Annotated in this window: 41 protein-coding genes and 1 pseudogene (1 of these 42 only partly in view); 18 read left to right on the top strand and 24 right to left on the bottom strand. The window is 64.2% G+C overall.

Annotated elements, in window-relative coordinates; all coding sequences use genetic code 11:
* From BH95_RS29385 to BH95_RS04410, 3 genes are all read right to left on the bottom strand, one after another.
* The coding region (locus BH95_RS29385) for an MCE family protein (RefSeq protein ID WP_244164819.1) at positions 1-885 on the bottom strand (885 nt) is incomplete at its 3' end.
* A gap of 155 nt (positions 886-1,040) precedes the next feature.
* Entirely contained in the window at positions 1,041-1,895 is an 855-nt protein-coding gene (locus BH95_RS04415; protein ID WP_019667722.1) for a CPBP family intramembrane glutamic endopeptidase, read from the bottom strand.
* A gap of 94 nt (positions 1,896-1,989) precedes the next feature.
* Positions 1,990-3,177 carry an MFS transporter gene (locus BH95_RS04410; protein WP_037181217.1) on the bottom strand — a complete coding sequence of 396 codons (1,188 nt, stop codon included), beginning with the start codon at positions 3,175-3,177 and terminating at the stop codon, positions 1,990-1,992.
* Positions 3,178-3,230: 53 nt separating this feature from the next.
* Here BH95_RS04410 and BH95_RS04405 point away from each other — a divergent pair, with 53 nt between their 5' ends.
* Positions 3,231-4,421 carry an ROK family protein gene (locus BH95_RS04405; protein ID WP_026348236.1) on the top strand — a complete coding sequence of 397 codons (1,191 nt, stop codon included), beginning with the start codon at positions 3,231-3,233 and terminating at the stop codon, positions 4,419-4,421.
* A 10-nt stretch (positions 4,422-4,431) separates the two neighbouring features.
* Here BH95_RS04405 and BH95_RS04400 read toward each other — a convergent pair whose 3' ends face one another.
* Positions 4,432-5,457, bottom strand: a complete 1,026-nt coding sequence (locus BH95_RS04400; RefSeq protein WP_037181215.1) for a Gfo/Idh/MocA family protein — start codon at positions 5,455-5,457, stop codon at positions 4,432-4,434.
* Positions 5,458-5,491: 34 nt separating this feature from the next.
* On the bottom strand, positions 5,492-6,415 hold the full coding sequence (locus BH95_RS04395) for a sugar phosphate isomerase/epimerase family protein (RefSeq protein WP_019667726.1): 924 nt from the start codon (positions 6,413-6,415) through the stop codon (positions 5,492-5,494).
* 212 nt (positions 6,416-6,627) lie between these two features.
* On the opposite strand from BH95_RS04395, the gene BH95_RS04390 reads away from it, so the two are divergent.
* Positions 6,628-7,659 carry a LacI family DNA-binding transcriptional regulator gene (locus BH95_RS04390; RefSeq protein WP_020113295.1) on the top strand — a complete coding sequence of 344 codons (1,032 nt, stop codon included), beginning with the start codon at positions 6,628-6,630 and terminating at the stop codon, positions 7,657-7,659.
* Between the two features lie 123 nt (positions 7,660-7,782).
* The gene (locus BH95_RS04385; RefSeq protein ID WP_019667728.1) at positions 7,783-8,736 is read left to right on the top strand and encodes a hypothetical protein; all 954 of its coding nucleotides are present in this window, start codon (positions 7,783-7,785) and stop codon (positions 8,734-8,736) included.
* A 54-nt stretch (positions 8,737-8,790) separates the two neighbouring features.
* Here BH95_RS04385 and BH95_RS04380 read toward each other — a convergent pair whose 3' ends face one another.
* Positions 8,791-10,092, bottom strand: coding sequence for an MFS transporter (locus BH95_RS04380; protein ID WP_020113293.1), 1,302 nt, complete (start codon positions 10,090-10,092; stop codon positions 8,791-8,793).
* Between the two features lie 64 nt (positions 10,093-10,156).
* On the opposite strand from BH95_RS04380, the gene BH95_RS04375 reads away from it, so the two are divergent.
* Both BH95_RS04375 and BH95_RS04370 read left to right on the top strand, forming a co-directional pair.
* The gene (locus tag BH95_RS04375) at positions 10,157-10,603 is read left to right on the top strand and encodes a MarR family winged helix-turn-helix transcriptional regulator (RefSeq protein WP_019667730.1); all 447 of its coding nucleotides are present in this window, start codon (positions 10,157-10,159) and stop codon (positions 10,601-10,603) included.
* A gap of 146 nt (positions 10,604-10,749) precedes the next feature.
* The gene (locus BH95_RS04370) at positions 10,750-12,204 is read left to right on the top strand and encodes an MATE family efflux transporter (RefSeq protein ID WP_037181878.1); all 1,455 of its coding nucleotides are present in this window, start codon (positions 10,750-10,752) and stop codon (positions 12,202-12,204) included.
* Here BH95_RS04370 and BH95_RS04365 read toward each other — a convergent pair.
* Positions 12,186-12,797 (bottom strand): GyrI-like domain-containing protein, encoded by a 612-nt coding sequence (locus BH95_RS04365; protein WP_037181212.1) that lies wholly within the window; start codon positions 12,795-12,797, stop codon positions 12,186-12,188. The genes BH95_RS04370 and BH95_RS04365 overlap by 19 nt on opposite strands.
* A gap of 180 nt (positions 12,798-12,977) precedes the next feature.
* On the opposite strand from BH95_RS04365, the gene BH95_RS04360 reads away from it, so the two are divergent.
* Positions 12,978-14,342 carry an MFS transporter gene (locus tag BH95_RS04360; RefSeq protein WP_037139123.1) on the top strand — a complete coding sequence of 455 codons (1,365 nt, stop codon included), beginning with the start codon at positions 12,978-12,980 and terminating at the stop codon, positions 14,340-14,342.
* A gap of 80 nt (positions 14,343-14,422) precedes the next feature.
* On the opposite strand, the gene BH95_RS04355 is transcribed toward BH95_RS04360, so the two are convergent.
* The 14 genes from BH95_RS04355 to BH95_RS04290 all read right to left on the bottom strand — a co-directional run bounded on the left by BH95_RS04355 (position 14,423) and on the right by BH95_RS04290 (position 28,467).
* Positions 14,423-15,214 (bottom strand): TIM barrel protein, encoded by a 792-nt coding sequence (locus BH95_RS04355; protein WP_019667734.1) that lies wholly within the window; start codon positions 15,212-15,214, stop codon positions 14,423-14,425.
* Positions 15,211-16,242 (bottom strand): Gfo/Idh/MocA family oxidoreductase, encoded by a 1,032-nt coding sequence (locus BH95_RS04350; protein WP_037181209.1) that lies wholly within the window; start codon positions 16,240-16,242, stop codon positions 15,211-15,213. The genes BH95_RS04355 and BH95_RS04350 overlap by 4 nt, the downstream gene beginning before the upstream one ends.
* 168 nt (positions 16,243-16,410) lie before the next feature.
* The gene (locus BH95_RS04345) at positions 16,411-17,049 is read right to left on the bottom strand and encodes an ABC transporter ATP-binding protein (protein ID WP_037181207.1); all 639 of its coding nucleotides are present in this window, start codon (positions 17,047-17,049) and stop codon (positions 16,411-16,413) included.
* Positions 17,046-17,957 carry an ABC transporter ATP-binding protein gene (locus BH95_RS04340; protein WP_037181205.1) on the bottom strand — a complete coding sequence of 304 codons (912 nt, stop codon included), beginning with the start codon at positions 17,955-17,957 and terminating at the stop codon, positions 17,046-17,048. Before BH95_RS04340 ends, BH95_RS04345 begins: the two co-directional genes overlap by 4 nt.
* The gene (locus tag BH95_RS04335) at positions 17,954-18,775 is read right to left on the bottom strand and encodes an ABC transporter permease (protein WP_019667738.1); all 822 of its coding nucleotides are present in this window, start codon (positions 18,773-18,775) and stop codon (positions 17,954-17,956) included. Before BH95_RS04335 ends, BH95_RS04340 begins: the two co-directional genes overlap by 4 nt.
* On the bottom strand, positions 18,768-19,838 hold the full coding sequence (locus BH95_RS04330) for an ABC transporter permease (RefSeq protein WP_020113284.1): 1,071 nt from the start codon (positions 19,836-19,838) through the stop codon (positions 18,768-18,770). Before BH95_RS04330 ends, BH95_RS04335 begins: the two co-directional genes overlap by 8 nt.
* Positions 19,793-21,406: an ABC transporter substrate-binding protein gene (locus BH95_RS04325; RefSeq protein ID WP_037181202.1), complete on the bottom strand. Its 1,614-nt coding sequence runs from the start codon at positions 21,404-21,406 to the stop codon at positions 19,793-19,795. Before BH95_RS04325 ends, BH95_RS04330 begins: the two co-directional genes overlap by 46 nt.
* 70 nt (positions 21,407-21,476) lie before the next feature.
* Complete coding sequence (locus BH95_RS04320; RefSeq protein WP_037181199.1) at positions 21,477-22,355, bottom strand: sulfurtransferase; 879 nt, start codon at positions 22,353-22,355, stop codon at positions 21,477-21,479.
* A gap of 38 nt (positions 22,356-22,393) precedes the next feature.
* On the bottom strand, positions 22,394-23,260 hold the full coding sequence (locus BH95_RS04315; RefSeq protein ID WP_037181198.1) for a TetR family transcriptional regulator: 867 nt from the start codon (positions 23,258-23,260) through the stop codon (positions 22,394-22,396).
* Between the two features lie 111 nt (positions 23,261-23,371).
* A complete protein-coding gene (locus BH95_RS04310; protein WP_033188745.1) occupies positions 23,372-24,145 on the bottom strand; it encodes an enoyl-CoA hydratase/isomerase family protein in 774 nt (257 codons plus the stop codon).
* The gene (locus BH95_RS04305) at positions 24,142-24,903 is read right to left on the bottom strand and encodes a 3-hydroxyacyl-CoA dehydrogenase (RefSeq protein ID WP_037181196.1); all 762 of its coding nucleotides are present in this window, start codon (positions 24,901-24,903) and stop codon (positions 24,142-24,144) included. The genes BH95_RS04310 and BH95_RS04305 overlap by 4 nt, the downstream gene beginning before the upstream one ends.
* A 103-nt stretch (positions 24,904-25,006) precedes the next feature.
* A complete protein-coding gene (locus BH95_RS04300; protein ID WP_033188746.1) occupies positions 25,007-25,837 on the bottom strand; it encodes an SDR family oxidoreductase in 831 nt (276 codons plus the stop codon).
* 12 nt (positions 25,838-25,849) lie between these two features.
* Positions 25,850-27,040, bottom strand: a complete 1,191-nt coding sequence (locus tag BH95_RS04295) for a thiolase family protein (RefSeq protein ID WP_020113278.1) — start codon at positions 27,038-27,040, stop codon at positions 25,850-25,852.
* Positions 27,041-27,069: 29 nt separating this feature from the next.
* Positions 27,070-28,467 (bottom strand): 4-hydroxyphenylacetate 3-hydroxylase N-terminal domain-containing protein, encoded by a 1,398-nt coding sequence (locus tag BH95_RS04290; RefSeq protein WP_037181194.1) that lies wholly within the window; start codon positions 28,465-28,467, stop codon positions 27,070-27,072.
* A 207-nt stretch (positions 28,468-28,674) separates the two neighbouring features.
* On the opposite strand from BH95_RS04290, the gene BH95_RS04285 reads away from it, so the two are divergent.
* Positions 28,675-30,222: an acyl-CoA synthetase gene (locus BH95_RS04285; protein ID WP_037181193.1), complete on the top strand. Its 1,548-nt coding sequence runs from the start codon at positions 28,675-28,677 to the stop codon at positions 30,220-30,222.
* A gap of 70 nt (positions 30,223-30,292) precedes the next feature.
* Here BH95_RS04285 and BH95_RS28695 read toward each other — a convergent pair.
* Positions 30,293-30,391: pseudogene (locus tag BH95_RS28695) on the bottom strand (GTP-binding protein); the annotation flags it as partial.
* On the opposite strand from BH95_RS28695, the gene BH95_RS04280 reads away from it, so the two are divergent.
* The 5 genes from BH95_RS04280 (at position 30,375) to BH95_RS04260 (ending at position 35,810) form a co-directional block, all read left to right on the top strand.
* A complete protein-coding gene (locus BH95_RS04280; protein ID WP_080737954.1) occupies positions 30,375-30,872 on the top strand; it encodes an MFS transporter in 498 nt (165 codons plus the stop codon). The pseudogene BH95_RS28695 and the gene BH95_RS04280 sit on opposite strands and share 17 nt — an antisense overlap.
* Positions 30,873-31,136: 264 nt before the next feature.
* A complete protein-coding gene (locus tag BH95_RS04275; protein ID WP_037181188.1) occupies positions 31,137-32,597 on the top strand; it encodes a GntP family permease in 1,461 nt (486 codons plus the stop codon).
* Between the two features lie 68 nt (positions 32,598-32,665).
* The gene (locus tag BH95_RS04270) at positions 32,666-33,871 is read left to right on the top strand and encodes a CaiB/BaiF CoA transferase family protein (protein WP_037139233.1); all 1,206 of its coding nucleotides are present in this window, start codon (positions 32,666-32,668) and stop codon (positions 33,869-33,871) included.
* Complete coding sequence (locus BH95_RS04265) at positions 33,871-34,824, top strand: hypothetical protein (RefSeq protein WP_019667753.1); 954 nt, start codon at positions 33,871-33,873, stop codon at positions 34,822-34,824. The genes BH95_RS04270 and BH95_RS04265 overlap by 1 nt, the downstream gene beginning before the upstream one ends.
* Entirely contained in the window at positions 34,821-35,810 is a 990-nt protein-coding gene (locus BH95_RS04260; RefSeq protein WP_019667754.1) for a 2-hydroxyacid dehydrogenase, read from the top strand. Before BH95_RS04265 ends, BH95_RS04260 begins: the two co-directional genes overlap by 4 nt.
* Here the strand turns inward: BH95_RS04260 and BH95_RS04255 are convergent.
* The gene (locus BH95_RS04255) at positions 35,798-36,580 is read right to left on the bottom strand and encodes an IclR family transcriptional regulator (RefSeq protein WP_033188750.1); all 783 of its coding nucleotides are present in this window, start codon (positions 36,578-36,580) and stop codon (positions 35,798-35,800) included. The two genes, BH95_RS04260 and BH95_RS04255, sit on opposite strands and share 13 nt — an antisense overlap.
* A gap of 76 nt (positions 36,581-36,656) precedes the next feature.
* A complete protein-coding gene (locus tag BH95_RS04250; RefSeq protein WP_037181186.1) occupies positions 36,657-37,271 on the bottom strand; it encodes an SACE_7040 family transcriptional regulator in 615 nt (204 codons plus the stop codon).
* 115 nt (positions 37,272-37,386) lie between these two features.
* Between BH95_RS04250 and BH95_RS04245 the strand changes: the two genes are divergently transcribed.
* The 6 genes in view from BH95_RS04245 to BH95_RS04220 are tightly spaced (at most 53 nt apart) and all read left to right on the top strand, a layout consistent with a single transcriptional unit that may run on beyond the window.
* Entirely contained in the window at positions 37,387-38,964 is a 1,578-nt protein-coding gene (locus BH95_RS04245; RefSeq protein ID WP_037181183.1) for a carboxyl transferase domain-containing protein, read from the top strand.
* 5 nt (positions 38,965-38,969) lie between these two features.
* A complete protein-coding gene (locus tag BH95_RS04240) occupies positions 38,970-40,967 on the top strand; it encodes an acetyl/propionyl/methylcrotonyl-CoA carboxylase subunit alpha (protein WP_037181181.1) in 1,998 nt (665 codons plus the stop codon).
* Positions 40,964-42,130 carry an acyl-CoA dehydrogenase family protein gene (locus tag BH95_RS04235; protein ID WP_037181179.1) on the top strand — a complete coding sequence of 389 codons (1,167 nt, stop codon included), beginning with the start codon at positions 40,964-40,966 and terminating at the stop codon, positions 42,128-42,130. Before BH95_RS04240 ends, BH95_RS04235 begins: the two co-directional genes overlap by 4 nt.
* Complete coding sequence (locus tag BH95_RS04230; protein WP_037181176.1) at positions 42,127-42,627, top strand: MaoC/PaaZ C-terminal domain-containing protein; 501 nt, start codon at positions 42,127-42,129, stop codon at positions 42,625-42,627. Before BH95_RS04235 ends, BH95_RS04230 begins: the two co-directional genes overlap by 4 nt.
* Positions 42,624-43,439 carry an HpcH/HpaI aldolase/citrate lyase family protein gene (locus tag BH95_RS04225; RefSeq protein ID WP_037181174.1) on the top strand — a complete coding sequence of 272 codons (816 nt, stop codon included), beginning with the start codon at positions 42,624-42,626 and terminating at the stop codon, positions 43,437-43,439. Before BH95_RS04230 ends, BH95_RS04225 begins: the two co-directional genes overlap by 4 nt.
* A gap of 53 nt (positions 43,440-43,492) precedes the next feature.
* On the top strand, positions 43,493-44,225 hold the 5' portion of the coding sequence (locus tag BH95_RS04220) for an Fpg/Nei family DNA glycosylase (RefSeq protein WP_037181171.1). The gene runs 86 nt beyond the window's last position; only the first 733 of its 819 coding nucleotides appear in the window; its start codon is at positions 43,493-43,495; the stop codon falls past the right edge of the window.

Genomic DNA, 44,225 nt, shown 5'->3' with positions numbered 1-44,225 from the left:
GAAATTGGCGAACGTGCACCCGAACGACGGCGAATACTGCGCCAACAACTCCAGCGCCTCCCGCGAATCCGCCGAGATCCGAATCAGATTGTCCGCGTTGGCCTGCAGAAAATCTGCCGTCGACGCACTCGTCGCCGTCAACGACGAGATCAACGTATCCACCGCCGGACGCTGCTCGACCAACGTGTTCCCCGTGACCGACAGATTGTCGAGCGCATCGATCAACTGCGGACCCGCATCGGCATACGTCTGCGAGAAATCCGCCAACCCACGCAGATCCTCCTGAATGTTCGGCAACTCGGTGTTCAGACCCTTGAAGATCGTGTCCAACCGATCGATCGTCAACCCCAACTCCTGACCACGACCACTCAGACCCTGCGCCAACGCACCCAACGTGCTCGCCAGATCCTGCGGCGGAATCGCTTCGAGCAACGGCAGCAAGTTGTCCAACAACTGACCGACCTCGATGGCACTGCCACTGGTGTCCTGCCTGAGCACGGTCCCGTCGGTGATCGGCGACGCCGTGTCGTTCTCGGGAATCTGCAACGCCACGTACCGCTCACCGAACAACGTCTTGGGCAACAACCGCGCCGTCGCGTTCGACGGAATCAGATCGGCCTTGTCCGGATCGATCGCCAACTTCGCCGTCACCACACCGTCGACCGACGACGCCGACCGCACTTCACCGACGATCAAACCGCGAACCTTCACATCCGCGTTGCTGGGCAACGCATTACCCACCGAATCGGTCACCAGGTCGATACTGACGACTTTCTTGAAAGTCTTGCTGTACGAGGTGACCGACCACGTCACGAACACGATGATCATGAGAAACAGCAGCAGTCCCAGCAGCCTGCGCTTCACCGCGGAGGGGGATTCGATCATTGTTCGGAGCTTAATGTAACCGGCGGTAACGCCCACTACGCGGCGACGGTTACCTGCATCACCTGCACGAGGGCCACGTGCTGCGCATCACACTCACGGTGTCGGTTACCGCGGGTACGGTCGCTGAACCGGTCACGTCCATTCGGGAGTGACGCCTACCGTTCGACGGGCGGCGTTGTCGGCCGCGGGACCTCGTCGGACACAGGGGTGGACGGAATCCCTCCGAGGGCGCGTGGCACCAACCACATCGTCAACGCACCGAACATGATCAATATGTTCGCCCACTGAAGAAGCGTGGCGGCGCTGTCGAGCGGAATCACTCGGTCCAGCACCTGAATGTTCATGGCGATTCCGTGAACGACGACGAGCACCCACAGTCGCCGGTACTTGAAGTACACCCATACTGCGGCCGCTCCCCACAGTGCGGCCCACACGAAGCCGCCGCCGCCGAAGAACAGGTACAGGAGCCCTCTCATGCACCCGGCGAGGATCATGACCCACCCGATGGGTATTCGACCGACCAAGAGCAACACAGGAAGTGCTGCCAGCAGTGGTTCTTCACGTAGTCCGGCGGACAGGGCGGTGAGCACTGCCAACGCCGGAGATTCGACCACTGCCGGCACCGAGAAATCGAACCGCGCCACCGAGAGTCGGTCCAGCACGAGAGCGAGGGCCGACGCGGCGGCGATCGCGGCACACCAGGCGACTGCTGCGTCGACGGCCGTTCCTTGCCTGCGCGGTAGAAGTTCCCCGATGTCCGATCGCCGTAGGTAGGCGACCGCGGTGATCGCGATCGTGCCGAGTGCGAGCTGTACAACCAGCACCGCGAGGTCGGCGGCTTGATCTCGGACGCTCAGGATCGGCATCGGTGCGTTCGGATCGCGCAATCGCCAGAGAGCGCCGAGGATGCTGACCGAATACACGGCCGTCCACAGCGACACCAGGACGACCACCAGCGCGCACGTGACCGCCGGGTTCGGGCGATACCAGTCGGCGGCGCGCCCCCACATGCGAGACATTCTCGACCCCGCCTTCGCTTCGTGTCGTCCGCGTCGCTCGGTAGGTGCTGCGCGGTCCGGCCTGTGTCTACCACGAGGGACACGGTCACGACGAGGTGGCGGAGGCCGAAACGCTGGTTCGGGCGAAGGATGCGGCGAGCAAACCAGCGGCGACCAATGCTGCTCCCGTGAGTGCGAGGCCGCCGAGGCCGAGCCACGGCAGAACGATGCCTCCCACCCCGGCACCGCCCGCGATCCCCACGTTCGCCGTCGCGTTGATCCACGCGCCTGCGGTCTCCGGTGACGTCGGTTCTGTTCGGACTGCGGCGGATTGGTACATCGACGGAACTCCCCCGAACGCACCGGACCACACAGCGGCGCACACGAGAAGCGGCAACAACCACAGGTGTGTGCTCCCGACTGCCACGATCGATGTCGCGACGAGACCGAGCACCACGAGCATCGTTCGGCGCGGACTGCGGTCGAGCGTACGTCCGGTGAGCCACAATCCGAGCACGCCGCATGCTCCGAGGATCAAAAGCACCGGTCCGAGCGCGGATTCGACGACTCCGGCATTCAGAAGCAGGATGCTGATGTAGGTGTAGACGGTGTAGTGGCCGAGGAAGGTGAGCGCGTTGGAAGTCACCACGACCGAGAGACTGCCGTGGCCGCGAGACTTTTCGCGTCGGCCCGCGTCGCCGGGGACTGCAGGGAGAAGGATTGTCACGGCGACGACGGTGGCGGCGGACAGCACGGCAAGTACCACGAAGGACGATCGCCATCCGATGGCATTGCCCATCGATGTCGAGATCGGCACTCCCAGTACATAACCGGCCGTGGCACCAGCTGCAGCGATCGCCAATCCCCTGCCGAGGTTCGCCGGTCCGACGAGTCGGGGCACGTACCCGATGCACAGAGAAAAGAACAATGCGTGCGCGACGCCGCCGATGCCGCGACCGAACGCAAGCCATTCGAGTGAGTGCGACAGGGCGACGACGAGGTTGCTGACGACGTATCCGCCGAGCGTCGCGACGAGAATCGGTTTACGTGGCAACCGGCGTGTCCAGATGGTCATCGGCACGGCGAGAAGCGCCACAAGACCCGCGTACAGGCTCACCAGAAGGCCTATCGACGATTCCGCGACGCCGAACGATCGGCCCATCACCGGGAGCAGCCCCACCGGCAGCATCTCGGTGGTCACCGCCAAGCACGACGCCAGCGACAGGGACAGCAGCCCCTTCGTATTGGTGCGCAGGCCCCCGTCGGTTCGCGTGCTCGTGTCTCCGGTCGACATCGGACGTAATATACTCAATTGTTGAGTTTAATCAAGTGAGAAGATGATCCGCGATGGCAACTACTTCCGATACGTCCGCGCGCGCTCGATGGCTCGGCGCGGCCCAGTTGACGGCCGTCGTACGCGCGAACCCCGGCATCACCAGGGTCGAAGCTGCTCAGCGTCTGGGCATCGGGAGCGGAGGGGCAACCGAGCTCGTCGCCCGACTGAAGCATGCGCGCATCCTCGACGAAACACCGGCGAAGACACGCGGCCGCGGTCGTCCGACGACGGTCCTCGGACCGCACCCCCAAGGTCCGCTGGTACTTGCTGCGGAACTCCGCTCGAGCGATTGGCGGCTGGCTGTCTCCGACATCTTCGGAGATCCGGTCATCGTGTCGCGCGCTCCTCGCTCGCGGCCGGATCCCGACGAGGTGCTGGCGGGTATGGCCGAGGAGATCGAGCGCATCCACCTCGAATCCGACGGCAGGGTCCGCGCGGTATCCCTTTCCGTGGCAGGCACGGTCAGTGACAACACACTCGTTCAGTTCACGCCGCGTGGCTGGACGGATGCAGACCTCACACCGATGACGGCGGGGCTTCCGTCGGATGTGGCGTTCCTTGTCGGGAACGATGCAACGTTGGCCGGGTTGGCAGAGGCGAGAACAGGTGCGGCCAGAGGAGCGTCGACGGCTCTGCATCTGATCATCGCCGTCGGAATCGGCGGGACGCTCGTCGTCGACGGCACGCCGACCACCGGTGCCCGCGGCGCGGCGGGCGAGTACGGCCACATACCGTTCGGAGACCCTGCCGTGCAGTGCCCGTGCGGCGCGCGGGGTTGCTGGGATCTGTCGATCGACGGGCGCGCACTGGCGTCGTCGATCGGCGACGCTCCCCCGGCGGATCCGGTTGGCTACGCCCGCGACCTCGTGGCGAAGCTGGACGCCGGAGACAGCGGACTCGCCCCTGCGTTCGACTGGGTCGCCGAGTCCCTCGGGCGCGGGATCGCCGGCTTGGTGAACTTGCACGACCCGGAGGTCGTCACGCTCGGCGGCCTCGCTCCTGCCCTTCGAGGCGCAGCGCAGGACAGTTTTCGCCGCGCGTACGTCGAGGGCCTCATGTCCTTCAGAAAAGCCGCTCCCCCCGAGGTTCTCGACGGGGTACACGGCGACGACGGCCCGCTGTACGGGGCCGTGCACCGAGGAGTGGACCACATCACGACGGATATCTCCCTCGCGGAGTGGTCCACCCTCGGACTCGGGTGAAGCGGGTGTGTCAGATGCTGGAGCGGTCGACCATGTCGACGGCGACACGCTCACCGGACTCGAGCGACTTCACGCCTGCTGCACAGACGGCTGCAGCCGCGTAGCCGTCCCATGCGCCGGGTCCGTCGATGTAGTTGCCGGTCTCGGCGCCTGCCTTGACGGCGTTGACCCACCGCTGGATCTCGGTGTCGTACGCCTGTCCGAAACGCTCCTTGAACGACGGAGTGATCGTGCCACCCCAGTTGCCGGGCTTCGTCTTGCGCACGAGGCCGACGTCGAGGCCGATCTGCGCGCTGCCCAGTTCTGCGACGACCTCGGTGCGAACCTCGTACGCAACGCCGGTGGTGACGAACACCTCGGCGTCGACGTGGCGTCCGGACTCGGTCGCGAAGATGGCGATCTGCGGATCCTGTAGGCCTTCGGGTGCATTCGCGTTCGCCGACGGCTTGATGATCTGGACCGACGTGATCTCCTCGTCGAGGAGGAAGCGGGTGACGTCGACCTCGTGCACCAGTGAGTCCTTGACGATCATCGCGCTGTCGAAGTTCGGCGGCACGGCGGGGTTGCGGTGCGCGCAGTGAACGACGAGCGGGCGGCCGATGTCACCGGAGTCGATGAGCGCTTTCAGCTCTGCGTACTCGTTGTCGAATCGACGCATGAAGCCGACCTGGATGAGGGTCTTACCCAGGGCTGCTTCGGCTTTCACGACGGCGAGTGAGGTTTCGACCTCGGTGGTCAGCGGCTTCTCGCAGAGGACCGGCTTGCCGTGCTCGAGGCATGCGAGGAGCTGCTTCTCGTGGGTGGGTCCCGGCGTCGCGAGCAGGACGGCGTCCACCTCGGGGTCGGCAATGGCTTCGAACGGGTCGGCCACGGCACGAGCACCAGGGATCGTGGCTGCCAGTTCCTCGGCCTTCTCGGTGAAGTAATCGTTGACCACGGCCACACGCGCGCCGGCGATCTTGTTGGTGATTCTTCCGACGTGGTCGGCGCCCATCATTCCGACACCGAGTACGGCGATGCGGAGTTCGTTCGACATTGAAGATCTCTTTCGTCAGGGTGCGGCGGGCGCGTTACTTGAAGGTGACGGAGGGAATTCCGCAGGAGCTCAGGTACTTCTGGGTCCTCTGCGCGATGGGCAGCGGCACATCGGGAGCGCACGGGTACATGTCCTGCTCGACGATTGCGAAGATGTCCGCGGTCAGCTTGCCCTCGTCGGCAAGGCGCTCGATGGTTCCGAGCAGCGGCGGCATGTCCGGGATTCCCAGCGGCGGCTCGGTCATCGCGCCGAGCTTGCACGCCTCACCGAACGGAAGATCCTCGGCTTCGACCTTGGCCCGGACCTCGACGTTGACCTGCTTGAGGTGGAGGTATCCGATGCGCTCGGGAGCGCGCTCGATGATGGCGATGTTGTCGCCGCCGCAGTAGCTGATGTGGCCGGTGTCGAGGCACAGGTTCACGAACTCGCTCGACGTTCCGTCGAGGAATCGGTAGACGTTCTCCTCGGTGTCGACGTGGCTGTCGGCATGCGGGTGGTACTGCGCCTTGACGCCGTACTGCTCGAACATGCGCTTGCCGAGCTCGTTCATTCCCTCGGTCTTCTTGCGCCACTGGTCTGCGGTGAGGTTGCGGTCCTCGAGAACGGCGCCCGTGCCCGGGTCACGCCACATCTCTGGGATGACGACGACGTGTTTGCCACCGACCGCAGCGGTCAGCTTGGCGACGTCCTCGATCTGGGTCCAGACCGCATCCCAGGAGTCGTCCTGGTGCAGGTGTTCGAACACGGTTCCCGCCGAGAGCTTGAGGTTGTGTGCCGCCAACTCGTCGGAAAGCTGCTTGGGGTCGGTGGGCAGGTATCCGAAAGGACCGAGCTCGATCCACTCGTAACCGGATGCCGAAACCTCGTCGAGGAATCGGGTGTACGGCGTCTGCTGCGGGTCTTCCGGGAACCACACGCCCCACGAATCCGGTGCAGATCCAACGCGGATCACGCTCATGGTTGTCCTTTCGAGAAGTCTCGGTGCGCGCCTCGACGCGCTTCCGAGGAAGAGCTGGATCTGACGCGCGTTACTGACGCGCTTCAGTCGTTTACTATGATGATCCACTGTGTGATTGTCAAGACATTCTGAACGCCGCTTCGTACGCGGTCACTTTCCAGGGGGACACCGTGCATCCATCGCCGGAATCAACGCCGCATCGACGTCCGACGATGGCCGATGTCGCCGAGCGTGCGGGTGTGTCGCGGACACTTGTGTCGCTGATCTTCAGCGACAAACCGGGTGCTTCCCAGGAGACACGCGACCGAGTCCTCGCCGCGGCCGACGAGCTCAGTTATCAACCGGATCGGGCGGCACAATTGCTCGCTCGTGGCCGGAGCCGCACTCTCGGAGTGTTGACCGACGTGAAGCAGACGTTCCAGGCCGAGATGCTCGGGACCGTCTACGACGCCGCCGAAACCGCCGGATACGACGTGTTGTTGTCGGCCAGCGGCCCGACTCGCGACGAACGCAAAGCGATCGAGGCCTTGCTCAGCCACCGGTGCGAGGGGCTGATTCTGTTCAATCCGCTCTCCGATTCCGAGTACCTGCGGTCCGTCGCGGCCAGAGCCGTCCTGACGATCGTGGGCCGCAAGATTCCTGCCCGTGGGCCCGATTCTCCCCCGGTCAACACGGTTCGTTCTGCGGACAGCAGAGGCATCCGTGCGTCGGTCGATCATCTCGTCGAACTGGGGCACTCTCGCATCGTCCATGTCGACGGCGGTGATCACGCTGTGTCGGATGCGCGCAGACGCGCCTACGTCGCGTCCATGCGAAGGCACGGACTCGATACGTTCGCCCGCGTCGTGGGCGGTGCGCACGACGAAGAAGCAGGCGCCGCTGCTGCGCGATCGTTTCTGTCCGAGGCACAGCTTCCGACGGCGGTCATGGCAGGCAACGACCGATCGGCGCTGGGCATCATGGACGAACTCACCCGGGCGGGGGTGTCCATTCCGGGCGACGTGTCCATCGTCGGCTACGACGATTCGCCGTTGTCGCGGCTGGCGCGTATCGACCTGACCACGGTGCGCCAGGACGGCGAGGAATTGGCCAGGAGGGCACTCGAGTTCACCGTCACCCGGCTGGACGACGATCGGACCGAAGGCTTCGAGTGCGTCATCGAACCCGAGCTGGTCGTTCGATCGACGACGGGTCCGCCCAGGAGCGAGGGATCCGACGGTACCGCCGACTATCGCGGCGCCTGAGAGCTTGGTCACACATCCGCTCCACGGTTTGCCGTGGTCGTGCGTGGGCTACCCGACGACACAGTGCCTGGCACGACAGTTGGCACCGATCGGAACCACCCACTCGACCAACAGGAGCGCACGATGGCTACACCCACCCTGCTCGCGCAGCTGCGAGCCGTACTTCAGCTGACCAACACCGAAATTCAGGTCGCGGAAACCCGTGTGGCGCAGGCCCGCACGGATGCCGTCCGTACCGAACTCACACAGAACGCCGCGAACGGGCGCGAACGTGCGGCCGCCATCGAGTCGGAGTTGCGTGATCTCGGCGGGCTTCCCGACATCGTCGGGCCTCTCGTGGGTCGGACGCTTGCATTGTTCAAGACGCTCGCCGAGCAGGCCCAGCCGTTCGACGAGGCGCTTCTGGGCGACCTCGCTCTGGAACACCAGCTGGTCAGTCGCTCCAAGTACATCAAGGCGCTTGCGACGGCGGATTCCGAGCGGAGCGTCGTCCAACTGGCAGACCGTCTCGTTCGTGCGCACTCGGCCACGGTCGAGTGGCTGGAGACAGTTCTCGCCGAGGAAGCACTCGGAGGCCCCGTCGCCCTGCGCAGGACACCGCTTCAAGCGGCTGCCGGTGGGGCCGTTAAGATCGTGAACGCGCCCGCGACGTGGTCTGCTCGGGGCATCGACCGCGCACTGGATGTCGCCCGATCCACACCGAATCGTTTGTCCGAGCTGTTGGGCCGCGGCGCGCATGCGGGCGACATCGCCGCTCGAACGCTGTCGGCGAGCCGCGACGCGGCTTTGGAGGCTGCGGAGGACGTCGTGCGCGAGGAAGGTGTCGACGGCGTCGCCGACGCCATCCACTCTGCACGTTCCGCCGCAGGCGTTCTGGACGCCGACGAGCTACCGATCGACGACTACGAATCCTTGAACGTCGCGGAAGCCGTGGCAGCGATCAAGGACTCGAGTGATCCGAAGGAGCTTCGGACAATTCTCGCGTTCGAGGAAGCACACAAGAACCGCCACGGTGTGGTCTCCGCGACGCAGACGAGACTGGCCGCGATCGCCGGTTCCATCATCGCCGTCGACTGATACTGCGGTCCGGCCCCACTTCTGTTGGGGCCGGGCCGTTGTCGGGCCCTGCGCTCACGCGCGCGTGACACGCGGCGGAAAGGTCTCCTTCAGCCCGCTGGGCCCGATGCCTCGGTCGAGCGCGACGAGAAGGACCAGGCATCCGATTCCGGACAGAATCAGTGCAACGCCGAAGACTGCCGTGAACCCGAATGCGTCGCCGACCACGCCGGCAGCGAGCCCTGCAGCACCCTGCGAGAACACCACCGCACATGCGACCAGTGTGTAGTCGGCTCCTGCGAAACGCTTGTCGGCTGCATCCATCATCAGTGCGAAGATCGCGACGGTCGCTGCGCCTCCGAGTACGTGCTCTGCCACGCTCGCAGTGACGAGGAGTGGAAATCCGCCGACGCCCAACGATGCGACCACATAGAGTGCCAGACTTGCGGTTTGAGTGACACCACCGACGAGCAGTGACCGCCGTCGTCCGTAGCGCACAGACAGCCACGCGCCGAGTGCAGCGCCGCCGAGCGCCGCCACCGAGGACAGTCCCCCGTCGACGAACGCGATCTGGGCGAGAGTCAGGCCGCTGTCGGACATGAAGGGGCCGACGAGCGCCGAGCCCATCGAGTTACCGAACTTGAACAGCGCGACGAGCCCGATGAACGCCACCATCCCCGGGCGTCGCAGCCTGGCCAACCATCCGATGGTCAGGAGCGAAGCCCGCACGAGCGGGCCCGCTTCGGATTCGTCGGTGGTGTCCACGTCGGCTTCGGCCAGTGGTCGACGGGCGAACAGGACCGGAATCGTCGTGGCGATCAGCAGCACGGACATCGTGACGAACAGCGCGCGCCATCCGGCGAGCGAGAAGAGCCACAGCAGCAAACCTCCCCCGCAGATCATTCCGATCCGGTATGCACCGACTTGAATTCCGTTGCCCACGCCGCGTTGTCGGACACCGAGGAGTCGGACGGCGAGGCCGTCGGTGACGATGTCCTGAGTCGCGGACAGAACGTTGACGAGGAAGATTCCGACGAACAGCCAGCGCAGGCTCGTGGACAGTTCGAGGAAGGCCATTCCCAGGGCCACGGCAGCTGCGCCCAGTTGCAGGCCGAGCAACCACCGTCGCCGGGTGCCGTAGCGATCCACGTACGGTGCCCACAGGAACTTCAGTGCCCAGGGCAGGAACAGGAACCCGGTCGCGCTGATCTTGACGAGGGAGTATCCGGACTCACGCAGGACGACCGGCAGCGCAGTGGTGAAGAATCCGTAGGGAAGACCCTGGGCGAAATAGAGCGCGGTGAGCAGCGTGAGAGTGCCGACCGTGAACGAAGTCCCCCGCAACGCGAACGTCATGACCGACATCGTGTCAGACATCGGAGTGAGGCAGGGATCGAGCACGGCGTTGACAGTTTGAACTCTAACGGTTAGATTTCTAACTATGACCGGACCTGACGTCAATCTCACCAGCACTCTCGACCTACTGAGGTGGATCGGATGGGCTCAGCAGCAGGCCGGCCTCGACTGGATTCGTGAACGCGACCTCGGTCACCAGCAAAGTTTCGTCCTCGGTTACCTGACCAGGTCGCCCGGGGCGATCCAGCGGGACATCGCGAACATGACACGGACCACGCCCGCCAGTGTGTCGAGTCTTCTGCAGGGACTCGAGGCACGAGGGTTGATCGAGCGGCGTCCCGATCCGACGAACGAACGCATCAAACGGGTCTACGCCACAGAATCCGGCAGCGCACTGATCGCCGGATTCGACGACGCGATGAGGGCGATCGAGGACAAGCTCCTCGGGCCGCTCGACGACGACGAACGAACCACTCTGCACACGCTTCTGAGCAAGGTCACCGCAGAGCTCGCGCCCCCGTCCCGCGACTGACCGACCTCGCCCCCACCTCCGACGCATCGACGACGCCGATGCGTCGACCGACCGTGCCCGCGTACCGCGTTGTCGGACAGGGCTTTCGCACCCATGCCCGGATCCCGACCATGCCCGGATCCCACCGCTGCACACGAGGAGTTGCCATGAATACGTCCACCGCCTCTACCGAGAACGTCACCGAGACCGAAGGTTCGAACCGGTGGTATCTGTCGTCCGCACCGATTTTTCGTGCGCTCGTGCACTTGTGTATTCCGATGGCCGCCGCGCTGATCGTGACCGCGGTCTACAACGTGGTCAACGCAGGGTTCATCGGTTCGCTCCACGACGCCACACTCCTCGCTGCCGTCACCCTCGGTTCACCGGTTCTGGGAATCGTGATGGCCGTGGGCGGAGTGTTCGGCACCGGCGGTAGCGCGTTGATCTCACGGCTGCTCGGAGGGTCCGAGGCCGATCCGTCGAAGGCCGGAGAGATCAAGCACGTGGCCTCGTTCTCGGTGTGGGGAGCTGCCGCGGTGGGTGGCGTGATCGGTGCCGCCGGAGTCGTTTTCGTCGATCCACTCGTTGCGATGCTCGGCGCGCAGAGCAACGAGGTCCATGCCACGACGGCGTTCGTGGTGGTGCTGCTGGTGTTCGTTCCGGTGCTGACGACGTCCTTCTGCCTCGAGCAGCTGGTGCGAGCAGAGGGCGCGACGCGGCAGGTGATGACCGGTCTGATCCTGTCGACCGTCGCGAACGTGGTGTTCGACGTGCTGTTCATTCTCGTACTGCACTTCGGTGTCGCCGGTGCGGCACTGTCGGTCGGCCTCGCGAACGTTGTCACCGCCGTGTACTTCGTGACGTGGCTGTCACGGCACAGTGAACACGTCAGCCTCGCGCCGAGGCATGTGAGGCTGACGCGGTCGATCACCGGGCCGGTGTTCGGAATCGGCGTCGGTGAGCTGACTCAGGCAGGTTTCCTGGTGGTCACCTCGTTGGTTCTGAACAACCTCGCCGCTGCGTACGGTGACGGACCGCTCGCGGCCATGGGTGTAGCGGTACGCATTGCGCAGGTGCCTGAATTTCTCATCATGGGTGTCACGCTCGGTTGCCTGCCGCTGCTCGCCTACGCCTACGGCAAGGGTGATGCGCGGCGACTGTATGCATCGGTGCGGGGTGCCGGTGTGGCCGTCGGCGTCATCGCGCTGGTCTTCTCCGCTGCGGTGTTCGTGTTCCGCGAGCAGGTGTTCGCAGCGTTCGTCGCAGACACCTCGCTGCTCGCCCTCGGCGGTGTCGTGATCACGGCTCAGTTGGTGTCGATGATCTTCAACGGTGCCGCGGGACTGGTCACTACACTGTTCCAGGCAACCGGTCGCGTACTTCCGGCGACGATCATGTCGATGACGCAGGGTCTTGCGTTCGTCCCCATCGTCGTTCTCGGCAACCTCTGGTTCGGGCTGAACGGCATCATCTGGGCGCTGACCGTCAGTGAAGGTCTCGTGCTCGTCGCGGGCGTCGCTTTGTGGCTCGCCTCGCGAACCGCCATCGCACGAGGCCTGGACAAGGGTGATGCCGAACCGGCCGATGCCGTACTCGGTGCCGGTCAGGGAGAGATGGGCTGACGCAGAATCGTTCTGAGCCTGGACGGTTCGACCCGTCGTGCATCGCTCAGGTATATCTCGTGATGCTTCCCCGTCATCGACGCACCGGTTCGTGGGATGACGTCGTCGTGCATCGTCGCCAGGATTGCTGCCTCGTCGTCGTACGGGCCGACGTGCAGTGTCTGCACGCACCGGCCTTCGTCCAGCGTCATGGTTCGGATTCGCCGAAGACCCACTGGGTTACCTGTTCGATCGACGGAATCTTGTGCGGCAGAAACTTTTTCGTCGTCGATCCAGTCGGGGATCAAGATCATCGCCGTCCACTTCCACTGCGCCTTGTCTCGGGCGGTGGTGAAGGAGTTCATGTTCGGTGCCCACCAGAGCGCTTCGAGCGGCATGACGACGTAGTCGCGCCCGAGCTCGTTCTTGCTCGCGAATTTGATGGCGTAGGCGACGGGGAACAACGCTTGGAGCGCCTCTCGGTACTCCGGGGCGGTGTTGGGATCACCGGAACCGTCGATCGCGATGTACTGCAGGGGCGGGACCTCCACGACGTCGAAGCGCCCCTGCCGCGCGGAGTAGGTCGGGATCGTCTTCTTGAAGTCGACCTTCATCGCCTGCTCCCCTCGCGCCGTTCAGGTGGCCAGGGGATCACCGTACCGCCAGGGGTCCCTCGCGTGCGATCTTCTCGGTGGACCGGATACCCCCATGCGGGGGTAGTCGACTATGGCGCGCGTCACATAACGTCTCGATCCTGAACCGACCACCCTTTCGGCGCCGATTCCTGGAGAGACATGACATCACTGACACCCGACGACGCGGTCACCCGTCGAACCCCCGACGCGACACCGTCGTCCGCACCGCATCCGGTACCGACGACGAGTGTTCGCAAGGTCGCGGTCGCGAGCGGCATCGGCACGACCATCGAGTTCTACGACTTCTTCATCTACGGAACCGCCGCCGCACTTGTCTTTCCGACGGTGTTCTTTCCTGCTCTCGGCTCGACGGCAGGAACGGTCGCATCGTTCGCGACGTTCGCGGTCGCCTTCATCGCGCGTCCGGCGGGCGCAGTGCTCTTCGGCCACTTCGGTGACCGGATCGGCCGTAAGAAGACGTTGATCTCCACGCTCCTCCTCATGGGAATCTCCACCTTCGTGATCGGACTTCTGCCCGGTGCTGCCACGATCGGTGTTGCGGCGCCGATCATCCTGGTCGTTCTTCGGTTCGGACAGGGGTTCGCAGTGGGTGGTGAATGGGCGGGCGCAACGCTGTTGACCGCCGAGTACGCGCCTGCGAAGAAACGTGGCTTCTACGGTATGTTTCCGCAGCTCGGCCCGTCGGCGGCGTTCATTCTCTCGAGTGGGACGTTCCTCATCACCGGGGCGGTGTTCGGTGACACCAACGAGGTCTTCCTCGACTACGGCTGGCGAATTCCGTTCCTTCTCAGCGCGGTGCTGGTGTTGATCGGTCTCTACATGAGGCTGGCGATCGAGGAGACACCGATCTTCCGTGCGAACCAGGCAGAGGAAGAGAAGGTACAGGCCCGCGCGACGAAGCTCCCCGTGCTCGACGCGTGGCACGTGCAGAAGCGCGAGGTCCTGCTCGCCGCAGGTGCACTGGCATCGCTGTTCTCCCTCTTCTACATGGGCACCGCATATCTGACCAGTTACGGGACCAAGACTCTGGGATTCGACCGGCCGTTCGTACTGTGGACCGGAATCCTCGGGGCCGTGGTGTTCGGCATCGCAATCGGGCTGTCCGCGGTGTACTCCGACCGTGTCGGCCGTCGCCGCGTCATCATGGCGTCCTGCTCGGTGGCGATTCCGTGGACACTCGTCCTGTTTCCGCTGCTCGATACCGGCAACCCCGGTGCGTACGTGTTTGCGATGTGTGTGACCCTGTCCATTTTCGGTATTGCGTACGGTCCCACGGGCGCCCTGCTTCCCGAGCTGTTTCAGACCAGGTTCAGGTACACCGGAGCGGGACTCGGGTACAACCTGGCGGGTGTACTGGGTGGCGCGATTCCTCCTCTGCTTGCGGCCCCGTTGACCGCGCAGTTCGGCAGTATCGCCGTCGGCGTGATGCTTGCACTGCTGTCCGTTCTCAGCCTCGCCTGCACCAAGGCCCTCGTAGAGACGAAGGCTGTGGACATGACCTGACCCCCCACGTAGCGGGTCGACTGCCCGGGGACGCCACCGACGGTGTCCCCGGGCCTTGTCCGTGTCTGTGTCGTCCCAGGTCAACGCCTGGCTGCGGCAAAGGCTGTCTCGAACGCGTCGAGAGCATCGTCGGAGTCTGCGGACGCCCATGCCTCGAGCCCCACGACCCCGGTGTAGCCGATGCGTTTCAGCGCGGACGCAATTGCGGCGTAGTTGATCTCTCCGGTACCGGGCTCACACCTGCCGGGCACGTCCGCGACTTGGATCTCACCGATGTACGGCAGAGCTTCCGTGACCGACTCGATCAGATTCCCCTCCCCGATCTGAGCGTGGTAGAGGTCGAGATTCAGACGAAGGTGGGGATGGTCGACAGCGCGCACCAGGGACAGGGTGTCCGCGGCGGATGCGAACGGTGTGCCGGGATGATCGACGGCGACGTTGAGATTTTCGAGCACGAACGTGCGGCCTGCCTTCTCCCCCAACTCCGCGAGCGTGCGCAACGTGTCGGCAGCCGTGAGCCACATCGTCGGTGTGACCACCTGTACGGGCCGTAGTGGCAGACCGCCCTCGCCGAGGCCGGTACCGTGCAGATTCAGCCGAGGGCATGCGAGACGGTCGGCAACGTCCAGGGACCGCGCGGCGGACGCGAGTATCTCCGCGATACCGTCGGGTTCGGTCAGGTTCCCGGCGAGATAGCCTGTCATGGAGGAGAATTCGGCCCCGGACGAGGCGAGAGCATCGATGTCCTTGTTCGACCAGTCCCAGATTTCCACCAGCAGGCCACGGTCGGATATGCGCCGAACTCGTTCGAGCATCGGCAGATCGAGATAGAGCATCTCCGCGCACGCGGCAAGGTCGACCCCGCCGATCATGCGTCGAACCCGGTTGCGTCGATGTCCACGGAGCGTGCGGTGGCTGCGCTCTCCATGGCCGCGAGTGCGACGGTCAGTGCTGTGCGCGCGTCCTGACCGGTCACCGGCGCATCGGTTCCCTCACGGATCGCATTCACGAATGCGACGAACTCACCCAGGTACGCGTCGCGCAGCAGATCGGTGTCGCGACGGGCAGTGTCGACTCCGATTCCGCCCGGACCGTAGTAGGTCATGTCGCTCGACCGTACGTTGCCTGCGGTGACCATGCCGCCCGATCCGAACACTTCGGCGCGTACGTCGTACCCGTACAGCGCACTGAAGTTGGCCTCGGCAACAGCAATTGCGCCGTTGTCGAATTCGACGGTGACGACGGCAGTGTCGAGGTGGCCGTCGGCTTTCGCGTCGGGACGGATCAGCGCATCGGCGATTGCGGTCACGCGCGTGGGGCTCGCGCCCGGATTGAGGAACGCCAGTGCGTCGAAATCGTGGATGAGTGTCTCGAGGAAGATCGTTCCGGGCGGTATTCGTGCCGGATCGGCTGTGAACGGACCTGGATCGCGGGTGACCGACCTCAGAAGCTGAGGGGTGCCGACTCGTCCGGAGTCGATTGCGGCGCGAGCAGCGATCCAGCCGGCCGCGAAGCGGCGATTGAACCCGACCTGCAGCACCACGTTCGCAGCGCCGGCAGCGGCGATCGCTCGATCGGCGTCGGCCAGCGTGATGGCCATCGGCTTCTCGACGAAGACGTGTTTGCCGGCTTCGGCGGCCGCGACCACGAGCTCTGTATGCGTCCTGGCCGGCGTGGTGATGACAATTGCGTCGACGTCGGCGCGCGCGAGGATCGCCGCTGCGGATGTCTCCGCGATGTCGACGCCGAGTAGATCGGCCAGCCGTTCACCGCTCGGCGTCGGGTCCGCAATGGCGACGAGCTCGGCTCCGGGGACGTGGCGGGCGATGAGTTCGGCGTGGCTGGAGCCGATTCGTCCGGCACCGATCAGGGCCAGTCGAACTGGATTCTTCGTGGACATCGTTCTTCCGCTCTGACGACTAGTACGTACTAGTAGTACGTCCCAGTGCAGAGTAGGGCTACACCGGTCGACGGTCAACCACGTGGCGTCCGAGAGTGCTCTAAAGCGCTACCACCTTCCCGGCAGCTCTGGTTGCCGGCGAATCACAATCCTCGGGCCACTTCGTCTTCAGCTCCCGATGAACGTGGTGTCGGCGCCGATCGCAGACAGGAGTTCGACGTCGTGACTGATCATCAACACACCCATGCCGGCCGCGTCCGCATTCCCTTGGATCAAGCGGACGATCGCAGCGGTCGTCGCTGCATCGAGCATGGCCGTGGCCTCGTCGCAGATCAGATACTTCGGTTTCTGCGCGAGAGCTCTTGCCACGCAAGCACGTTGAAGTTGACCGTCGCTGACCTGGTGAGGCCGCCTGGCCAGGAGGTCGGTGGTCAATCCGACGCTGTCGGCGAGCTCGTCGACATCCGCGGCACGACGCGCGATCACAGCGGGTTGCTCGATGATCGACCGCAACGTCATGCGTGGATCGGTCGCCGATCGCGGAGATTGGAAGAGCAGCGCAACCTTCCGCCGCACATCGGGTGGAACAGAGAACCCCACCCCGCTCACGTCCACGCCGTCGATGCGGACGACACCTTCGCGCGGCGCGAGAAGTAGCGCGAGGACTCGAGCCATGGTGGATTTGCCGGAACCGGACGGTCCCGCGAGACCGACGAGTTCGCCGGCAGGCACCGACAAGGACTGCCGGACGAGTACATCGTTCGTGCCTGGGTACGCGGCTGTGATACGCGATGCGTCGAGGCTCATGATGTCGCCTTCGTTCTGTAGGACCTGGCCCCGACGGTGATCAGCTCCGTCGGTCCACCCGAGAACATCGTGTCCGGTCGTCGGAGGTGGTACACGCACTCGTCGGGCAGGTCGGTCAGCTGCGGCGGTATTCCCGGCATCGGGTTCAGGCCACGGGACGGCAGGGCGTTCAGGAGGTCGCGGGTGTAGTCGTGCAACGGATCGTCGAGCACGGACCGAGCTGGACCCGTTTCCATGATGCGCGACGCGTACATGACGGCGACTCGATCGGCGACGGACGATCTGAGGAGGGACGACAGGTCGTGGGTGATGAGCAGGACGGCGGCACCGTTGTCCGCCGACCGACGCAGCAGTGCCAGCACGCGATCGGCGAGTTCGGTGTCGAGGTTGGCCGTCGGTTCGTCGGCGACGATCACCGAGGGATCCCCGACGAGCGCCCCGGCAATCGCGACCCGTTGCGCCATGCCCCCGGACAACTCGTGTGGATGGCAGTCCAGCGCCGCCGGGTCCAACCCGACTCGAAGGGCCAAGTCGTCCGCGGTGTGGGTGGACCCGAGCACCCGAATCGTTTCGTTCAGTTGTGAGCGCGCTGTCCGTACCGGGGTCAGGTAGGACGAAGCCGACTGCGGAATCAGTGCCACGTCCCGTCCGCGGAAGGACTTGTCGGTGAACACGTCGACCGTCCGGGTGTCGGTCCTGACCGAAATCGAGCCCGTCACCGACGATTCCCTCGGGAGCATCGACATCACGGCAGACGCGAGAATCGATTTGCCACAGCCGGATTCGCCGACAAGCGCCGTGATGGTACCCCGTTCGACCGAGAGGTCCACGTTGCTGGCTGCGTGCACGACGCCACCGCCGCGCACCGGAATCCTGACGGTCAGATTCTCGATCGTCAGAGCGCTCACAACCGCAGCTCCGATGGCACGGGTGGTGCGATCGACGAGCGCAAGGCCGAGCCCGCCAGCGCCACGGACACCGTTGCGAGCACGAGAATTCCCGCCGGAAACACCAGTGTCCACCATCCTCCGAGGAGCAACGAGCTTCTCGCTTCGGACAACAGAGTTCCGAGGCTCGGCTGGTGCGGTGGAAGTCCGAAGCCCAGGAACGACAACGTCGACTCGTGCCAGATCGCGTGAGGCAACAGGAGTACGACAGCGATCAGGGCTTGCGGCATCACCGCAGGCAGCAGATGCCGCACTGTGACGTGACGTCGACTCGCGCCGGCGAGGATGGCGGCGTCGATGTAGGGCCTGCCCCTCAGTCCGAGTATCTCCGATCGAACGATGCGAGCGACCTGCGTCCAATGTGTGAGTGCGATCGACAGCATCACCGCGGTCGCACTGCCTCGGAACATCGCGACGATGACGATACCGAGCAGCAGATGCGGGAGCGCATTGACGGCGTCGGTGCCCCGCATGACGACCCGGTCGAACCAGCCACCACGGAGTCCGGCCGCTGCACCGACGGCGGTCCCGATCAGCGTGGCGAGCACCGCGCACGACGCGGCGATCAGGAGGGACGTCCGTATCGCGCTTGCGCTGCGTACGAACAGATCTCGGCCTGCCGAATCGGTACCGAACCAGTGCGAGAACGATGGCGCCAACCTTGCTTGCTCGAAATCGGTGATGCGATCGTCGACGCCGGACAACCAGGGAACGCCGACGGCGTACAGCGCGAGGAGCGAGAGAACGGCGACAGCGACGACCGAGCGTCGCCTAGCCATCGGTGTTCACCCGGGGATCCAACACGGCTGCGGACACGTCGGCGATCAGGGAGCCGAGCATGACCGCAACGGTCGTACCGACCGTCAGAACGGCCAGCAACGCCATGTCGAGATCCCGCGCGGACTGAACGAGGGCGCCTGCGATGCCGGGCCACGAGAACACTTCCTCGACGAGTACGGCTCCGACGACGAGCTCCGGTAATCGGGCTCCCACGACGTTGACGAACGGGGCGAGCGAGGCCGGGACGATATGTCGAGTCGTGACCGTCCGGCCCGGAATTCCTCGCGCGACAGCGCCCGCCACGAAGTCCTCACCACGAGAGGTCGATACCGATTCGCGCACCGCCAGCAGCAACCACGGTAGCTGTGACAGGGCGAGCACCGACACCGGAAGCGCGAGGTGTTCGAGCACTCCGACAGGAGTCGGGTCGGCACCCGCCTCGGTGAGTCCTGCTACCGGTAGCCATCCCAGTCCGAGCGCGAACAGCGCGATCGCGCCGAGAGACAGCACGTACGGCGGCACTCCTTGCACAGCTAGGCAGACTCCGGTCGTCACGCGGTCGAGCCATCCTCCGCGACGACTACCGGCAAGGACCCCGAGCACCAGCGCAAGGGTCGCGGCAAGCAGCAGACCGAGTCCTGCGAGCAGCAGAGTCCACGGGACGCGCTCCACCACCACCTGAGTCACTGGTTGTCCGAACGATCTCGACGTTCCCAGATCGCCGGTGAACACGCCCTGTACCCATTGTCCGTACGCGTCGTACCACGAACGGTCCAGACCGAGTTGTTCGGTGAGAACAGCCTTGTCCGCCTCCGATGTCGTGGTGTACCGCACACCCAGGTATGCCACGAGAGGATCGAACGGCGACGCCGCCGCAGCCGCGAACAGCCCGACCGAGACGGCCACGCAGACCGGCACCACGAACAGCAGTCGCCTACGCACCATGGCGACGATCGAACGCCGTCGGGCGTGGCGATCCCGCCGAGCCGTCACCCGTCGCCGAAGCAGTGTGGAGGTCACGGTGTTGTCGTCCAGGTCTGCAAGGACCACCATGGTCCCCACGTGACGCCGTGAGAGTGCGGCTCCAGAATCGGGCCCGACACTGTCCAGTCCGAGTCCTTCGCGACGTAGGTGTGATCGAGAAACACCAAGTACACGTACCCCGGATCCTCGACGTAGGCTCGCTGCATGTCGCGGTAGGCACGGTCACGCTCCGCGGTGTCCAGACTTCGACGCCCCCGCTCCAACGCAGCATCGACGTTCGCGTTCGAGTAATCGCTCGCGTTGTCGTACACGCTGCCGACATCGGGGCGAAGAAACACGGAGTTCAACGCGTTGTATGCCTGCGTGTCCGGGTCGTACGGTTCGGAACCACCGCCGAGGAGTGTCCCGTCGTACGAAATCCTGGTATCGATCCGGTCCCAGGACAACGCCTCCAGACTCACGTCGATACCGACCGCCGATGCGTCGGACGCGAAGGCCTGAGCAAGGTCTCGACGTACTGTGTCCGTCGAGTTGTACATGACGGTGAACGCCGCGCGGGTGCCGTTCCTGGCGCGCACCCCGTCCGCGCCGAGCCGCCACCCCGCGCCGTCGAGGACACGCGCCGCACTCCCGGGGTCGTACGAGAACACCGCCGACGGTTCGTACGCGTCACCGTAGACCTCCGGGATCGGCGTAGCCGCCGGCCGCCCGAACCCACCCAGGATGCCGTCGACCATCGATTGCCGATTCACCGCGAGGTTCAACGCCATCCGCACGGCCTCGTCCCCCGCCACCGGGTTGTCCGTCGGGAGGGACACCCCGCGCCAGTCCGCGGAAGTGTTGGACGCCAGCGACATTCCGTCGCGCACGCCGATCGACTCGGCGAGCAGCGGAGGAAGGTTCGTACCGTCGATCTCCCCGGCCGCCATGCGTTGGGCGCGCGTGTTGTCGTCCGGCACGTACAGCAGGGTCAATTTCTTCACCTCGGGCGCGCCACCGAAGTACTTCTCGTTCGCCTCGAATATCGCGCGGTCCGGTGTCAGGCCGACGAGAGTGTAGGGTCCGGTGCCGATCGGCGCGGTGTTGAGGCTCGATTCCGCAGCAAGCCCCGGCGTGGCCACCGATTCCGAGGGAACTATGCCGATCAGCAGTTTCGTGGGCAGCGCCGAGTACGGATAGGCGAGACGGAACTCGACCGTACTGTCGTCCACCGCAACGACGTCGCTGATCATGTCGAACGACGACCGCGCTTCCGAAGCCGATGCCGGGTCGAGGATCGCACGGTAGGTTGCCACCACGTCGGCGGCATCGAATTCCGAGCCGTCGGAGAACGTGACGCCGCCGCGCAGCGGCACCGTCCACACCGTCGCATCCGCGTTGGCTGTAGGGATCTCGGTGGCGAGAGCAGGTGTGAACCCAGGGAGACCTGGTGTGCCATCCAGGCGTAGGAGCCCGTCGTACATCTTGGCCTCGCCTGCGGAGCCGTAACCCGCGATCGGGTTGTAGCCACCGAGTTGATGCCCGTCGGCGAGGACGATGCCCCCCTCGGACGACACATTTGTCGAACCGGTGGGCGCACCGCAGGACGCGAGCGCGAGGATGCAGACCGCTCCCGCGGCGCAGCGATGTCCGAAACGTGTGTTCATCTACCTTCTTCGTTCGTACGGAAGTTCAAATGTACAAACGTTCAGATGAAAATGCGCGTCGGCGGTGCACTCACTCGCGACGCAATTCGGCGGCCGACGCCGGTCCGATCGCGACAGATCGGGTCGAGTCGTTCGACCACTGGGACCACGAACCCGGGTACAGGGCCGCCTCCATGCCCAGAATGTTCAAGCCCGCGATCACATGAGCGGCGGTGACTCCAGATCCGCAGTACACAGCGGCAACGTCGGTGCCGTCCCCCACGTGGTCGGTCAGCGCCGATCGAAGCTCGTCGTCGGCAAGAAATGTCCCGTCCTCCGCCAGCAGAGCGCTGGTCGGGAAATTCTTCGCGCCTGGAATGTGACCGGCCTTCGGATCCACCGGTTCGACCTCGCCTCGAAAGCGTTCGGCTGCGCGTGCGTCCACAAGTCGGCCCGACTCGGCGAACCGTGCCGCGCCATCGGCGTCCACCGTTGTGAGGCCGCCTGCACTCAGCGTCACGTTGCCGGATTCGACCGATGCCTCGCCCGATTCGACTGGACGATGCGATCGGGTCCACGCAGCGAAACCGCCGTCGAGGATCCGCACGTTCGCGATTCCGGCCCACCTCAGTAGCCACCACGCCCGCGCCGCCGACGTACTCGGACCCGCGTCGTACACGACGACGTCGTCTCCGTTGTCCAATCCCCACCGACGGGCGGACGCCTGAAGATCGGCGATGTCCGGCAACGGGTGCCGCCCTGCTTCCGGCCCCGCGTTCCCGGCGAGTTCGGTGTCCAGGTCCACGTAGACTGCGCCCGGTATGTGCGACTGCCGGTACAGCTCGTGGCCGTCGCTTCGTCCGAGTGCCCACCGCACGTCGAGAACCACGACGAGTCCGTCCGCAGACGCGGCACGACCGAGTTCCTCGACGCTGACGAGCACCGAACTGCGGGATGTCTGCGAAGTCATCTTTCTGTCCTATGGTTGGTGAGACTAAGACCTTTCGATCAGTGCTTGACCAGGTCCAATGCGAACTCGATGTATGCGGCTGCGACGTCCTCCGGTCGCTCGTTGCGCGCGGTGTCGAACCACTGGGCCACGGCGACGCACATCGCCACGACGGCGCGTGCGGCCTCACGCGGCCTTGTGGTGCCGAACAACCCCTGCTCCACCCCCGCGTAGACCTCGGCATCCACCATGCGCTGGACCTCGACGCGTTTGGCTGCGATGCGCGAGTAATTGGAGTCCTCGAGACTACGCATTTCACTGGACCCGATGAATCCGAGCTCCTTGCGGTAACTGTGATAGAGCGTCAGGCTCTCGATCAGCCGGGCGAATCGACTGATCGGAGAATCTCCTTCCACCTCGTCACGGGCGGCGGTAACACGACGTAGGAGGTCGGTCATCGTGAGCTCGAAGATGGCTACGAGCATTGCCTGTTTACTCGGGTAATAGTGGTAGAGAGCGGATACACTCGAGCTCGCTTCCTCGGCTATGTCGCGAATGGAAGAGCCCTCGTATCCCTTCCGCACGATGCACGCCACCGCAGCTCGCAGCACGACGTCCATGTCGAGCTCACCGTACTCACGCCAGTTCGGGGGCCGATCTCCAGCAGCGTTCGAGTTCGCGCTGCCGGACGCTGCTGGGGCGCCCGTGAACAGATCGCCGGGCGCGATGTCGAGGACAGTCGCGATAGCGTGCAAACGATCGATGCTCATCGTGGTTCGACCGGTCTCGAGAGCCGTGATGGTAGCCGGGCTCAGGTCCAGCCGGCGCGCCAGCTCCCGGAGGGATATCCCCTGCTGAGTACGCATGTCCCTGACCCGGGCACCGACATACGCGCCGGGACTGGTCGACGATTCTGCACTGGTCATGCGTTCAGCCTACCAACCGACTGCCGTTCACCAGCACTGAACAGCGGTGCCGGGTCCACCTGTTCTGCGGTTGATCCCCTCGTTCTGGCACCCCGCACCGTGCCGGATCGATCATCTGCCGGCGAAACGGCCGATACGGCCTTGGGCATCGTCGGACGTACCGACCCTGGCGATCGTCTCGGCTTCGTCGTCCAGATGCTCCTGATACGACGACGTCATTGCCTTGCGCATCAGCCGCCGTGTTTCACCGAGTGCCGGATGGGCGCCGGCAACGAGGGTTGCCGCCAGTTCTTCTGCGCGGGTGGTGATGTCGGAATCGTCCACGAGGTCGGTGATCAGGCCCGTGTCGAGCGCTTCCTGGGCGGAGACGACGCGGGATGTCAGCAACATCCGAGCGGCATTGCGTGCGCCCACGACCGCCGGCAGCAGCGCGGACACTCCGCAATCCGGAGACAGACCCACGCCCGAGTACGCCGCGGCGAACTTGCTCGACGGCCCGGCGACGACGAAATCGGAAGCGAGAACGAGGCCGAGCCCTGCACCCGCGGCCGAACCCTGCACGGCAGCAACGACGATGACCGGCAGCGTGTCGAGCTTCGCCAGTGCCCGGTGAACCACACCGGCCAGATCGCGTAGAAATCCGGGAGTGTCCTCCGCCGCCGCCATCTGCCGTACGTCGCCACCGGCGCAGAAGTTCTTGCCGTCTCCGCTCAGCAGGACCACGCGGACCGACGGGTCCGCGGCGACATTCTCGACTGCTCGTTCGAACGCCTCGGCCAGATCCGTATCGATGGAGTTGGACGCGGCGCCGCGCGAGAGACGGATGCGAGCAAGCGCGCCGTCTGTCGAGTAAATCACCGGCTCGTCGACGATCGCGTCGGTCATCGTGGTGCCATACGGATGGCGCCGTCCAATCGGATGACCTCACCGTTCAGCATCGGGTTCTCGACGATGTGCCGTACGAGCGCGCCGAACTCGTCCGGGTCACCCAACCGCGACGGGTGTGGCACCTGCGCGCCGAGAGATGCCCGTGCGTCTTCCGGCAGCGTCTTCAGCAGAGGTGTGTCGAAGATTCCCGGTGCGATGGTCGCGACACGGATCTGGTGACGCGCGAGCTCACGGGCGATGGGGAGAGCCATCGACACGATGCCGCCCTTGGATGCCGCGTAGGCAGGCTGACCGATCTGGCCGTCGAACGCCGCCACGGACGCAGTGTTCACGATGACGCCGCGCTCGCCGTCGACACTGTCGGTGGCCGCAATCCTCTCTGCTGCAAGGCGAATGACGTTGAACGTGCCGAACAGGTTGATCCGAACGATACGTTCGAAGTCCTCGAGGGGAAGCGGGCCGTTCTTGCCGAGGACCTTTCCGGGAGGGCCGACGCCTGCGCAGTTCACCACGACTCGGAGCGGTCCCTGCTCCGACAGTACGTCCAGTGCCTGCGACACGTCCTCGGTCGAAGTCACGTCTCCGGGAAGGAACGTGACGGAACCCGCGTGTGCTTGCGCGACGGCCTCACCGGGTGATCCCGGCAGGTCGAGGATGCCCACTTGAGCTCCTGCAGCCACGAGCGCCTCGGTGGTGGCCAGTCCGAGACCGGACGCACCTCCCGTGACCAATGCGGTGATGTTGTCGGTCTTCAACGAAAAGCTCCTGTTCTGTGTCCACGACGAGTGTGTTCCGTCATGAGTACTGGTTCGGATCGTGCACGGGCGGGGGAAGCAGTCCGGTCGGACCGCGGCGATGTCAGCGTGGATCGACGAAGATGTCGTAGTCGAGTGGTTCGACTCCCCCGTACTGCTGCAGGTCCGTGACTCCGGCCTCGGCCAGCACGTCGACATCGATGGTCGTTCGTCCCGTTCGGCGGCTCGGGCGGTGGGCCAGCAGCAGCGCCGCTGCATCCGCCATGATCTGCGGATCGCGCGCGTGCGAAGTGCCTTCTTCTCCGCCCAGCAGGTTCTTGACGGCAGCGGTTGCGATCGTGGTCTCGGGCCACAGGCAGTTGCTTGCAATACCGAACTCGGCGAACTCGGCGGCGAAACCGAGTGCAAGCAGGGTCATTCCGTATTTTCCGAGCATGTACCCGGGATGTTTGCCCAACCATTCGTTCGACATGTTCATCGGTGGAGACAGCGTCAGAACCTGCGCGGAATCGGACTTCTTCAGGTGCGGAAGGCACGCCTGCGTCAGCGCAAACGTCCCGCGCACGTTGACCTGCTGAATGAGGTCGAACCGTTTGAGCGGCAGGTCCTCTGTCTTCGCGAGATTCAGCACGCTCGCATTGTTGATGCAGAAATCGATTCCGCCGAACGTGTCCATCGCGGTCTGGGCAGCTCGCTGAACGTCGGCGTCGATGCGCACGTCTCCGACGACTCCGACGGCCTTCCCGCCTGCGGCCTCGATCTGTTCGACGGCGGAGTGAATGGTCCCGGGAAGCCGGGGGTCCGGGTTGTCGGTCTTGGCCAGCAGGACCAGGTTGGCACCACCCTTCGCCAGCTGTGTGGCGATGGCCAAGCCGATTCCTCGGCTGCCACCGGACATCACCGCGGTGAGTCCGTCGAAGCGTAGGTCGCTCATGATGTTCCTCCGTCAGATTCGTTCGATGATCGTCGCGTTGGCCATGCCGCCGCCTTCGCACATGGTCTGCAGGCCGTACCGACCGCCCGTGTGCTCCAGGTAGGTCAGCATCGAGGCCAGAAGTCGACCGCCGGACGCTCCGAGGGGATGCCCGAGCGCGATCGCGCCGCCTGCGGGGTTCAAGCGCTCGGGGTCGGTGTCGAAGTGGCTCTGCCACAGCAACGGAACCGGCGCGAACGCTTCGTTGACCTCGTACGCGTCGATCCGGTCGAGCGTCAGACCCGACTTGGCGAGAATCTTCTCGGTTGCCGGAATCGGACCGGTCAGCATCAGGAGCGGATCACTACCTGCGACGCTGAAGCTGTGGAACCGAGCGCGGGGGGTCAACCCGAGCGCCGACGCCTTCTCCTCGCTCATGATGAGGGCCGCCGACGCGCCGTCGGTCAGTGGCGAGGAGTTTCCGGCGGTGATCGACCAGTCGATCTCCGGGAACCGGGCGGACATCTCGTCGGTGCGGAACACCGGACGAAGCGATGCCAACGACTCTGCGGTAGTGGACGATCGGACGGTCTCGTCGACGCTCACCAATACGTCGTTTCCTGATGCGTCCGTGGTCCTGACAGGCACGATCTGGTCTGCCTGCAGGCGCTCGGCTGCCTGCGACGCGAGCCGATGCGAGCGGGCTGCGTACGCGTCCAGTTCCTCACGACCGAACTTCCACCGTGCTGCGATCAGTTCGGCTCCGATGCCCTGTGACACGAGCCCCTCGGGGAATCGCGCCTTCAACGGTCCCACGTTGGGATCGGCGCCCCCGACGTTCGAGAACATCGGAGCTCGGCTCATCGACTCCACACCGCAGGCGATGACGATGTCGTACGCACCCGCGGCGACGCCTTGAGCTGCGAATGCTGCGGCCTGCTGGCTGGAACCGCACTGGCGATCGATGGTGGTGGCCGGTACGGATTCGGGAAATCCGGCAGCAAGAACAGCGGTACGAGCGATGTTCACGGCCTGCTCGCCGGACTGGGTGACGCAGCCTGCGATGACGTCGTCGACGAGAGCCGGGTCGAGATCGTGCTTGCGAACCAGCTCCGCCAACAGATCGGCGAGAAGGGTGGCCGGGTGTACCGATGACAGCGAACCGCCGGGCTTGCCCTTGCCCGACGGTGTGCGGATGACATCGACGATGACTGCTGTGCTCATGGGAATTCCTCGCTGGAGTTGATCGAATATCAGAAGCCGAGAAGCTCGGACACGTAGCCCCGAGCTCTGGATGCGTCGAAGGACCGTGCAATCTGCATCTTTTCGGCCTCGGCCGAACCTTCTGCATGGGTAGCGAGTACCGACTGGTACCCACCCCAGCTGCCGGTGCAGAGATCGCCGATCAGATTGATCAGCCGAAGTCTTTGTTCGGCCGGAACTGCTGCCGCGAAGTACTTCTCGAGGACCTTGCGGGTGTCGGGGTCTGCCCAGTCGCCCGCGCCGGGCCCTGTGGCCACCAGTCCGCCTGCGAGGTCGAGAACCGCTGCGGTCGCCGCATGGAATCCATGTGCGAAGTGATACTTGGCCATGTTCACAGCGAGAGGGTCGGGCAGCTGAACGCCGTTGTCGCCCTGTGTCGACCGGATCGCGGCGAGTTGGCCGAAGCCACGAACGGTTTCTGTGTACGAAATCAGCTCGGTCAACTTGCTTTTCACGTGACCGGCCTTGGAGATTCCGTTGGCCTCGGCGACCATCGTCGCCGATCCGACGAGCAGGTCGAGCAGAGGCAACTTGTAATTGATGGCGGTGTACCGGTGGTAGTCGACGAATGCGATCGCAAGCGGACCTGCCAGTTCGGGTTGCCGAGCGAGGAACACGCGGTTCTTCGGGACCCGAACGTCGTCGAAGACGGTCAGGCTCTCCAGAAGCTTGTGCTTGGAGGAGAGCGGGTGGGTGAACTCGTCCCTGTCTCCGTGCAGGTAGGGCGAGACGTACAGGGTGAGCCCGGGTGTGTCCACCGGCACAGCGAAGCTGAGTGCATAGTCCGCGTCCGCGGGACCCATTGCGCGCGTGGGCAGGACCAGGATTTCGTCTGCGTTCGCGGAGAAGGAGGTGTGCACCTTCGCGCCACGAACCGTGATCGTGTCGGCATCCTCGTCGACGATGTGCAGGTACAGATCGGGATCGGCCTGCTGATGTGGTGCGAGCATCCGGTCGCCCTTGACGTCGGTCTGTGCGACCGCGATCGCGACGTCGTTCGCGCAGCAATGCTCGTAGAACGCCTTGGCGTTCTCCAATCCCTCCCCGGACAGAGCCCGCAGGAGACCGAACAGTGCGTCGCTACCGACCTCCTTCAAGACGATCGTGCCAGTGCCGAGTATGCACACACTTTCGATCAGCCGCCCGCGACGCTCGATGTCCTCGGCGGTACGTGGTACTCGATAGAACGCGGTGTATGGACCCTGTCCATCGTCGGCGATGGCCAGATCGGGTTCGAGTTCCGCGATGTCGTACGCAAGCCCCGAGTGAGAGATCGCCGTGTCGAACTCGGAGAACGCCGTGACGTCGTCGACCTTCTGGCCCTGGTACACGACGTTACGGCCGTCTCGCAGCCCCTCTCGGTACTGGCGTGCTGTGCGAATGCCCATCTGACGAACCTCTCGGAAGTGACTTGCACACGACTACAACGGTACAACAGACCGTTCAATCGTTCGACTTCTGTTTAGTTTGTCAGCGGTGCATTTATGTGTCAACGTCTGAATTTCAAACCTTGACCTTGATACTCGCGGAGTGCGACCCCGATCGTTGATACGGTTGCATCGATCGAACGTTCTCTGTTCAGCGAAAGGCATGCCATGTATCCCGGGGCCCACGTTGCGACCCACCCGAGCAAAGCTGCTGTAGTCATGGCCGAAACCGGTGAGACAGTGACGTTTGCCGAACTGGAATCCCAGTCCGTCCGCATTGCTCGCTATCTGCGCGACGCCGGACTTCGCGTAGGCGACCACATTGCGCTCGTCAGCGACAACACGGTCAGGGTGTTCGAAGTGTATTGGGCTGCGCTCCGGTCAGGTCTGTACATCACTGCCGTCAACCGTCATCTCACCCCCGCCGAGATGGCGTACATAGTCGACGACTGCGGAGCCCGCGCTGTCATCACCTCCGCTACGCTCGGGGACACTGCCACGAAGGTTGCCGACTTGGTCGACGGCGTGGACATCCGCTTGGCCTTCGGGGGTCCGGTTCCGGGGTTCGACGACCTCGACGACGCGATCGTCGACCTGTCGGACGAACCCTTGGCCGATCAGCCGCGCGGCGCGGACATGCTGTACTCCTCCGGAACCACGGGCAAGCCCAAGGGGATCGAGCCGTCACTTCCGAATCGGCAGATCGAAGAACCCGGAGACACGATGGCTGCGTTGGCGTCGACGATCTGGAGTGTGGATTCGTCGACGGTCTATCTCTCGCCGGCCCCTCTCTACCACGCTGCTCCCCTTCGCACCGCCGCAGCGGTACAGGCTCTCGGCGGAACGGTCGTCGTGATGGGGAAGTTCGATGCCGAGCGCGCACTGTCCTACATCGAGAAGTTCGCTGTCACGCACAGTCAGTGGGTGCCGACGATGTTAGTTCGTATGCTGAAACTCCCCGACGAGGTCCGAGCGAAGTACGACTTGTCGACGCTGCGGGTGGCGATCCATGCAGCGGCGCCCTGCCCGGTCGACGTCAAACACGCCATGATCGAGTGGTGGGGGCCGATTCTCGTCGAGTACTACTCCTCCACCGAACTGGCCGGATTGACGAGCATCACATCTGCGGAGTGGCTGAAGAAGCCCGGTTCGGTCGGTAAGGACGGGTTTCTGGGCACAGTGCGCATCTGTGGTCCTGACGGCGAGGTCCTGCCTCCCGGCGAAATCGGCGACGTCTATTTCGAACGAGACGTCATGCCGTTCGCCTATCACAACGACCCTGCCAAGACGAAGAGCGCACAGCACCCACTGCACGAGAACTGGTCCACAACAGGGGATGTCGGCTACCTCGACGAGGATCGCTATCTGTTCCTCACCGATCGTGCAACGTTCATGATCATCTCCGGTGGGGTGAACATCTATCCGCAGGAGATCGAGAACGTCCTGGCCTCGCATCCGAGCATCCTCGATGTTGCTGTGATCGGCGTACCCGACCCGGAAATGGGCGAGCAGGTGCTCGCCGTCGTGCAATTGTTGCCGGGTGTCGAATCTTCCGACGATCTGGCCGAGTCGATCCTGAGCGAGGCACGAAACTCGTTGGCACGGTACAAAGTTCCGCGTCACATCGTATTCACTTCGGACCTCCCGCGCACACCGACGGGCAAGCTCGTCAAGGGACGCCTGAAGGGCAAGTACGACAGCGTCGTACTTGGATGACCACAACATCGGACCGCCCGAAAACGGGAAGTTCGTTGCCCTAGGATTCACCGATGCGGCAGGACCTCGACCTGCGCTCGAGGGCCGGCGCTCCGATGGTCTCGACGAGATCCTCCCGCAGTGTGCAGCAGGTGCACCCGTAGCTGAGCTCGATGAGTTTCGTCGTGGTCATCGCCTTCGTCGGTCTCACGTGGGCGATCGCATGGAAACTCGCATCGACGGACGATCCGCGCGACAGTTCACGGGTCGACGCCGCCGAGCTCGCATTGATCAGGAAGGACGCCGGCACCGAGCAGCGCACTGCGCAGGAAATTGCCGGTGCGAGCCACTCGGCCTGGCGGGCAGTGGTTCAGCCCTCCGTGCTCGCAATCGCGTTGTCCCTGTTCTGCTACAACTACATCCTGTTCTTCTTCATGACGTGGTTCCCCGACTATCTCGTCGACGCGCAAGGCGTCAGCCTCCGTGACATGTCTTTGTTCACCGCCGTCCCGACCGTCACCGGCGTCATCGTCGCGGGCGACCACTACGGCAGCGCCTTCGCGACCGCCGGTGCGCTCGGCATCGTCGGTGCGGTCGTCGTTCTTGTTCTCGTCCGGCAACGCGAGCATGCAGACGTTTCAACCGAATCGAGCACCACGTCGAACCCCTGAAACAGCTACAACGGGCACCGAACGGGTGAGCCGGTAACCCCTACACATCGAAGGCGCCTGCGAGCGAGGGCGGGCCTCTCCCACACGGCCGATATCTGCACCACTTCTGGACTCTTACCAGCGCACCCCGGGAGTGTTGCAAACTCCGCCGAATCCAAGCTTGCTCACGAAGTAAATGTATGCCCATAATGTGGGTGACAGTGTGGCGCGTCACAGCCAAGTTTCCTCCATGACGCCACTCACAACTCGTGGGAAGACCAACCGATGTCCGACATGTGGATCGTGATCAACACCGCCATAGCAGTGCTGGCGGTCGTTATCTTCATCGTGCGCTTTCGTTTCAACCCCGTCGTTTCGCTCGTCCTCGGTGCCGCCTACCTCGGCCTCGCCACCAAGCTGGGCGTCGAGAAGACGGTCGACACCATTGCCGGCGGTTTCGGCGAAATCATGGCCGAAGTCGGCCTGCTCATTGCATTCGGCGTTCTCATGGGCTCCGTGCTCCAGGAGATGAACGCCATTCAACGGCTGGTGGGCACACTGCTGCGCACCTTCGGCCCGAAACGGATGCCGTACGCGTTGTCGCTGACGATCGCGACCGTACTTCAATCCATCTTCCTGGACGTTCTGCTCGTCATCTCTGCACCACTCGCCCGGAACCTCGGACCCAGGATCGGTAAGTACGGCACCGCCCGCATGGCCACGGCGCTGGCCATCGCACTCGAGTGCGGCATCGTGTTCATGGTTCCCGGTGTTGCCGCCCTGGCTCTTGCGGGCCTACTCGGTGTGCCGCTCGGCAAGATGATGATCTACGGACTCATCCTCATCGTCCCCGTCGTCGTGCTCTCGGTCGCGATCATGTCGTTCGTCTTCCGTCACGGCTGGTGGAACGAGGAGAAGGACGAGGAGCAGGTCGCGGTCATCGACGAGACGGTCGGGCCCATCGACGGTGCGGACACGAACGACGAGCTGGGCGAAACGCCCGCTGCAGGAGGTTCCGTCAGCGGTACGTCGAACGACGGTGCGTCCGGAAACGGTGGCTCGGGCGCGGTCGGTGTCGCCGAGAAGGTGCGTGAGGAAAAGCAGACCCGCCTCATCGTGTTGCTCTCCCCGTTGCTGCTCTCGCTTTTCCTGATCGCCACCGGCGCGGTCTTCGAAGTCGCCGAACTTTCCCAGCCCATCGTGGAGTTCGTAGCGAGCCCGGTCATCGCTCTGCTGTTCGGTCTCGTCGGTACGTGCCTGATCGGCCGGTACCACGTCGGGCAGAAGCGCGTCGAGAAGGCGTTGGCACGAGGATTCGCCGAGAGTGGGCAGATCCTCATCCTCACCGGTGTCGGCGGATCGTTGGCGGCAGTCATCAACGAGGCAGGACTCGGTGAGATTCTGGGGCAGTACTTCACCGCGAGCACCGCAGCGCCGTTGTTGATGGTGTGGGTCATCGCTGCCGCACTGCACATCGCCGTCGGCTCCGTCACGATCTCCGCCATCACCTCGGCCGGAATCCTGGCCCCTGTCGCGCCGCTGATCGGACTAGACCCCGTCTTCATCGCTCTTGCGGCAGGCGCCGGTTCACTGTTCGCGGTTCACGTCACGAGCAACACCTTCTGGCTACTGCAGTCACTGATGGGCCAGACCACCCGCGGAACGCTCAAGACGTGCTCGGTCGGCGTGTCCGTCGCCTCCGTGATCGCCATCCTGCTGATCATGCCGATGAGCCTCGTACTGTGACACCCGACTCGAGCCGCACGGACCGTGCACACGACCAGAATGCAGTGCCGAGTACCGAAAGGAACACCATGACCGACCAAGCCTTACCACTGAGCGGAGTACGGGTACTCGAGCTCGGTAACTACATCGCCGCACCGACTGCTGCCCGTATGCTGGCCGATTTCGGCGCCGAGGTGATCAAGGTCGAGCGACCGGGCACCGGCGACGAACTCCGCAACTGGCGTCTGTACTCCGGCACCACCTCGATGCTCTACCGCACGATCAATCGCAACAAGAAGTCCATCGTTCTCGATCTTCGAACCGACCAGGGCCGGCAGGACGTCATCGACCTCGCCGAGAAATGCGACATCGTTCTGGAGAACTTCCGCCCAGGGACGCTCGAAAAATGGGGAATCTCGCCGGAAGTTCTCAGCCGCAAGAATCCCGACCTCATCATCACCAGGATCTCCGCATTCGGACAGACCGGACCCATGTCCGAGCGTCCCGGATTCGCCGCAGTTGCCGAGGCATACGGGGGTTTCCGCAACCTCGTCGGCGATCCCGACCGACCACCGGTGCGCGTCGGAGTCTCGATCGGCGATTCGATCGCAGGTCTCTACGCGGCGTTCGGATGCGTCATGGCCCTGTTCCAACGGCAGACCGCGAAATCCACTCTGTCTCTGACACAACGGTCCATCGACGTGGCCCTGAACGAATCCATCCTGTCGATGATGGAATCCCTGATTCCGGACTATCTTGCCTACGGCGTCGAACGCGAACGCGTCGGAGGCCGCATGGAGGGCATCGCACCGTCGAACGCCTACCCGTGCAACGACGGTCACTCCATCATCATCGCGGGTAACGGCGATGCGATCTTCCAGCGCTACATGGAGACCATCGAGCGACCCGACCTGGGCGCAGATCCCGACCTCCAGTCCAATGCCGGCAGATGGAAGCGTCGCGACGAGCTCGACGCCGCGATCAGTGCGTGGACCGGGTTGCATTCTCGTGACGACGCCCTGAAGCTCCTCGATGCTGCCGGTGTTCCGTCCGGCCCGATCTACACTGCCGCCGACGTGGTGGCGGACGCGCAGTACAACGCGCGCAACATGATTCAGAACTTCCAGGTCGACACCGGTGACAGTGAACCGGCGGACGTCGGTTTCGTGGGCATCGTTCCCGTCATCGGCGACGCGTCGCTACCGATCCGATCCGTCGGCCCCGAGCTGGGCGAACACACAGCAGAAGTACTGAAAAACCTACTGGGTAGAGAATCCGAAGAGATAGGCGCCTGATGTACACGTTCACTCCCACAGCGCACTTGCGCGACGTCACGTTGCGCGACGGACTCCAGCTGACGGGCAAGTTGCTCTCCGTCGAACGCAAGCTCGACATCACCCGACAGCTCATCGCTCTCGGTGTGCCCGAGATCGAGTTGGGCTCGCTCGCCAGACCGGACAAGGTTCCCCCGATGGCGGGAACACTCGAGCTGATCGGCGAACTGACACCGGAAGAGCTCGAGCGGTGCTGGGTGTGGGTCGCCACGCCGCGCCACGTCGAGAAGGCCGCAGCGGCCGGTGCACGTAATTTTCAGTACTGTCTGTCGGCGTCGGATGCACACAATCAGGCCAACATCGGCCGTTCGACGGAGACCTCGATCGCCGCGATGCCCGACGCCACCGCGATCGCCGAGTCGGTCGGGGGCAAGATCGAACTGTGCATCGCCACGTCGTTCACCTGCCCGTTCGACGGCCACGTTCCCGAGGATCGCGTACTGTCCATCGCCAACGACGACAGAACGGCCGGATCGGTCGACATCGTCATCTGTGACACTCTCGGACAGGCCGTTCCCGCCCAGGTGACATCGCTCGTTCAGCGAGTTGCTGCCGAGTCCCCGCAGCGACGCATCGTCTATCACGGTCACGACACGTGGGGCCTCGGGGTTGCGAACACGCTCGCCGCGATCACTGCAGGTGCCACTCTGGTCGACGGGTCCCTCGGCGGTCTCGGGGGTTGCCCGTTCGCTCCCGGTGCGAGCGGAAACACCTCGACCGAGGACATCCTCTTCGCCACTCGTCCGGACTGGTTCGACCCCGATAAACTCGCCACCATGGTCGAACTATCGGAGAAACTGCTTGCCGAGCTCGGTGAACCCATGCGGTCCAAGACCGTTCAGGGTGCACGCTCGAGTCGCGGCACCCGCACCGAGGGCACCGGATCCGCCAACGCATTCGAGTGGGTCATATGAGCAAGATTCTGGTCACGACCCCCATCCCGGCTCCCGGCATGGACATCCTGGCTGCAGCCGGTGAGGTCGAGGTGCTCGCGCTCGATCACGCGGGCCTCGTCGAACGATGTGCGTCGGGTGAGTATTCGGTCGTCGTGTCCCAACTTCGCGACAAATTCGACGCCGAGTTGCTGGAATCGGCCAAGCTCACCGGAATATCCAATTACGCAGTCGGATTCGACAACATCGACGTGGCAGCGGCAACCGCGCGCGGCATCACCGTCGGAAACACCCCTGGTGTGCTGACCGACTCGACGGCAGACATCGCGTTGCTGCTCATGCTGTCGACGGCACGCCGCGCGGTGGAGGCGGACAGCCTCGTGCGATCCGGAGGCTTCACCGGGTGGGCCCCTGAGTTCATGCTCGGCACGGACGTGTCCGGGAGGGTTCTCGGACTCGCCGGTTTCGGCCGGATTGCGCGCGCGACGGCACGGCGTGCACTCGGTTTCGGTATGCAGGTCAAGTTCTGCCCACGTCCACCGTCGGATCGAGACGTCAGCGACGCCGAACTCGGTGAATTCGCCGGGCGCGTCGAGCACGTGACGTGGGACGAGCTGGTGACGACAAGTGACTTTCTGTCCCTTCACGTTCCGCTGAACGACGCGACGCATCACCTCGTCGACGCCGACGTGATGAAGGCGATGAAGGACTCGGCAATTCTGATCAACACAGCTCGCGGACCCGTCGTCGACGAGGCCGCGCTCGTGGAGGCACTCGGACACCGAACGATCGCCGCTGCAGGACTGGACGTGTTCGAACGCGAGCCTGCACTTGCGCCGGGTCTCGCGGAGCTCCCGAACGCTGTGCTACTCCCCCATGTGGGCAGCGCGACGGTGTCGGTGCGATCGGAGATGGCCAGATTGTGCGCCGAGAACGCCGCCGCAATGTTCGGAGGTTCCCTTCCTCCGCACCCGGTCAACCCCGAAGCGTGGACTCACGCCGGGTAGCGACCACCGAGAGTTCGGGTGATCTGCTCGGCGTGCGAGACCAGCAGATCCACCCACTCCTCGCATTTCGAGAGAGGCATCCGGAGCGTCGGGCCACTGATCAACACGGCGCCGATGACGTCGGCCGCGGAATTGAACACCGGGGCCGACAATCCGGATGCTCCTGTGTCCCGCTCGCCCGTCGTGATGGCGTAACCGTCGGATCTGGTTTTCCGCAGCAGTTCCCGAAGAATGTCGGTATCGGTCACCGTTCGGTCCGTCACCGGCTGAAGTTCCTGTGCCAGAATCTCTTCCGCCAAGTCGTCGTCGTACGCAAGCAGCACTCGCCCCGCAGAACCCGCGTTCAACGGAGCGATCTTGCCCACGTACATGTCGCGCCGGAGGGGATGCCGCGTCTCCGCCAACGCGACACACACTCGATAGTTCTGTTCCGCTCGAAAAAAGCACGTCGTCTCGGTGGTCTCGTCCCGCAAGTTCTTCAGGATCGGGGTCACGATGGACAACACGTCGAGGTCCTTGGCGGCAGTCGCGGCCCAGTAGGACATTCGCACGCCGATCCGAATCCGGTCGCCGCTTCGATCGAGAAAACCCTGTTGCACCAGGTTGGTGACCAGCCGCTGAACCGTCGACGTCGGAAGACCGGTGGCGTGCTGGATTTCACCCAGTGTCAACGACGGACGATCGAAGGAGAAGGCGTCGAGGATCTCGGTGATCTTGCCCAGAACGAGCAAGGGCTGCTGCTTGGATCCCGAAGAGTTGTCCGTGCTCACGACTCAAATGTATCCCGATATGCCGCTACGGTCCGACACATCCGAACCGGAGAAGCGGCCCGCATTCTGGCGAGCATCATGCATCGATCCCCAGCGCACCGGTGGTCATCTCCCGCAGCAACGGGCGGACATTCTTGGACCTAGTGCGCCCGGCGCTGTAGGGAGTCGAGTTGATCAAGCCGAACACCGCGTGAGCTTTTGTGCGAGCATCGCTTTCGCTGAGGTTCGTGTCGTGAGCCCTCAGTTGGGCAACCCACAGCTCGACGTATTCACGTTGCATCCGGCGCACCTTTCGCCGGGCGGCGTCCGGCAAATTCTGCAGGTCGCGGTCCTGGATTCGAATGAGCGCCGGGGATTCGAAGGCGAAGTCGAGGTGGAACTCGATCAGGTCGTCCAGCACGGTACGACCTGCAGGCTCGCGCTCTGCCACTCGCCGTCCACCGTCGAGTAGGTACTCGGAAATGCCGACGAGAAGTTCCACGAGAACGGACTCCTTGTTGGGAAAGTGCCGGTAGACGGCCGGCCCACTGACACCCACTGCAGCGCCCAGATCTTCGAGCCGCACGGATGCGAAACCGCGGTCGGCGAACAGTTCGGCCGCCGCGGACAGTAGCTGCGCACGCCGTTCCGCCTTACGGCGCTCGCGCAGCGTTTCCGGCTTGGACTCGCCTTCCACGGTCTGTTCGGCCATCGATTCCCCTCCCCATCCTGGACAACTCGGTTAATTATAGTTTACTATAAGTTCAGTTATTTCTAGTTAACTGGAATCATTCGTTTCGCAGGATCGGACCGAAGGCGCGCACCACATGGCACATGAACCCAACGCCAGCAGGGCAGAACACCAGCTCCTCACCGCCGAACTCTCCGAACGCCTCGCCGGCGCCGCGCTCGGCGGTAGCGAGAAGTCGAGAGAACGTCACGTTGCCCGAGGCAAGCTGCTCCCCCGCGATCGCGTGAACGAACTGCTCGACCCGGGAAGCCCCTTCCTCGAGATCGCTCCGCTCGCAGCCAACGGCCTGTACGACGACGAGTGCCCGGGCGCAGGGGTCATTGCGGGAATCGGCAGGGTGTCGGGGCGTGAATGTGTCGTGATCGCCAACGACGCAACGGTCAAGGGCGGCACGTACTACCCGATGACGGTCAAGAAGCACTTGCGTGCCCAGGAGATCGCGCTGCAGAACACCCTGCCGTGCATATATCTGGTCGATTCCGGCGGTGCGTTTCTCCCCCGCCAGGACGAGGTGTTTCCTGACCGCGACCACTTCGGCCGCATCTTCTTCAATCAGGCCACCATGAGCGCCAAGGGAATTGCGCAGATCGCTGCGGTGATGGGGTCGTGCACCGCCGGCGGCGCGTACGTTCCGGCCATGAGCGACGAGGCCGTCATCGTCAGGAATCAGGGAACCATTTTTCTCGGTGGTCCGCCCTTGGTGAAGGCGGCCACCGGGGAGATCGTCACGGCCGAGGAGCTCGGCGGCGGTGACGTGCATTCGAAGGTCTCCGGTGTCACCGACCATCTGGCCGAGGACGATCGCGACGCACTGGACCGAGTGCGCAAGATCGTCTCGACGCTCGGACCTCGCACCCCGCGCCCGTGGGACATCGTGACGCCCCGTGAACCGATCGCAGACCAGCACGAGTTGTACGACGTGGTCCCCACGGACCCACGAACTCCGTACGACGTGCGCGAAGTGATCACCCGAGTCGTCGACGCAGGTGAGTTCGACGAGTTCAAGGCCGAGTACGGCAAGACCCTCGTCACCGGCTTCGCGCACATCCATGGTCATCCCGTCGGTATCGTCGCCAACAACGGTGTTCTCTTTTCCGAATCGGCGATGAAGGGCGCCCACTTCATCGAGCTCTGCGACAAGCGCAGCATCCCACTCGTGTTCCTGCAGAACCTCTCCGGCTTCATGGTCGGGCGCGACTACGAGGCGGGCGGAATTGCCAAACACGGTGCCAAGATGGTGACTGCCGTCGCGTGTGCCCGCGTTCCGAAGTTGACCGTCGTGATCGGCGGATCGTACGGCGCAGGCAACTACTCGATGTGCGGGCGCGCCTACTCCCCCCGCTTCCTGTTCATGTGGCCCAACGCGCGCATTTCCGTCATGGGCGGCGAGCAGGCCGCGTCGGTGTTGGCGACCGTGCGCAGCGACCAACTCGATGCCGCGGGCAAGCCCTGGTCGGAAGAAGATCAGGAGTCGTTCAAAGCGCCGATTCGCGCCCAGTACGAGACACAGGGCAACCCGTACTACTCGACGGCCAGGCTGTGGGACGACGGCATAATCGACCCGGCCGATACCAGAACTGTTCTTGGACTGGCATTGTCGGCGTGCGCCAACGCACCGCTCGAACCGGTCTCCTACGGCGTTTTCAGGATGTGAGACAAATGGTCGAAAGAATCGATACCGTTCTGATCGCCAACCGCGGTGAGATCGCAGTCCGCGTGGCTCGAACCCTGCGCACGATGGGGATCACCTCCGTTGCTGTCTACAGCGATGCGGACGCAGGAGCTCGGCACGTCACCGAGGCCGATACCGCTGTACGCATCGGACCGGCTGCAGCGAAGGACAGCTATCTGTCGATCCGCAACGTGATCGAGGCTGCCGAACGCACAGGCGCCCAGGCAATTCACCCGGGGTACGGATTTCTCTCCGAGAACGCAGAGTTCGCGGCCGCGTGCGCGGAGGCCGACATCGCATTCCTCGGACCATCGGCCACGGCCATCGCCGCGATGGGCGACAAGATCACGGCGAAGGACGCCGTGACCCAGTTCGGGGTCCCGGTCGTTCCGGGCATCTCGAGGCCCGGATTGACCGACGCCGACTTGATTGCCGGCGCCGACGAGGTCGGCTTCCCGGTACTGGTCAAACCGTCGGCAGGCGGCGGCGGAAAAGGAATGCGGCTGGTGGAGCGAGCAGAGGACCTGCCGGCCGCTCTGGCCAGTGCCCGCCGTGAGGCTGCGTCGTCGTTCGGCGACAACACGCTCTTCCTCGAACGGTTCGTCCTCCGGCCCAGACACATCGAAGTGCAAATCCTGGCGGACCAGCACGGCAACGTCATTCATCTCGGTGAACGCGAGTGCAGCCTGCAACGCCGGCACCAGAAGGTGATCGAGGAAGCGCCGTCGCCCTTGCTCGACGCGCAGACCCGCGCCCGCATCGGCGAAGCGGCGTGCAACACGGCCCGCAGCGTCGACTACACCGGCGCAGGAACTGTCGAATTCATCGTCTCCGCAGACAGCCCCGACGAATTCTTCTTCATGGAGATGAACACCCGCTTGCAGGTCGAGCACCCGGTCACGGAGATGGTGACCGGACTCGATCTCGTCGAATGGCAAGTTCGTATCGCTGCAGGTGAGGTACTGAGTCTGCAGCAGAACGACATCGTTCTCACCGGTCACGCCATCGAGACCCGCGTGTACGCGGAGGATCCTGGCCGCGGCTTCCTACCCACCGGTGGCACCGTCGTCGGGCTCCGCGAACCCGGCGGTGACGGGGTTCGGGTCGATTCCTCGCTTTCCGTCGGTACCGAGGTGGGAAGCAACTACGACCCGATGTTGTCGAAAGTGATTGCGTACGGGCCCGATCGACCCACCGCCCTGCGCACACTCGATCGCGCGTTGTCGGAGACAGCCGTACTGGGCGTCGTCACCAACATCGAGTTCGCCCGATTCCTGCTCGACGACGACGACGTTCGAGCGGGCACGCTCGACACAGGTCTGTTGGACCGCCGACTGGAAGATTTCACTCCTGAGTCGGTGCCGGATCAGGCGCTGATCGCAGCTGCAGCCGTCTCCTGGCTCGAGATGTGGATCGGCACCGGGGCCGACATCTGGTCGTCCCCGACCGGATGGCGGGTGGGCGAGCACGCGCCGTTCACTGTGCGATTGTCCACGGGCGAAGCGGCAGTGCACGTCTCGATCAGCGGTGTTCCTGGATCTGCGACGGTTGCCGTCGGCGATGGGCCGTCCAGGCCCCTGCACGCAGAAGTACGAACGGACACCATCGTGACCGTCGTCGACGGTCACCGTGAGACTGCGCGATTCGCCCACGCCGAGAATGCGACGTGGATTTCCAGTTCACGCGGAACCTGGTCGATGTCGACGGTGTCCGAGCCGAGTGTTCGCGCCGAGGAAGCCCACTCGGGTAACGCCGAGATCGTCAGCCCGATGCCCGGTTCGGTCATCGCTGTCGAGGTCGCTACCGGCGACGCCGTGAGTGCAGGAACCGCCGTCGTCGTCGTCGAAGCGATGAAGATGGAGCACGCCCTGACCACACCTGTCGACGGAACCGTCGAACTCGCAGTGTCGGTCGGAGACCAGGTTCAGGTGGACCAAGTTCTCGCCCGCATCATTCCCAACGAAGATTCAGAGGTGCAATCGTGACCGACTACCTGTCATCGTCCTCCCTCCCGGACGAGTATCGCCAACTCAAGGACTCGGTAGCCGATTTCGCGAAAACGGTGGTCGCGCCGGTGTCGGCGAAACATGACGAGGAGCACTCCTTCCCCTACGACGTCGTGGCGAAGATGGGCGACATGGGCTTGTTCGGACTCCCGTTTCCCGAGGAGTACGGCGGGATGGGCGGCGACTACTTCGCGCTCTGCCTTGCCCTCGAGGAGCTCGGCAAGGTGGATCAAAGCGTCGCGATGACACTCGAAGCAGGGGTGTCCCTCGGAGCGATGCCCGTGTTCCGATTCGGCAACGACGCGCAGAAACAACAGTGGTTACCGAAATTGACCACGGGTAGGGCGCTGGCGGCCTTCGGTCTCACCGAGCCGGGAGCGGGCAGTGATGCCGGCGGCACCAAGACCACCGCGAAACGCGACGGCGGTGACTGGATCATCAACGGCAGCAAGCAATTCATCACCAATTCGGGAACCGAGATCTCCGAGTTGGTGACGGTGACCGCGGTGACCGGGGTCGAGGAGGCGACAGGCAAGAAACGCATCTCGTCGATCCTCGTGCCGACCGACACTCCGGGATTCGTCGCCGAACCCGCCTACAACAAGGTCGGGTGGAACGCGTCGGACACACATCCGTTGAGCTTCACCGACGTCCGTGTACCCGAGGAGAACCTGCTCGGGGACGAGGGGCGCGGGTACGCCAACTTCCTGCAGATCCTCGATGAAGGCCGTATCGCCATCGCTGCCGTGTCCGTCGGTGCGGCGCAAGGATGTGTCGACGAGAGCATCAAGTATGCGAAGGAGCGCGAGGCGTTCGGCTCACCGATCGGACGCAATCAGGCGATTTCGTTCAAGATCGCGCGTATGGAAGCGCGTGCACACACCGCCCGTACCGCGTACTACGACGCCGCCGCGCTGATGCTGGCAGGTAAACCGTTCAAGAAAGCAGCGTCGATCGCCAAGCTCGTCGCCTCCGAGGCTGCGATGGACAATGCCCGAGACGCGACGCAGATCCACGGTGGATACGGATTCATGAACGAGTACGTGGTGGCTCGGCATTATCGGGACAGCAAGATCCTCGAGATCGGCGAAGGAACGACCGAGGTCCAATTGATGTTGATTGCGCGGGGGTTGGGACTGTGAGCGGGAGGACTATTCGGCAGCGAGGCCTGTGGTTCGAGGAAATGGAGGTCGGCGTCACCTACGAGCATCGGCCCGGCCGAACCGTCACCGAGGCGGACAACACGCTGTTCACGACCCAGACGATGAACACTCAGGCACTGCATCTCGACGCCGCGTACAGCGAGAGCACATCGTTCGGTGAGCGGTTGGTCAATTCGATGTTCACGGTGTCCACCGTCGTTGGCCTGTCCGTCGCACAGCTGACTCAGGGCACCATCGTGGCGAATCTCGGATTCTCCGAGGTGACGTTCCCCAAACCGCTGTTCCACGGCGACACGCTGTACGCCGAGACTTCGATCTCGGACAAGCGTGAGTCCAAGAGCCGGCCCGGCGAAGGCGTCGTCACGTTCACGCACACCGGGCGTAACCAGCACGGCGACGTTGTCGTGGTCGCTGTCCGCAAGACACTGGTTCGGATGAATCCGGCCACGGACCCACTGTCGGAGGATCGCTCATGAACTGGGTGCCGCCCGGTCCGGCCTGGTTGTTCTGCCCGGCGGATCGACCGGAACGGTTCGAGAAAGCGGCCGCGCGCGCAGACGTCGTCATCCTGGACCTCGAGGACGGCGTTGCACCGGCGGACAAGGCTGCTGCGCGCGAAGCACTGGTTGCCACCCCACTCGACCCGACCAGAACCATCGTCAGAGTCAACGCGCACGGCACCGACGACTGTTCGGCGGATCTCACCGCACTGGACAGAACCGACTACACCGTCGTCATGCTTCCCAAGTGCGAGAGCCCCCAGGACGTGTCTGCCCTGGCGCCCCGCGATGTGATCGCGTTGTTCGAGTCACCGGCCGGGGCCGTCGAGTGCCACCGTGCTCTGGGCGCCGACAACGCTGTCGGCGCGATGTGGGGCGCCGAGGATCTCATCGCCGCCTTGGGCGGTAGCTCCAGCCGATTGCCGGACGGCTCGTATCGAACTGTCGCGCACCATGTCCGGTCTCAGGTTCTGCTCGCCGCGAAAGCGCGGGGTTTGTTCGCCCTCGACTCGGTCTATCTCGACATTCCCGATCTCGGCGGTGTACGCGAGGAGGCCGACGACGCCGTGGCCGTAGGCTTCGACGGCAAGGTCGCGATCCATCCCAGTCACATCCCGGTGATCCGCCGCGCCTTCGCGCCGACGGACGACGAGATCGATTGGGCCGAGCGCGTTCTGGACGCCGTGCAGTCGAACCGCGGCGTGTTCAGCCTGGACGGCAAGATGGTCGACGCGCCGGTGCTCACCCATGCTCGACGAATCCTGGCGCGTCGGACCACGTCCCCGTAGCTCGGCGCACCGGTGCAGGCATAGACGATCGCCCGACGGGGTAAGGACCATCGGTGCCCGAACTCCCCGAAGTCGAGAACGCCAGACAAGTCGTCGAGAAGGCGCTCGATCGCGTCATCGTCGAGATCGACGACGCCGACACCTTCGAATGCAGACCCCATCGTCCGGGCGACATTGCCCGGGCACTCACCGGCGGCATGCTGGTCGAAGCGCGCCGCCGCGGCAAAGCGATGTGGTGCGAGACCAGGCTCGCCGACGGCTCCGACGGCCCGACTCTCGGAATTCACCTCGGTATGGGTGGACGCATCATCGTCACCGCACCGGACGGCGAGCAGACGTCCCGGTACGGCGGCGGCGATCCGCATGTCGGCGAACGGGACACGGACAAACCCGAGTGGACTCGGTTCGCGATCACGTTCGACGACGGCGGACAGCTCCGTCTGTTCGACAAGCGGCGGCTCGGCCGTGTACGGCTCGAACCCGATATCGACGCGCTCGGCCCGGATGCCGCCGAGATAACCCGCGACGACTTTCGGCACCGCATCGGGATGAGCGCAGCACCGCTCAAAGCCCGCTTACTGGATCAGGCTGCGGTATCGGGTATCGGCAATCTTCTCGCCGACGAGGTCCTGTGGCAGAGCGAACTGTCACCGTCACGCCGTGCGAAGACTCTGACGGTCGACGAGCTCGACGAACTCCGAGTGATTCTGCGGCGTGCGATCAGGTCCGCCATAAAGAAAGGCGGAGTACACACCGGTGAGATAATCCCGTTCCGCAAGAAGGATG

Origin of the sequence: Rhodococcoides fascians A44A (assembly GCF_000760735.1) — a bacterium.
GTDB lineage: Bacteria > Actinomycetota > Actinomycetes > Mycobacteriales > Mycobacteriaceae > Rhodococcoides > Rhodococcoides fascians_E.
Note: the sequence above shows the minus strand (reverse complement) of the source record. Positions and strands in the feature narration are given on the sequence as shown.

Excerpts from the sequence above, each read along its gene's own strand:
- BH95_RS04290 (WP_037181194.1), bottom strand. The coding sequence starts at position 28,467 with ATGGGCATTCGCACAGCACGCCAGTACCGAGAGGGGCTGCGAGACGGC.
- BH95_RS04260 (WP_019667754.1), top strand. The coding sequence starts at position 34,821 with ATGAGCAAGATTCTGGTCACGACCCCCATCCCGGCTCCCGGCATGGAC.
- BH95_RS04275 (WP_037181188.1), top strand. The coding sequence starts at position 31,137 with ATGTCCGACATGTGGATCGTGATCAACACCGCCATAGCAGTGCTGGCG.
- BH95_RS04295 (WP_020113278.1), bottom strand. The coding sequence starts at position 27,040 with ATGAGCACAGCAGTCATCGTCGATGTCATCCGCACACCGTCGGGCAAG.
- BH95_RS04360 (WP_037139123.1), top strand. The coding sequence starts at position 12,978 with ATGACATCACTGACACCCGACGACGCGGTCACCCGTCGAACCCCCGAC.
- BH95_RS04320 (WP_037181199.1), bottom strand. The coding sequence starts at position 22,355 with ATGACTTCGCAGACATCCCGCAGTTCGGTGCTCGTCAGCGTCGAGGAA.
- BH95_RS04265 (WP_019667753.1), top strand. The coding sequence starts at position 33,871 with ATGTACACGTTCACTCCCACAGCGCACTTGCGCGACGTCACGTTGCGC.
- BH95_RS04315 (WP_037181198.1), bottom strand. The coding sequence starts at position 23,260 with ATGACCAGTGCAGAATCGTCGACCAGTCCCGGCGCGTATGTCGGTGCC.
- BH95_RS04250 (WP_037181186.1), bottom strand. The coding sequence starts at position 37,271 with ATGGCCGAACAGACCGTGGAAGGCGAGTCCAAGCCGGAAACGCTGCGC.
- BH95_RS04245 (WP_037181183.1), top strand. The coding sequence starts at position 37,387 with ATGGCACATGAACCCAACGCCAGCAGGGCAGAACACCAGCTCCTCACC.
- BH95_RS04345 (WP_037181207.1), bottom strand. The coding sequence starts at position 17,049 with ATGAGCCTCGACGCATCGCGTATCACAGCCGCGTACCCAGGCACGAAC.
- BH95_RS04285 (WP_037181193.1), top strand. The coding sequence starts at position 28,675 with ATGTATCCCGGGGCCCACGTTGCGACCCACCCGAGCAAAGCTGCTGTA.
- BH95_RS04300 (WP_033188746.1), bottom strand. The coding sequence starts at position 25,837 with ATGAGCGACCTACGCTTCGACGGACTCACCGCGGTGATGTCCGGTGGC.
- BH95_RS04410 (WP_037181217.1), bottom strand. The coding sequence starts at position 3,177 with ATGTCGACCGGAGACACGAGCACGCGAACCGACGGGGGCCTGCGCACC.
- BH95_RS04405 (WP_026348236.1), top strand. The coding sequence starts at position 3,231 with ATGGCAACTACTTCCGATACGTCCGCGCGCGCTCGATGGCTCGGCGCG.
- BH95_RS04240 (WP_037181181.1), top strand. The coding sequence starts at position 38,970 with ATGGTCGAAAGAATCGATACCGTTCTGATCGCCAACCGCGGTGAGATC.
- BH95_RS04355 (WP_019667734.1), bottom strand. The coding sequence starts at position 15,214 with ATGATCGGCGGGGTCGACCTTGCCGCGTGCGCGGAGATGCTCTATCTC.
- BH95_RS04350 (WP_037181209.1), bottom strand. The coding sequence starts at position 16,242 with ATGTCCACGAAGAATCCAGTTCGACTGGCCCTGATCGGTGCCGGACGA.
- BH95_RS04390 (WP_020113295.1), top strand. The coding sequence starts at position 6,628 with ATGGCCGATGTCGCCGAGCGTGCGGGTGTGTCGCGGACACTTGTGTCG.
- BH95_RS04335 (WP_019667738.1), bottom strand. The coding sequence starts at position 18,775 with ATGGCTAGGCGACGCTCGGTCGTCGCTGTCGCCGTTCTCTCGCTCCTC.
- BH95_RS04370 (WP_037181878.1), top strand. The coding sequence starts at position 10,750 with ATGAATACGTCCACCGCCTCTACCGAGAACGTCACCGAGACCGAAGGT.
- BH95_RS04395 (WP_019667726.1), bottom strand. The coding sequence starts at position 6,415 with ATGAGCGTGATCCGCGTTGGATCTGCACCGGATTCGTGGGGCGTGTGG.
- BH95_RS04375 (WP_019667730.1), top strand. The coding sequence starts at position 10,157 with ATGACCGGACCTGACGTCAATCTCACCAGCACTCTCGACCTACTGAGG.
- BH95_RS04270 (WP_037139233.1), top strand. The coding sequence starts at position 32,666 with ATGACCGACCAAGCCTTACCACTGAGCGGAGTACGGGTACTCGAGCTC.
- BH95_RS04310 (WP_033188745.1), bottom strand. The coding sequence starts at position 24,145 with ATGACCGACGCGATCGTCGACGAGCCGGTGATTTACTCGACAGACGGC.
- BH95_RS04400 (WP_037181215.1), bottom strand. The coding sequence starts at position 5,457 with ATGTCGAACGAACTCCGCATCGCCGTACTCGGTGTCGGAATGATGGGC.
- BH95_RS04365 (WP_037181212.1), bottom strand. The coding sequence starts at position 12,797 with ATGAAGGTCGACTTCAAGAAGACGATCCCGACCTACTCCGCGCGGCAG.
- BH95_RS04415 (WP_019667722.1), bottom strand. The coding sequence starts at position 1,895 with ATGTGGGGGCGCGCCGCCGACTGGTATCGCCCGAACCCGGCGGTCACG.
- BH95_RS04385 (WP_019667728.1), top strand. The coding sequence starts at position 7,783 with ATGGCTACACCCACCCTGCTCGCGCAGCTGCGAGCCGTACTTCAGCTG.
- BH95_RS04280 (WP_080737954.1), top strand. The coding sequence starts at position 30,375 with ATGAGTTTCGTCGTGGTCATCGCCTTCGTCGGTCTCACGTGGGCGATC.
- BH95_RS04380 (WP_020113293.1), bottom strand. The coding sequence starts at position 10,092 with ATGTCTGACACGATGTCGGTCATGACGTTCGCGTTGCGGGGGACTTCG.
- BH95_RS04325 (WP_037181202.1), bottom strand. The coding sequence starts at position 21,406 with ATGAACACACGTTTCGGACATCGCTGCGCCGCGGGAGCGGTCTGCATC.
- BH95_RS04225 (WP_037181174.1), top strand. The coding sequence starts at position 42,624 with ATGAACTGGGTGCCGCCCGGTCCGGCCTGGTTGTTCTGCCCGGCGGAT.